The organism is Alsobacter sp. SYSU BS001988 (assembly GCF_054796215.1).
Genome location: NZ_JBTAMK010000003.1, coordinates 381,551 through 438,890, shown reverse-complemented (window position 1 = coordinate 438,890; position 57,340 = coordinate 381,551). Strand labels below are relative to the sequence as shown.

Below are 57,340 nucleotides of genomic sequence, written 5' to 3'. Positions count from 1 at the left end.
CAGATCGTCTCCAGGGCCGAGGCCGACGGCGCCGTCGCGGCGGCCGTCAAGGCGGAGCACGACGCCACCCTGGCCTATGTCCGCCAGCCGGTCGGCGAGTTGAAGAACCCGATCAACTCCTTCTTCGCCCTGGTGGCGGACGACCCCTCCGTGCAGGTCGTCTCGCAGGCGCAGCTCTGGTACGTGACGAAGCTCGCGTCCACCATCCCGTCGCTAAAGAACCTTCCGATCCTGTCGGCGGCGGCGCCGTTCAAATGCGGCGGGCGCGGCGGGCCCGAATATTACACCGACGTGAAGGCCGGCCCGATCGCCATCAAGGACGTCGCCGACATCTACCTCTACCCCAACACCGTCCGTGCCGTGAAAGTGACCGGAGCGCAGGTCCGCGAGTGGCTGGAGCGCTCGGCCGGCATGTTCCGGCGCATCGACCCCGCCGTCACGGACGAGCAGCCGCTGATCGACGACGCCTTTCCGACCTACAATTTCGACGTCATCGACGGCGTGACCTACCAGATCGACGTCACACAGCCGTCGCGCTACGACAACAATGGCAAGGTCGTCGCCCCCGAGGCGCACCGTATCCTCGACCTGCGGTTCAAGGGCGAGCCGATCGACGAGCGGCAGGAATTCATCGTCGCCACCAACAATTACCGGGCGGGCGGCGGCGGCAACTTCCCCGGAGCGGACGGCAAGACGGTGGTGATCGACGCGCCGGACACCAACCGCGACGTCATCGTGCGCTACATCGTGGAGAAGAAGGCGATCGACCCCGTCGCCGACCGGAACTGGCGCTTCGCGCCCATCGCCGCGCCCGTGAACGTGACTTTCGTGACCTCGCCGCGGGCCGCCAGGGAGCTGCCGAAGGACCTTCGGGCCACCGCGGCGGGCGACGCCCCGGACGGCTTCGCCAAGTTCAGGCTCGACCTCGGCGCCTAGCGGGGCCGCGCAGGCCCGGTATCGGAGATTGCAAGCCGGGGCGGCTTCCGCTTCGATGGCGCTTTCCTGGAGCGCCGCCCCGTGACCGACATCGCCGACCTGACCGCCGTCGAACTCCTGCGCCATTACCGCAGGCGCACCTTGTCTCCCGTCGAGGCGGCGCGGGACGCGCTCGCCCGCAAGGCGAAGCACGAGCCCGCCGTCAACGCGTTCTGCGGGGGAGACGAGGACGACGCGCTGGCGATGGCCCGCGCCTCGGAGGCGCGCTGGGCCAAGGGCGAACCCTGCGGGCCGCTCGACGGGGTGCCGACCACCGTCAAGGACAACATCGCCGTGAAGGGCTGGACCTGGTTCAAGGGATCGGCCGTGACGTCCAAGGCGCCGGCCGAGGAGGATGCGCCCGCGGTGGCCCGGCTGCGGGAGGCGGGCGCGGTGTTCCTGGGCAAGACCTGCATGCCGGAATTCGGCTGGAAGGGTCTGGGCGATTCTCCCCTGACCGGGATCACGCGCAATCCCTGGAAGCTCGACCGCACGCCCGGCGGATCGTCCTCCGGCGCGGCGGCCTGCGCGGCGTTGAACATCGGCTGCATCCATATCGGGACGGACGGAGCCGGATCGATCCGCATCCCGGCCGCCTTCACGGGCGTGTTCGGCATCAAGGCGAGCTATGGCCGGGTCCCGGCCCGGCCGATCTCGACGATGGGCTTCCTGGCCCATGTCGGCCCGCTCACCCGCACGGTCGAGGACGCGGCCCTGGCGCTGTCGGTGATCGGGCGGCCCGACAGCCGCGACATGACGGCGATGACCTCTCCGGCGCCCGACTACCGCATCGGGCTGGCCGACGGCGTGCGCGGGCTACGGATCGCCTGGTCGCCGCGGCTCGGCCACGTCAAGACGCTGGACGCGGAGATCGAGCGGCTCTCGGCGGCTGCGGCGCGCCGCTTCGAGGAGCTCGGCGCCGTGGTGGAGGAGGTCGACCCCGGCATCCCGGACCCTCTCGAAACGCTCACCACGTTGTGGACCGCCGGCGCGGCGCTGGCGCTGCAGCCGTTCGGCCCCGAGGAGCGGGCGCGCATGGATCCGGGCCTCGTCGAGGCCGCCCGGCATGGCGAGCGGCTCTCGGCCGCCGCCTATGTGGACGCCTTCCTGAACCAGCGGAACGCCGTTGCGGCGCGCATGGCGGAGTTCCACCAGCGCTACGACCTGCTGCTGACGCCGACGCTGGCCACGGAGGCCTTCGAGGTGGGGCGGCTCACCCCGGCGGACGGCCGCTTCGGCGAGGACTGGACCGCGTGGACGCCCTACACCTATCCGTTCAACATCAGCCAGCAGCCGGCCGCGTCCGTCCCGTGCGGCCTGACCGCCGCGGGCCTTCCGGCCGGGCTGCAGATCGTCGGGCCCTTCGGCTCCGATGCGCTCGTGCTGCGGGCCGCCCGCGCCTATGAGGCCCTGGCCGGGTGGGAGACGCTCAGCTCTCCGAGGGCGTAGGCGCCTCGAGGGCGTCGAGGATCGCCGGCAGCTCTCCCAGATGCGCGATCTCGCGGAACCGCGGATGCGCCACGGGGGCGGCGGCGAGTTCGTAGTCCCATGTCAGGTCGTGCGGCGCATGAACGGCCCATGCGCCGGCCGCCAGCGCGGGGAGGATGTCGGACCGGATCGAGTTGCCCACCATCAGGCTCAGGGCCGGGCCGTCGCCATGGCGGGCGAAGATCCGCTCATAGGTGGCCGCGTTCTTGTCGCTGACGATCTCGACGGCGTCGAAGAGTTCGCCGAGCCCGGACGCGGCGAGCTTGCGCTCCTGGTCGAAGAGGTCGCCCTTCGTGATCATGACCAGCCGGTAGCGCCCGGCGAGCGCCTGCAGCGTCTCGCGCACATGCGGGAGCGTCTCGACCGGATGGGCCAGCATGTCGCGCCCGACGGCCAGGATCTGGCCGATGACGCTGGCCGGAACGCGGCTGTCCGTGATCTCGACGGCGGTCTCGATCATCGACAGCGTGAAGCCCTTGATGCCGAACCCGTAGATCCCGAGATTGCGCTTCTCGGCGTCGAGAAGCCGGCGCGACACGTCGCCCGGATCGGCGTGTTCGGCGAGCAGCGCGGCGAAGCGCTCCTCCGTGAGCCGGTAGAAGCGCTCGTTGTGCCAGAGCGTGTCGTCGGCGTCGAAGCCGATGGTGGTCACCGCACGGGTCATGTCTCGCGTCTCTGGCTGTCATGGGCCCCCGCGCCGCGCCGCGCCATGGCGTCGGCCAGATGGAGCGAGGCGGCCACGAGCTCCCGGGTGTAGGGATGTCGGGGGTCGTCCAGCACCTGCCCGGTGGGGCCCTGCTCGACCACCCTCCCCCGCCACATCACCAGCACACGGTCGGTGATGGCGCGCACGACCGCAAGGTCATGCGAGATGAAAAGGTAGGCCAGCCCCAGCCGCGCCTGCAGGTCGGCGAGAAGGTCGAGGACCTGGGCGCGGATCGTCACGTCCAGCGCCGAGACGGGTTCGTCGAGCACGATCAGGTCGGGGCGCGTGATCAGCGCGCGGGCGATGGCGAGGCGCTGGCGCTGGCCGCCGGAGAATTCATGCGGATATTTGTCCGCGTCGGACGGATCGAGGCCCACCTCGCGCAGGGCCTGGGCGACGCGCCCCGCCCGGTCGCTCACCTCGCCGAGCAGCCGAAGCGGCTCGGCCACGATGCGCCCGGCCTTGTGACGGGGATCGAAGGAACCGTACGGGTCCTGGAAGACCATCTGCACCCGGCGCCGGAAGGCGCGGAGCTCCTCCCCGGAGAGGGCGGCGACGTCCCGGGCGCCGAGCCGGATCGCGCCCCCCTGGGGAGGCTCGAGCGCCAGCGTCGCCCGGGCGACCGTGGACTTGCCGGAGCCCGATTCCCCCACGAGGCCGACGCTTTCCCCGCGGCCGATGGCGAAGCTGACGCCGTCCACCGCCCGCTTGCGGGGGGCCGCGCGGAACGGGTTGGCGCGCGGCGTCACGTAGTCGCGCACGAGCCCCTCGACCTGGAGCAGCGGCTCCGGCGCGGCGGGCGGCGCGGTCCTTCGGGGGACGTGGCGCGAGGCGGCCAGCAACGCCCGGGAATAGGGATGCCGCATCGCGCCGAAAAAACCAGCGGCCGGTCCGGCCTCGACGACCGAGCCGCGCTGCATGACCGCCACCCTGTCCGCCATGGCCCCGATCACCGCCAAGTCGTGCGTGATCAGGAGCAGGCTCGACCGGTTCTCGGCCACGAGCTCGCGCAGCAGGGCCAGGATCTGCGCCTGGGTGGTGACGTCGAGGGCGGTCGTCGGCTCGTCGGCGATCACCAGCCGGGGCGAGAGCGCCACCGCCATGGCGATGACCACGCGCTGGCGCTGCCCGCCCGAGAGCTCGTGCGGATACCGGTCCGGCGGGACCTCCGCGGCCGGCAGCCCGACGCGCTCCAGGATGCGCTCGGCCCTGGCGGCGGCCTCGCGCCGGCCCAGCCCGAGATGCAGCCGGAAGCCTTCGGCGGCCTGCTCGCCGATCGTCTTCAGGGGGTTCAGGGCGGTCATCGGCTCCTGGAACACCATGCCGATCCCGCGGCCGCGCAGGCCGCGCATCTCGCGCTCGCTCCGCGCGAGGATGTCGGCCCCCTCGAACAGGATCGAGCCCGACGCCTTCGCGCCGCGCGGCAGGAGCCGCATGACGCTGAGCGCCGTCAGGCTCTTGCCGGAGCCTGACTCGCCCACGAGCCCGAGCACCTCCCCCTCGCCCACCGCGAGCGAGATCCCCTTCAGGATGGGCGCGCCGTGGATCGACAGGTCCAGCCCCGCGATGTCGAGGACCGCCACTCAGCGCTCCCTGGCGAGGCGGGGGTCCAGCACGTCGCGCAGCCCGTCCCCGAGCAGGTTGAGGCCGAGCACGGTGACGATGATGGCCAGGCCCGGAATGAGCGCGAGGCGCGGCGCCAGGGCCATCAGGGTCTGGGCTTCGTTCAGCATCCGCCCCCAGCTCGGAGCCGGAGGCTGCACGCCGAGCCCCACATAGGACAGCGCCGCTTCGGCCAGCACGCCGAGCGAGAGCTGGATCGTCGCCTGGACGATGATCAGGCTGGCGATGTTGGGCAGCACGTGCTCGGCCGTGATCCTGGCGGCGCCCTTGCCGGCGACGCGCGCCGCCAGGATGAAGTCGCGCGTCCAGATGGGCAGCGCGGCCCCGTAGGCGACGCGGGCGAAGACCGGGATGTTGAAGATCCCGATGGCGACCATGGCGTTGACCGCGCCCGGGCCGAACAGCTCGCGCAGCATGATGGCGATGAGCAGGGCCGGAAAGGCGAAGATGAAGTCGTTGGCCCGCATGATGGCCTGGTCCGCAGCGCCCCTCTGCTGGGCGGCCAGCAGGCCGAGCGGCGTCCCGATCACGGCCCCGATCCCGACCGCCACCACCGAGACCGCCATCGAGGTGACGGCGCCGCGCATGATCATCGACAGGGTGTCGCGGCCGAACTGGTCCGTCCCGAACCAATGCTCGGCGGAGGGAGGCTTGAGCTTGTTGGGGATGTCCAGCGCGGCCGGATCCCACGGCGTCCAGACCAGCGAGACGGCCGCGACGGCCGCGACCGCGCCGGCGATGGCGGCGCCGACCAGGAAGCTGCGGTGCCGGACGGCCCGGCCGGCCCAGCCGGAGGGCGCGCGCTCCAGGGCGGCGCTCACGCGCGCCTCCTCAGCCGGGGATCCACGACCGCATAGGCCATGTCCACGGCGAAGTTCACGACGATCACGCTGGCCACGAGGACCACGACCACGCTCTTCACCACCACGAGATCGCGCTGGTTGATGGCCTGGAACACCAGGCGCCCGAGGCCCGGCAGGTAGAACACGTTCTCGATGATGATCGTCCCGGCCAGCAGGAAGGAGAACTGCAGGCCCATGATGGTGAGGACCGGGATGAGCGCGTTGCGCAGCGCGTGCCGGCGCAGGGCCTGTCCTTCCGACAGCCCTTTGGCCCGGGCGGTGCGGACATAGTCCTCGCCCAGCGTGTCGAGCAGCGACGAGCGCATGACGCGCGCCAGGATGGAGGCCTGCGGCAGCGCCAGCGCGACGGCCGGCAGGATGAGCGCCCTGAAGCCCGCCCACGGCCCCGCGGACCAGCCCGGAAAGCCGCCGGCCGGCAGCCAGCGCAGCGTGATGCTGAAGAGCAGCACCAGCAGCATGGCGAACCAGAAGTTCGGCGTCGCGACGCCGACCTGGGTGGCCGTCATGACCCCGAGATCGGCGGCGCCGTTGCGGTTCGCCGCCGCCCAGGCGCCCAGCGGGATGGCGATCGCGGTCGCGAGGGCGAGAGCCAGGAGCGCGAGCGGCAGGCTCACCAGCAGGCGCTCGCCCAGGAGCTCGGAGACCGGGGTGGAATAGGTGTAGCTGACGCCGAAGTCGCCGCGGAGCAGGCCGGCCACCCACGCCAGGTAGCGTTCCGGCGCCGGATGGTTCAGCCCGAGCTTCTCGCGCAGCGCCGCCAGGGTGTCGGGCCGCGCCTCGGTGCCGAGCATCACCTGGGCGGGATCCCCGGGCAGCACCTCCATGACGGTGAAGACGATCAGCGTCGCCGCCGCAAGCGTCGCGAGAAGGGCGAAAAGCCGGCGCAGCGCAAAGGCCGCCATGGGTCAACGCCCTCCCGCGAGGCCCGCTTTCACCCCTTCCAGCTCACCTCGGTGAGGTCGTTGGCCGGGATCGGGGCGTTCTCCCACAGCCCCTGCAGCTCGGCGCTCCACACGCCGCTCTTGGGCAGCAGGAACAGGAACACGTTGACGGCGTCCTCGGCGATCTGCTCCTGGGCCTTCTTGTAGAGCTCGACGCGCTTGGCCTGGTCGGCGGTCGCCGCCAGCTCCGCGTAGATCGCCCTGTAGGCGGGGCTCTTGTAGTCGAAGTAGTAGTCGTCGCGCGCATAGATATCGAGGTCCAGGGGCTCGACATGCGAGATGATCGTCATGTCGTAGTTCTTGCCCTTGAAGACGTCGGAGAGCCACTGGGCCCACTCCATGGGGACGATCTCGACCTCGAGGCCGACGGCCTTGAGCTGCGACGCGATGATCTGGCCCCCGCGCCTCGCATAGTCGGGAGGCGGCAGGACGAGCCTGAGCTTGGTCCCTTCCGCCACGCCGGCTTCCTTCAACAGCGCCTTGGCCTTGGCGACGTCGTGGGGGTACTTGCCGGTGAGGTCCACATAGCCCGGGTCCTGCGGGGCGAAATGCGAGCCGATCGGCTTGCCGATGCCGAACATGGCGCCGTCGATGACGGTCTTGCGATCGATCGCGTGCGACAGCGCCCGGCGCACGCGGATGTCGTCGAACGGCTTTCGGCCGTTGTTCAGCGCCAGGATCGTCTTGCCCTCGGTGTTCCCGACCACGACCTTGAAGCGCGGATCGGCGCGGAACTGGTCCAGGTTCTCGGGCGCCGGATAGATCGGGAACGCGTCGATGTCGCCGGCCATCAGGGCCGCGAAGGAGGCCGACGAATCCCCGATCACCTTGAACACGATCTTGTCGAGCTTGACGGGCGCGCCCCAGTGCTTGTCGGCGCGTGCCAGTTCGACGCTGGATCCCTTGGCCCAGCCGACGAACCGGAAGGGGCCGGTGCCGACGGGCTTCGTCTTGGCGTCCGCCGCGGTGGCGGGCGACAGCATGACGGCCGCCGGCCAGCCGAGGCCGAAGAGGAATCCGCCTGTCGGCTGCTTCAGGCTCACCTTCACGGTGGCCGGGTCGACGACGTCGACGGCCTCGATGGCGGAGAAGAGCGTCTTCTGGGGATTGACGCTGTCGGGCGCGCGGGCCCGGTCCAGGTTGAACTTCACGACGCCGGCGTCGAACGGCGAACCGTCATGGAACGCCGCCCCGGCGCGCAGCTTGAAGACGTAGGTCTTGCCGTCCTCGGAGATCGTCCAGCTCTCCGCCAGCGCGGGCTTGACGGCGCCGGCCCGGTCGATCCGGGTCAGGCCCTCGAACAGATTGGCGTAGACGACCTCGCCGATGGCGGCGGCTGCGCCGGCGGTCGGATCGAGATGGGGCGGCTCCAGGCGAATCCCGACGATGACGTCCTTGCGGGCCGCCGCGAACGCGACGGGCGCGCCGCCCAGGGCGCCGGCGGCGACCATCGAGGCCAGTGAGCCGGCCAGGAAAAGCCTTCGATCGAACAGCATCTGCATTCACTCCCGCCGGTCCCAGAGCCGGGCCGCGCCCGTCCATGCTAGACGCAGGACGGCGACGGCGTCGAGGGGAACGCGGGCGCGGCCGTCACGGGCCCCGTTGCCCGGCTTGCGCTTCGCCCATACGGTGCGGCTGACCGCCGACCGTCTCGGCCTTTCTCCTTCCCGCGCCGGAGCGCCCCATGTCTCTGTCTCTCTTCGACCTCACCGGACGCCTCGCCCTCGTGACGGGATCGAGCCAGGGCATCGGCTTCGCGCTGGCGGGGGGCCTGGCGCGCGCGGGCGCGCGCGTCGTGCTGAACGGGCGGGACGCCGCCAAGCTCGCCGAGGGCGTCGAGCAGCTGGCGAGGGAGGGACTCAACGTCTCGGCGAGCGTCTTCGACGCGACGGATCCGAAAGCCATCGAAGACGCCGTGGCGAGGATCGAGACCGAGGTGGGGCCGCTCGACATCCTCATCAACAACGCCGGAAAGCAGCATCGCGGGCCGGCCGAGGACTTTCCCGACGAGGCCTGGCGCGACATCTTCCGCACCAATGTGGACAGCGCGTTCTTCGTGTCCCGCTCGGTCGGGCGGCGCATGATCCAGCGGCGCAGCGGCAAGATCGTCAATATCGGCTCGGTGCAGAGCGAGCTCGGCCGGCCGACCATCGTTCCCTACACGGCCACCAAGGGCGCGGTGAAGATGATGACGCGGGGCCTGGCCGCCGAATGGGCCAAGCACAACATCCAGGTCAACGCGATCGGGCCGGGCTATTTCGACACGCCCCTCAACGCCGCGCTCGTCAACAACCCGGAGTTCAGCGCCTGGCTGTGCGGCCGCACGCCCGCGGGCCGGTGGGGCAAGCTGGAGGAGCTCATCGGCGCGGCGATCTTCCTGTCGTCGTCGGCCTCCGACTTCGTCAGTGGCCACATGTTGATGGTGGACGGCGGACTGACCGCCTCCGTCTGACGATCGATCTGCATCAAAGGCTGGACAACGAGCCGCATCGGGAGACCTGACATGCCCAAGCCCATCATCGATCCGCCCTACGAGGTCCTGGACCCGCGCGCCAAGGGGCTGTTCAACAAAACCGCCAAGCTGGAGCGCCTCTACGAGGGGTGCCGCTGGGCCGAGGGGCCGGCCTATTTCCCCGCCGGGCGCTACCTGGTCTGGTCCGACATCCCCAACAACCGGATGATGCGCTACGACGAGACGGATGGGAGCGTTTCTGTCTTCCGCGAGCCGTCCAACAACACCAACGGGCATACGGTCGACCGCCAGGGCCGGCTCGTGTCCTGCGAGCATCTGGGCCGGCGCGTGACGCGCACGGAGTTCGACGGGACCATCACGGTGCTGGCCGACCGCTGGCAGGGCAAGCGCCTGAATTCGCCCAACGACGTCGTGGTGAAGTCCGACGGCTCGATCTGGTTCACCGACCCGGCCTACGGCATCGACTGGGACTATGAGGGCGCCCGCGCCGAGAGCGAGATCGGGGCTTGCCACGTCTACCGGATCGACCCGGGCAGCGGGGCCGTGGACATCGTGGCCGACGACTTCAAGCGCCCGAACGGGCTCGCCTTCTCGCCGGACGAATCGAAGCTCTACATCGCCGACACCGGCGCGAGCCATTTTGAGAACGGGCCCCGTCACATCCGCGTCTTCGACGTCCAGGACGGGCGCAGCCTCAAGGGCGGCGAGATCTTCGCCACCTGCACGAACGGCATGTTCGACGGCTTCCGATGCGACGAGGACGGGCGGATCTGGACGTCGGCCGCGGACGGCGTGCATGTCTACGATCCGGACGGGACCATGATCGCGCGGATCAACGTCCCGGAAATCGTCGCCAATGTCTGCTTCGGCGCGCTCCGGCGCAACCGCCTCTATATCTGCGGGACCACCTCGCTTTACGCCTATTACGTGCTGGTGCGCGGGGCGAAGACGTTCTGACGGAGGCGCTCTGCTCAACGCAGCACACGCAAAACGCGGCTAGGCGCGTCCCCCCGAAGGAGGCATAGTTCTCCACTCGGAGCCGCAACAATTAAGCGCGGCCCTGACAAGGGGGAAACGCCATGCTCGACACGACGCCAACGGCGCGCGTGAACGCGATCCTGTCCCGCTTCGACGAGGCCTTGCAGGCCGGGGACATCGACAAGGCCGTCAGCTTCTTCGCGCCGGAATGCTACTGGCGCGACCTCGTCGCCTTCACCTGGAACATCAAGACGCTCGAGGGCCGCGATCAGGTCCGCGACATGCTGGCGGCCTGCCTGGCCCGGACGAAGCCGTCCGGCTGGCGCGTGGCCGACAACGAGCCCGCCACCGAGAATGGCGGCATGCTGGAGGCCTGGATCGCCTTCGAGACCGGCGTCGCCCGCGGCTATGGCCTGGTGCGCTTCAAGGACGGCCTGATCTGGACGTTGCTGACCACCATGGTCGAGCTGAAGGGTCACGAGGAGAAGGCGGGCTTCACCCGGCCGCTCGGGGCCAAGCACGGCGTCAATCCGGGCGCCAAGAGCTGGAAGGAGGAGCGCGAGGACGAGGCGGCGACGCTGGGCTTCACCCGGCAGCCCTATGTGGTGATCGTCGGCGGCGGCCAGGGCGGCATCGCGCTCGGCGCGCGGCTGCGGCAGCTCGGCGTGCCCACCATCATCGTCGAGAAGAACGAGCGGGCCGGCGACAGCTGGCGCAAGCGCTACAAGTCGCTCTGCCTGCACGACCCCGTCTGGTACGACCACCTGCCCTATCTCGACTTCCCGAAGACCTGGCCGGTGTTCTCGCCGAAGGACAAGATCGGCGACTGGCTCGAGATGTACGCCAAGATCATGGAGCTGAACTACTGGACCAGCGCCACGGCCAAGAGCGCCACGTGGGACGAGGCCAAGAAGGAATGGTCCGTCGTGGTCGAACGCGGCGGCCAGGAGATCACGCTGCGGCCGAAGCAGCTCGTCTTCGCGACGGGAATGTCGGGCAAGGCCAACATGCCCCGCTTCAAGGGCATGGAGCGCTTCAAGGGCGAGCAGCATCACTCGTCCCGCCATCCGGGGCCCGACGGCTACGTCGGCAAGAAGGTGGTGGTGATCGGCTCCAACAACTCCGCCCATGACATCTGCGCGGCCCTCTACGATGCGGGCGTCGACGTCACGATGGTGCAGCGGTCTTCGACGCACATCGTCAAGTCGGACTCTCTGATGGAGGTGGGGCTTGGCGATCTCTATTCCGAGCGCGCCGTACAGGGCGGAATGACGACCGCGAAGGCGGACCTGATCTTCGCCTCCCTGCCCTACCGCATCCTTCACACGTTCCAGATCCCGGTCTACGAGAAGATCAAGGAGATGGACGCGGACTTCTACCGCGACCTGGAGAAAGCCGGCTTCAAGCTGGACTGGGGCGCGGACGGCTCGGGCCTGTTCATGAAGTATCTGCGCCGCGGCTCCGGCTACTACATCGACATCGGCGCCTCGCAGCTCATCATCGACGGCAAGATCAAGCTGAAGTCGGGCCAGGTGGAGGAGATCACCGAGCACGGGGTCAGGCTCGACACGGGCGAGGAGATCCCGGCGGACGTCATCGTCTACGCCACCGGCTACGGCTCCATGAACGGCTGGGTGGCGGACCTGTGCGGGCAGGAGATGGCCGACAAGGTCGGCAAGGTCTGGGGCCTGGGCTCCGACACGCCCAAGGATCCCGGCCCGTGGGAGGGCGAGCAGCGCAACATGTGGAAGCCGACCCAGCAGGAGGCTTTGTGGATGCACGGCGGCAACCTGCACCAGTCGCGCCACTACTCGCAGTTCCTCGCTTTGCAGCTGAAGGCCCGCATGGAGGGGATCCCGACGCCGGTCTACGGCCTGCAGCCCAGCCACCACGCATCGTGAAGCCGCTGCGGCGGGTCCGGGGCGGCCCGCCGCAGGTTCGCGCGCAGGCCGCGGGGAATCAGCCCAGCATGGCCAGGGCCTTGCGGAAGAAGTCGCGGCCGCCGAAATTGCCGGACTTGAGCGCCAGCGCCATGCGTCCGCCGTCGGCGGCCAGGGTCCACGGCACGCCGGGATCGATCTCCGGACCGATCTCGAGCATGGAGACGCCGAGCGCGCCCACGACGGCGCCGGAGGTCTCGCCTCCGGCCACGACCATTCGGGTGACGCCGGCGGCCGCCAGGCCCTGGGCGACCTCGCCGAGCAGCCGCTCCACCAGCGCGCCGGCGACGTCGCGGCCGAGCTGGCTCTGGGCCTTGGCCACCGCCTCGGGTTCGGCGGTGGAATAGACCAGAACGGGCCCGCGACCTAGGCGGCCCCCGGCCCAGCCCAGCACGTCGTCGGCCGTCATGCGGCCTTCCGCGATGGCGACCGGGTCGAGCGCGAAGTGCTCCATGCCGGACTCGATCGCCGCCGCCACCTGGCCGCGGGTGGCGGCCGAGCAGCTGCCGGCCAGCACCGCCTCGCGCCCCGCCGGCGCATGGAAGGGGCGCGCCTCGCCCTTGGGGTCCAGCAGGCCGGCCCTGCGGAAATTATCGGGCAGCCCCAGCGCGACGCCGGACCCGCCCGTCAGGAGCGGTTGTCCCGCGAACGCTTCGCCCAGGACGCGCAGATGCGCGTCGGTGATGGCGTCGCCGATGGCGATGCACGGGCTATCCTGGCCCAGCGCCTCGAAGGCGGCGCGCGTCGCCGCCGCGCCCTGCTCCACCACCTGCACGGGGACGAGGCCCACCTTGACCGACGTCTGGCGCTGCAGCACGCGCACCAGGTTGGAGTCCCTCATGGGGGTGAGCGGATGGTCCTTCATGGGGCTGTCGGAGAGGAGCTGGGCGCCGACGAAGAGGTGTCCCTGGTAGACGGAGCGTCCATTGGCCGGGAAGGCCGGGCAGGCCACCGTCCAGCGTACGTCGAGACGCCGCATCAGCGCCTCGGCGACCGGGCCGATATTGCCCTGGTCCGTTGAATCGAAGGTCGAGCAGTATTTGAAGAGGATCTGCCGCGCCCCGGCGCCGACCAGCGCGTCGCAAGCGGCGAGCGACCATTCGACGGCCTCGGCCGCCGGATTGGTGCGCGACTTCATGGACACGACGACCGCGTCGGCTTCCGGCAGGGCCTCCGCCGAGGCGGGAACGCCCACGGTCTGGATCACCCTCATGCCTTCCCGCGCCAGCATCAGGGCGACGTCCGTCGCTCCCGTCAGGTCGTCGGCGATCACTCCGAGCAGCATGTTGCGTTTCTCCGGCCGCAGGCGTTGCAGCTTCGTCCCGCCCGGGCGGAAAGGGAAGCCCTCACCACTTCGCCGCGAAGGCGGCGCGCAAGTCCTGGATCTGGCTTTCGTCCAGCGGCGCCTGGCAGGCGCCGCGGGTCAGGAAGACGAGCCGCGCGGTCTCCTCGGCCTCCTCCAGCGCGGCGCACGCGCCGGCCACCGTCTCGTGCCAGAAGGTCGGCCCGATGCGCGACAGCATCACGCCCCGGCAGGTCGCCACATGGGGCGTCACGAGCCCGACGACGTCCGGGTCGCCCGGCCGCCGGTAGGGAATGAGCGGGATCCGCCCGGCCTTCATGACGTGGTACGGCGTCAGCGGCGGGACCAGGTTGGCGGGGTCGACGCCGGGCGTCAGCGACAGCGCGACGAGATGCGTCGAATGGGTGTGGACCACGCCGCCCAGCGTCGGGTCGGCGTCGTAGACGGCCCGATGCAGCAAGATGGTCTTGGAGGCCCGGTCGCCGGAGATCTGGGTCCCGTCCGGCCCCAGCCTGGCGAGGCGCGCGGGATCGAGGAAGCCGAGGCAGGCGTCCGTCGGGGTGATCAGATATCCGTCCGGAAGGCGCGCCGAGATGTTGCCGGCGGAGCCCACCGTGTAGCCGCGGGCGTAGAGGCTCGCGCCGACGCGGCAGATCTCCTCGCGCAGGCGGGTTTCGTCCGCGCTCACCACGTGAGGAAGGCCATGTCGGGCGACATCGTGAACCTCCACTGGCGCACAGGGCCCGCCATTACGTTGAGGTAATAGAGGTCCACGCCATGGGGGGCGCCCACGGGGTGGTATCCGCGCGGCACGAGGACGACGTCGCCGTCCGACACCGCCATGGTCTCGTCGAGCGATCGGTCGTCGGTGTAGACGCGCTGCAGCGCGAAAGCGGTCGGCTGGGCGAGGCGGTGGTAATAGGTCTCTTCCAGATAGGTCTCGCGCGGGACGTCGTCCGTGTCGTGCTTGTGGGGCGGGTAGCTCGACCAGTGGCCGCCGGGCGTGATCACCTCCACGACCAGCAGGCTTTCGGCGTAGGGCGACGTGTCGGGCAGGATGTTGCGGACATGCCTGACATTGGTCCCGGTCCCGCGGGTCTCCCGGCCGACCTCGTCGGGCGGGATGACGCGCGCCTGCAGAAGGCCCTTGGCCGGCGCGGAGCAGACCGCGATCTCGCAGTCGTTCTCGGCCTCGGCCGACCAGGACGAGCCGGCTGGCGCATAGAGGGACCAGGGGCTGCCCTCGAATGGGCTCGCGCGGCCGCCGATCACCCCGAAGTCCCTGCCGCCGGAGCCGACCCGGGCCTTGCCGGACACCATCACCAGGCAGGCTTCCTCGCCCAGCGTGTCCTTGGCGATCCGGGCTCCGGCGGAGAGCCGGTAAACCTCGAACCCGACATAGCGCCAGCCGGCGCTGGCCGGCGTGACTCGATGCACTGCGCCCTGGGCGTCCGGGGGAGACGGCCTGACGAGAAGATGGGACATGGCGGCGCTCCAGTCTGGTGCGGCGGCGAAGCCTAGCGCAGGCCGGCCTCGGCGAGGGCGGCCCTGAGATGGGCGACGCCCCGCTTGGCGTATTCGAGCGGATTGGCCTTCTCGGGATCCTGCTCGGCTTCGACGACCACCCAGCCGGAATAGCCGGGAAGTTCGCGGAAGACCGACACATAGTCGACCATGCCGTCGCCCGGGACCGTGTAGACGCCGAGCTCGGCCCCCTCCCCGAGGACGGCGTCGAGGAAGCTCCAGCCCTGTGCGCGCGCCTTCTCCATCACGGGGCGGCGCACGTCCTTGGCGTGGACATGGCTGATGCGGCTCCTGTAGCGGCGGGCGAGGGCCGCCGGGTCGGCGCCGCCCCAGGCGGCGTGGCCCGTGTCGAGCAGAAGATGCACGGAAGGGCCGGTTGCCGCCATGAGGGCGTCGATATCGGCCTCGCTCTCCACGATGGTGCCCATGTGATGATGGTAGACCACGCGCACGCCCTCGGCGAGAGTCCGGTCCGCGACCTCGGTCAGCCGCCGGCCGAACCCGGCCCAGTCTCCGGCCGCCATCACGGGGCGGGCCGACAAGGGCCTGGACCGGTCGCCATGGATGGCGTTCGACGTCTCGGCGAAGACGAGCACGGTCGAGCCCATCGCCTTCAGCAGGTCGAGATGAGGACGCAGGCTGCGCATCTCGGCGTCGGCGTCGCGGGTGAGGAGTTCGGCCGAATACCAGCCCGAGACGCACGCCATGCCGAAGGGCGCCAGCGCCGCCTTGAGGGCTTCCGGCTCGCGCGGGAACTTGTGGCCGAGCTCCATGCCTTCGAAGCCGGCCTCCTTGGCCTCGCGCAGGCAGGTCTCGAGCGGCGTCTTTCCGCCGATGTCCTGGAGGTCGTCGTTGGACCAGCCGATGGGGTTCGCGCCGAGGCGGATGGGCATGGGAGTCTCCGGTCTGGTCTGTCGTCAGTCGCCGATGCGCTGGCCGCGCAAGGCCTCTTCATAGCGGGCGCGCGCGTCGCGGACTTCGGCCCGGTCCGAGACTTCCGGAACGGCCACGTCCCACCAATGGCCGCCGGCGTCCGTGGAGGCGAGCGGGTCGGTGTCGATCACGATGGCGCTCACGCCCGGGCGGCCCCGGGCGCGGCGGAGCGCCTCCTCGAGGGATGACAGGCCGTCGACCTTCTCGGCCGCGGCGCCGAGCGAGGCCGCGTGCGCGACGAAGTCGATGGCGGGCAAGCGCTCATGGCGCGCGTCGGCCAGGAGATTGTTGAAGGAGGCGCCGCCCGTCGCGCGCTGGAGCCGATTGATGCAGCCGAAGCCCCGGTTGTCGAGAATCACGATGGTGAAGCTGACGCCCAGCATCACGGCCGAGGCGATCTCGGAGTTCATCATCAGGTAGGAGCCGTCGCCGACCATCACGGTCACGCGCCGGTCGGGCAGCGCCATGGCGACGCCGAGGCCGCCGGCGATCTCATAGCCCATGCAGGAGTAGCCATACTCCATGTGGTAGCCGCCCGGCTCGCCCGCGCGCCAGAGCTTGTGGAGTTCGCCCGGAAGGCCGCCGGCGGCGCAGACCACGACGTCGGAGCGCTCCGAGGTCCGCTGCGCCGCGCCGATCACCTGGGCGTCGCTCGGCAGATCCGCGTTGGAGGCCTGCGTGTAGCGGGCCGCCGTCGGCGCCCACGCCGCCTTCTCGGCGGCGATGCGCTCGCGCCAGACCGCAGGCGATGCGGCGCGGCCCAGCGCGGCGTCGAGGTCGTCCAGCCCCGCCAGGGCGTCCGCCACGAGCGGCTGGGCGCGGTGCTTGCCGGCGTCGAAGGGCTGGGCGTTCAGCCCGATGATGCGCCGCGCAGGGTTCCTGAACAGGGACCAGGAGCCGGTGGTGAAATCCTGCAGCCGCGTTCCGACCGCCAGGATCACGTCGGCCTCCTCGGCCAGCGCGTTGGCCGCGCCCGTGCCGGTGACGCCCACCGCGCCGAGATTGAGCGCGTGATCGTCCGGCAGCGAGCTCTTGCCGGCCTGCGTCTCGACGACCGGGTAGCCGCGCGCCTCGCAGAACGCCCGCAGGCGCTCCTCGGCTTCGCTGTAGAGCACGCCGCCTCCCGCGATGACCAGCGGCTTCTCGGCCTTCGCCAGCAAGGCGGCGGCCGATCTCAGCTCGCCCGCATCGGGACGGCTGCGGCGGCTGGTCCAGACGCGCTCCTCGAACAGGCTGGCCGGATAGTCATAGGCCTCGGTCTGCACGTCCTGGCAGAGCGCCAGGGTGACGGGGCCGCACTCGGCCGGATCCGTGAGCACCGCCATGGCGCGCTCGAAGGCCGGGATCAGCTGCTCGGGCCGCGTCAGGCGGTCGAAGAAGCGGGACACCGGGCGGAAGCAGTCATTGGCGCTGACGGTGGCGTCCGAGAAGGATTCGATCTGCTGCAGCACGGGGTCGGGACGGCGCGACGCGAAGACGTCGCCGGGCAGAAGGAGCACCGGCAGGCGGTTGACATGGGCGACGGCGGCGGCCGTCACCATGTTGGTCGCGCCCGGCCCGATCGAGGTGGCGCACGCCATCATGCGGCGGCGCCGCGAAGCCTTGGCGAAGGCGATCGCCGCGTGCGCCATCGCCTGCTCGTTGTGCGCGCGGAAGGTCGGCAGGCTCTCTCGCGCGCCATGCAGCGCCTCGCCCAGGCCCGCGACGTTGCCATGGCCGAAAATGGCCCAGACCCCGGCGAAGAGGGGCGTCCTCGCGCCATCCATCTCCACCTTCTGAGCAACCATCGCGCGCACGAGCGCCTGCGCCATGGTGAGCCGGATGGTCGCGGTCATGGGCGCCTCCTTCGGCATGTCTAGGATGTCGTCCGACGATCAGGATCGCCGGCGTGGCGCCACGCCGTCATGGGGCCGCGCTCCGCCACGCCTGCACGAGGCGGCCGAAATTGCCGGCCATGGCGGCGACCGCCGCCTCGTCGTCCATAGCGCCCGCGAGCCAGGCCCTCGCCGGTTCGGCGAAAATGGTGCGTCCCACCGCGAAGCCCTTGACGCGCGGGCAGGAGGCGGCGAGCCGGAAAGAGCGGGTCAGTTCGGCCTCGGGCGCGTCGAGTCCGAGCAGCACGATCCCCCGGCAGAGCGGGTCGTTCGCGTCGATGACGCCCGAAATGGCGGCCCAGGCCTGGGCGTCGGGCTGGGACTCCAGCTTCCACCAGTCGGGCCTGACCCCGATCTCGTACAGGCGGCGCATGACGGCCGCGGTGCAGCCGCTGTCGAGCGGGCCATGCTTCGACGCGATGATCTCCACCAGCAGCTCGCGGCCGACGCTGCGGCAGGCGTCGAAGATGCGGCGCAGCTCGCGCTCCTGGCGGCGCTTCATGTCGCCGGGGTCGTCCGGGTGATAGAAGCACAGCACCTTGGCGGTGTGCGTGACGGGCCATTCGGCGAGGTGGGCGCCCAGCGACGCCATGCCCTCCACTTCGAGGTCGAGCGGGCGGGAGCCCGGCTTCTCCACCGGCCTACCGATCCAGAAGCCGTGATCGGCGGCGCGAAACAGCGCCTCGCGGCCATAGCCGCCGTCCAGCAGCATGCCGAAGCCGGCCTCGCCGCGCGCCACCTGGGCGGCGGCCCGGACGGCCAGGACCTTGAACGCGCTGATCCGCTCGCGCGGCGCGCCGACCTTGTCGGCCATCTCCTCCAACTGGGCCCGATGGTCGATCGCCAGCGCCATCAGGACGTCGGGCTGCGGGCGGCGCGTCGTCGACCAGTGAATGTCGTTGAGGACGCCGTCCTTGCGCAGCGCCCGCTCCGGCGAGCCGTGGGCGAGGAAGTGCTGCAGCTCGCGCCAGGTGGGGTATTCGGGAGCGCACATCAGGCGCGACACCGCGAAGGCGCCGCAGGCGTTCGCCCAGGCGCAGCATGTCGCGATCGGCTCGTCCATCAGCCAGCCGCGCAGGAACCCCGCCATGAAGCCGTCCCCAGCGCCGAGCACGTTGTAGACCTCGACCGGGAAGCCCGGGCCTTTCTCGCCGTCCTCGATGTCGTCCGGGATGCCGCCGGCGAACACCACGCAGCCCATCGGACCGCGCTTGCACACGATGACGGCGGACGAGAGCGCCCGCACCGCCCGGATGGCGGCGAGCGTGTCGGTGGTCCCGCCGGCGATGTGCAGCTCCTCCTCGGTGCCGACGATCAGGTCGCACTCGGGCAGGACGTCCTGGAGCATGCGGGTGACCTGGTCGGAGCCGATATAGCGCTCCTCGCCCGCGCCGTGGCCGGCCAGACCCCAGAGGTTGGGGCGGTAGTCGATGTCGAACGCCACCCGGCGGCCATGGCGACGGGCGAGCCGCATGGCCTTGCGCTGGGCCGCATTGGCGTTGGCCTTGGAGAAATGCGTGCCGGTGACGACCACGGCCCTGGCCGACGCGACATAGGCCTCGTCGACGTCGCTTTCGTCGAGGGCGCCGTCGGCGCAGTCGGTGCGGTAGAAAATCAGCGGGAAGCTCTTCTCGTCGCGCACGCCCAGCACGACGAGCGCGGTCAGCCGGTCCGGATCGGTGCGGACGCCCGCGGTGTCGACGCCCTCGCGCTGGAGCTGCTCGCGGATGAAGCGGCCCATATGCTCGTCGCCGACGCGGGTGATCAGGCCGGGCTTCAGGCCGAGCCGCGCGACCCCGATGGCCATGTTGGTGGGGCTGCCGCCGACGGCCTTGACGAAATTCGCCATGTCCTCGAGCCGGCCGCCGATCTGCTGGCCGTAAAGGTCCACGGACGACCGGCCGATGGTGATGACGTCGAGGGTCGGCTCGCTCATGGCGGCTCTCATGCGGGCCGCGACGGCTGCGGGGCGGATTCCCAGCACCCGAGGACGGATTGGTCGAGGTCGATATTGGCCCCCGTCATCAGGCCGGATTCGGCTGAGGCCAGGAAAGCCGTCGCGCTCGCCACTTCGGCCGGATCGACGAGGCGCCCGAAAGGCTGCCCGGCGGCGGCCTTTTCGAGCCAGCCGTCCTGCGCGCCATGGTGGCGGCGCATCACCGCGTCCTCGCCGGGCGTCGACATCCAGCCGATGTTCAGGCCGTTCACGCGGATGCGCCAGGGCATCAGCGAGAAGGCGGCGTTCTTGGTCAGCGTCGCGAGCGCGCCCTTGGACACGCTGTAGGCGCAGATGAAGGGCTGCCCGCCATGGGCGGACATCGACTGGATGTTGACGACGGCGCCCTCGATCCCATCGCGCCGCATCAGCCTGGCGGCGTCCTGGATCAAGAAGAAGGGCGCCTTGACGTTCACCGTCATGAGCCGGTCGTAGAGCTCGGGGCTCGTATCGAAGATCGTGCCCCGGTCGGTGTCCCCCGCCGCGTTGACGAGGACGTCGACGCGGCCGAAGGCCTCGTCGGCCGCGGGCGCGATGCGGGCCGTCTGGGCGTGGTCGGCGAGATCGGCCTCCACGAACACGGTGCGGGTTCCGGCTTCGGTCAGGCTGCGGGCGACGCGCTCGCCGCGCTCACGGTTGCGACCCGTGATGACGAGGCCAGCCGCGCCCTCGGCGGCGAAGCGGCGCGCGATGGCCTCGCCGAGCCCTTGCGTGGCCCCCGTCACGATGGCGATCTTGCCGGAAAGGCGCTGCGTCCGAGACGATTCGCTCATGGTCCTCCCCTCGAACCCGCCATGGCCCCGGCGCGTTTCGGTCCGGCGACCTTGGCCGGATGAAACAAAAATTCGAATGGCGCGTCAATTCGGAATATGTATTCTGGCGCGCGATCCACGGCCGTCCGCGCGCCGGATCGCCTGATTTCGGATAGGATGTGAGGAGCCCCAGATGCTGCGCGTAGGTCTGCTCGGCGCCGGCCGGATCGGCCGCATTCACGGCGGAAATGTCGCCGCCCACCCCAAGGCGCAGCTGGTCGCGGTCGCCGACGCCTCGCTGGAGGCGAGCCAGACGGTGGCCGCCGAGACCGGCGCGATGGTGGGGACGATAGATGGGATCCTGCAGGACGGCGGCATCGACGCGGTGCTGATCTGCACGCCGACCGACATGCACGCCGACCTGATCGAGAAGGCCTGCCGGGCCGGGAAGGCCGTGTTCTGCGAGAAGCCCGTCGACCTCGACGCGCAGCGCATCCGCGCCTGCCTTAAGGTCGTGGAGGACTGCGGCGGCCAGCTGATGATCGGCTTCAATCGGCGCTTCGATCCCAACTTCGCCGCGCTGCGCCGGCGGCTGCGGGACGGCGAGGCCGGCGAGGTCGAGATCGTTTCGGTGATCTCGCGCGACCCCGCGCCGCCGCCGGTGGACTACGTGAAGCGGTCGGGAGGGCTGTTCCGGGACATGATGATCCACGACCTCGACATGGCGCGCTTCCTCCTGGGCGAGGAGCCCGTCGAGGTCTACGCGGTCGGCTCGGCGCTGGTCGATCCCGCCATCGGGGCGGCGGGGGACGTCGACACTGCGGCGGTGCTGCTCAAGACCGCGAGCGGGCGCATCGCCCAGATCTCCAACTCCCGCCGGGCGACCTATGGCTACGACCAGCGGGTCGAGGTGCATGGCTCCAAGGGCATGATCCGCGCCGGCAACGTCCATGAGAGCACCGTGGAGGTCGCCACCGCCTCGGGCTTCCAGGCCGATCCGGTCCAGAACTTCTTCCTGCAGCGCTACGCCGAGGCGTATCGGCTGGAGCTCGACGCCTTCTTGACGTCGGTGACGGACAAGACGCCCTTCTCGCCGTCGGGCGAGGACGGCCTCAAGGCTCAGATCCTGGCGGACGCGGCCACCGAATCGGTCAGGATCGGAGCGCCCGTCAGGGTCGGCTGAGCGGCCTTACGGGACGACCTGTTCGACGAGCCTGAAGCGCACGATGCGCAGCACCTGCGCGAGGGCGGTGAGCCGCTCCTCCGCCATGGTTCCGCCGACCCGGTTCTCGAAGGCCTCGAGGATCTGGGTCTTGCCCGCCCCCTTCACGGCCAGGATGAAGGGGATCCCGAACCGCGCGCGGTAGGCCTCGTTGAGCGCCGTGAACCGGGCGAACTCCTCCTCGCTCAGGCCGCCCAGCCCCGCGCCGGACTGCTCGCGGGCCGACTCGCGCGTCAGCCGCCCGGCGACGGCGGCCCGCCCGGCGAGGTCGGGATGGGCCTGGAGCAAGGCCGTCTTCTCGTCCTCCCCGGCCTGCAGGATCGCCGCCTGGAACGCCGTGACCATGGCGTTGACGGAGGCGTAGGGCCGCGCCGCTTCGGCGCGCTCGGCGACCCAGGCGGAGTGCTCGGCGACGCCGCCGAAGGCGGCCACGAAGTCGCCCGGGCTCAGCGCGTTGACGTCCGCGAGGGTCATGGCCTGGCCTTCAGCGCTGGGCGAGCCAGGCGCCGAGGGCGGCCCGCTCGGCGTCTGTCATGTGAGTTTCGTTGCCCAACGGCATCGCCCGGCCCTGCACGGCCTGCGCGACGACCTGGGCGGAATGGCGGCGGATCGCGTCCGGCGTGTTCAGCACGACGCCCTTGGGCGGCTCGCCGCCGCGGAAGGCGTCATGCGTGGGCCTCGGCGCATGGCACATTACGCAGTGCGTCTGCGCGATCCTGAGCGCGTCCGCATCCGTCACCCCGGCCGTGTGCGCGGCCCCGCGGGGCGCGGTCCACACGATCGCGGCGACGAGCGCCGCGGCGGCCGCCGGAAGCGCCCAGGCCACCTTGGACGGGGCCTCGCCCGCGTCCACCCGGTTGAGGAAATGCCGCACCATGCCGCCCGCCAGCACGATGAAGGCCGCCACGAGCCAGGACTGCGGATGCGCATACAGGAACGCGTAGTGGTTGGAGACCATGAACAGCAGGACGGGCAGCGTCAGGTAGTTGTTGTGAAGCGAGCGCTGCTTGCCGATCTTGCCGTATTTGGGATCCGGCGTGCGGCCGGCCAGAAGGTCGGCCGTGATGATCTTCTGGTTGGGGATGATCACCTGGAACACGTTGGCGGCCATGATGGTCCCGACCATCGCGCCGATGTGAATGAAGGCGCCGCGCCCGGAAAACACGTTGGTGAAGACGAAGGACGCGAAGACGATCAGCCCGAAGACGGCCAGCGCCAGCCACTCGGTCCGATCGCCGATCGGGGAGCGGCACAGGGCGTCATAGGCGAACCACCCCGCCGCGAGCGTCAGGACGGAGATGATCACCGCCTCGGGGCCGGAGATGTTCAGGACCGCCGGGTCCACCATGAAGGCGCTGGCGTTCCAGTAGTACTGGATGACCAGCAGGCCGAAACCGGACAGGAAGGTGAGATAGGCCTCCCACTTGAACCAGTGCAGGTCCGGCGGCAAGGTCGCGGGCGCGATCAAGTATTTCTCGACATGGTAGAAGCCGCCGCCATGCACCATCCAGGACGTGCCGAGCACGCCCTCGCTCATGCTCTCGCGCCGTCGCAGGCTGAAGTCGAGCCAGATGAAGTGGAAGCTCGCGCCGATCCACGCGATGCCGACGATCAGGTGGAACCACCTGAAGCCGAGATTGATCCAGTCGACCGCGAAACCGCCCATGTCCTCGCCCCCCGGCGTCCCGCCTCAGTACTGGACCTTGTCCGGCTTGGCCAGCCAGGCCGCGAAGGCCGCAGCGGCTTCGGGCGTGGGGCGGTGCTCCATGACGATGGCCCGCTCGGCCGGCGCCTTCGGCATCTCGTCATAGATGAAGGCGTCGTCGAACCCGATCGCGGCGGCGTCGTCCCGCGTGTTGGCGTAGACGATGCGCGCGATGCGCGCCCAGTAGGCCGAGGCCAGGCACATCGGGCACGGCTCGCAGCTGGTGTAGAGGGTGGCCCCCGCCAGGCTGAAATCGCCCACGGCCCTGCAGGCCCGGCGGATGGCCGAGACCTCGGCGTGAGCGGTCGGGTCGTTGCTCGAGGTGACCTCGTTCCAGCCTTCCGCCAGCACGTGTCCGTCGCGCACGACCACGGCCCCGAACGGTCCGCCCAGATTCGCCTCCATCCGCTCGCGCGAGAGCGCGACGGCGCGGCCGAGATGGGCGAGGTCTTCGGGGCTCGGCATCGTTTCTCCTGTCGTTGCGCTCAGCGGGCCTTGGCGAGCCACTCGTCGAAGGCCGCGCTGGCCTCCGGCATCGGCACATGGATGCACGGGATGGCCCGCTCGGCTTCCGGCTTGAGGTATTCCTCGTAGATGATCTCCGTCTGGGCGCCGATGCGCGACGCTTCCTGGCGGGTGGTGGCGTAGACGCATCGCGAGACGCCGGCAAGATACATGGCGCCCAGGCACATCGGGCAGGGCTCGCCCGAGGCGTAGAGGGTCGACCCGGTCAGGTCCCCATGGCCCAGCACCTTGCAGGCGCGCCGGATCGCCATCAGCTCGGCGTGCGCCGTCGGGTCCTTGGAGGCGAAGATCGAATTCCAGCCTTCCGCGACCGGCTTGCCCTTCATCACCAGGATCGCGCCGAAGGGGCGCCCCTCGCCCGAGCGCATGTGGTCGTAGGAAATGTCGACGGCCCGCTTCAGAAAGCCGTGGTCGGACGAGTCGATGTTCATGCAGGGTCCCCTCAACTACGCCGCGCGCGGCCTGCGCCCGCGACCTTCAGCCAATCCGCCCCGCCATGGGCGATTCGCAGGGCTGCGTCACGCCATTGCAGGAGTTGCGCCGCCGTCATGGCGGCGATGACGGCCGGCTCCTTCCCGGAGACGCCCGGCGCCCCGATGGGGCAGACCAGACGCGCCAGAGCCGCGTCCGACAGGCCCGCCTCGCGCATGCGCTTCAGGAACCGGGCGCGCTTGGTCGCCGATCCGATCAGGCCCACCGGTCCGAGCTCGGTCCTCCTCAGCGCCGCGGTCGTCACCGCAAGATCGAGCGGGTGAGAATGAGTCATGACCATGACGAAGGCGCCCGGCGGCGCGGCGGCGACCTCTTCCACGGGGTTGTCGGCGACCCGAACCGTCGCGTTGGCGGGGATGTGCGCCGGAAATTCGCCGGCGCGCGAATCGATCCAGGTGAGGCGGAACGGCAGCGGAGCGAGAGCGATCGCCAGGGCGCGGCCGACATGGCCCGCGCCAAAGAGCAGGACCGGCGCGCCATCGTCGCCGAAGCGCTCGACGACGCCCTCGGCGGGAGAGCGGTCCGCGGATGAGAGCACGCCGCGGACGACGCGGCCGTCTTGTCCAAGACGCGCGGCGACGTCGAACCGCCCCGCCGTCTCCAGCGCCGCGAAACGGGCCAGCATGTCGCGGTCGCGCGCGTCGAAGGTCTCTACCCAGGTCGTGACCCGCCCGCCGCAGCACTGCCCGAGGTCCGGGCCGAGCGGCCAGTCGCGCACCTGCACGGGGCCTCTGCCGGCTGCGAGCGCGGCGCGCGCCTCGCCGATGAGGCTCCACTCCAGCTGGCCGCCGCCGACCGTGCCCCAGAAGCCGCCGTCCGGCCGCAGCACCAGGCGCGCCCCGGCCTCGCGCGGAGCGGACCCGGCCACGGCGACCACGCTCGCCAGGGCGGCGATGCCCTGGGCGTCGACGGTCTCGAGGAGGCGGATCCAGACGAGGTTCACCTGAACTCCTGGATGAAGCGCTTCAAGGATCGATTCAATCCGGCCCTGCCCGCCTTCGACATCGATTCATCCGGCCGTCGAAAGCGCCTGAACCGCCTTGAGGATCGCCTCGGGCGTGGCCGGCGCGTCCAGCGGCACCGGCCGGCCCGGAGCGAGCCCGTGCAGCGCGTCGGCCAGCGCGGCGAACACCGAGATGGCGAGCATCAGCGGCGGCTCGCCCACCGCCTTGGACCGGTAGATCGTCTCCTCTCGGTTCTCGCCCGGGAAGAGCGCGACGCGGAAGTCGGCCGGCACGTCGGAGGCGACCGGGATCTTGTAGGTGGAGGGCGCATGGGTGCGCAGGCGACCATGCGGGTCGAAGACGAGCTCCTCCGTGGTCAGCCAGCCCATGCCCTGGACGAAGCCTCCCTCGATCTGGCCGATGTCCAGCGCGGGGTTCAGGGAGCGACCGACATCGTGGAGGATGTCGACGCGCGTCACGCGGTTCTCGCCGGTGAGCGTGTCGAGCACGACCTCCGAGCAGGCCGCCCCGTAGGCGAAGTAGAAGAAGGGCCGCCCGGTCCCGTTCGGGCGGTCCCAGTGCAGCTTGGGGGTCTTGTAATGCCCCGCCGCGGAGAGGTGGATGCGGGCCGCATGCGCCCGCTTGGCCAGTTCGGCGAAGGACACGCTCTGGTTTCCGGCGAACACGCAATCGTCCCGGAACGCCACGTGCGAGGCTTCGACGCCGAAATGCTCCGCCGCGAACGCCGCCAGCCTGTCGCGGATCTGCCGGGCCGCGATCATCGCCGCCATGCCGTTGAGGTCGGATCCGGAGGACGCCGCCGTGGGCGAGGTGTTGGGCACCTTGTCGGTCGTCGTGGCCGTGATCCGGACGCGGTCGAGCCCGACGCCGAACTCCTCGGCGGCCACCTGGGCGACCTTCTGGTAGAGCCCCTGCCCCATCTCGGTCCCGCCGTGGTTCAGGTGCACGGAACCGTCCGAATAGACATGGACGAGCGCGCCGGCCTGGTTCAGCTGGGACAGGGTGAAGGAGATCCCGAACTTCACCGGCGTCAGCGCGATGCCGCGCTTGAGGATGGGGGATGTGGCGTTGAAGGCCTCGATCTCGGCCCGCCGGGCGCGGTAGTCGCTGGTCCGCTCGAGCTCGTCGAGGATCGCGGAGCCGACGTCGTGGTCCTCCACTGTCATGCCGTAGGGCGTGAGGTCGCGGTCCGGTCCGTAGAGATTGGCCTTGCGGACATCCAGCGGGTCGCGGTTCAGCCGCCACGCGATGGCGTCGACGATGCGCTCCATGGCCAGCATGCCCTGCGGGCCGCCAAAGCCGCGGAAGGCGGTGTTGGACACCGTGTTGGTTTTCAGGCGCCGGCTTGCGATGACCAGTTCGGGCAGGAAATAGGAGCCGTCGGCGTGGAACATGGTCCGGTCGACCACGCCCTGGCTCAAATCGGCCGAGCAGCCGCAGCGGGCCAGGAACGCCATCTCGACGCCATGGATGCGCCCGTCGTCGTCGAAGCCGGCCGCCCAGTCGACCCGGAAGTCGTGGCGCTTGCCGGTCATGGCCATGTCGTCGTCGCGGTCCAGCCGGATCTTGCACGGACGCCCGGTGACGGTGGCGGCCAGCGCGGCGAGCGCGGCCCATTGGGTGGCCTGGCTCTCCTTGCCCCCGAAGGCGCCGCCCATGCGGCGGACCTCGGCGGTCACCAGGGCGTCGGGCAATCCGAGCACGCGGGCGCAGACATGCTGAACCTCGGTCGGATGCTGGGTGGAGGAGTAGACGTGGACGGACCCGTCCTCGCCCGGAATGGCGAGCGCCGCCTGGCCTTCCAGATAGAAATGCTCCTGGCCGCCGATGCGCAAGACGTCCGCGACCCTGTGCGGGGCGCGCTGGATCGCGGCCGCCGCGTCGCCGCGCCTGAAGGCGTAGTCGGGCAGGACGGTTTCGTTGCGCTTGTGCGCATCCTCGACGGTGACGGTCGGCTTCTCCTGCACGATCGTCATGGCGCCCAGGCGCGCGGCGCGCCGGGCGACGTCGCGGCTCTCGGCCACGACGGCGAAGACGGGCTGGCCGTGGAACAAAACCTGGCCCTCAGCCAGAAGGGGTTCGTCCGCGAAGGCCGGGGCGATGTCGTTCTTGCCCGGCACGTCCTCGGCGGTGAGCACCGCGACGACGCCGTGAATGGCGCGCACCCGCTCCAGGTCCACGGCGATCAGCTTGCCCCGCGCATAGGGCGACCCGCCCACCGCGATGTGCAGCACGCCCGCCGGTTCGGGCATGTCGTCGATGTAGAGCGCGGCCCCCTGCACGTGCTTGACCGCGCTGTCATGCGGCAAAGGCTGCCTCACATGGCGCAGGGCCTGCTCGTCGCTGTCCTGGACGGCGCTCATGAGGCGAACTCCGGCCGGGCCACGGGACCTGACGGCTCCAGCGGGGGCGGCGAACGGTGGCCGATGATGCGCGTCGCCGAGGTGGGCGCGCCGGCGATCTCGGCGAGCGCCTTGACGACGAGGTTCTTGGCCACCTGCAGGCGGTAGGCCGCCGAGGCGCGGTGGTCGTCCACGGGGGTGAAGTCCCGCGCCAGGGCTTCGGCCGCCACGGCCCAGACGGATCCCTCGCCGATCTGCGAATCCAGCAAGGCGTGCTCGACCGCGTTGGCCCGCTTCGGCGTCGCCGCCATGCCGCCGAACGCGATGCGGGCTCCGACGATGCGGCCCTCCTGGATGGTGAGGCGCATGGCCATCATGACGGCCGAGATGTCCTCGTCGAAGCGCTTCGTGACCTTGAAGATCCGCACGTGGTCGGCCGGGCCGGGCTTGGGCACGAGGATGCTGCGCAGGTATTCGGCGTGCCGCTTGTCCTGCCGGCGATAGGCGACGAAGAAGTTCTCCAGCGCCAATGTCCTGCGATTGGGACCCTGCCGGAGCTCCAGGATGGCGCCCATCACGATCAGCGCCGGCGCGAGGTCGCCGATGGGCGATCCGTTGGCGATGTTGCCGCCGACCGTGCCCGAGACCCGCACCTGCTGCGCGCCGAAGCGGCGCATGAGTTCGCCGAGGTCCGGATCGATGGCGGCCAGGGACGGGAGCGCGCGCGCATGGCTCACCATCGCGCCCAGGCCGAGCACCTCGGGGGTGTCGTGGATCTCGTCCAGGCCGCGCACCCGGCCGAGCCAGATGAATTTCCGCAGCGGAGCCAGCGCCTTCGTGAGCCACAGGCCGACATCGGTGGCGCCGGCCAGCAGCGTGGCCTCGGGATGCTCGGACAGCAGCGACGCGAGCGCGTCCTCGCTGGCGGGCGCCGCGAAGAAGGAGCGATCGTCGCCGACGAACAGATCCTCCTCGCTCGCCAGATCGGCGAGCGCCTGGACCGTCGCCTGCCGGCGTTCGGAGAACACGTCGTCGGCCTCCTGGGCGCAGGCCTCGAGCGCCGCGTCGATGATCGGCCGATAGCCGGTGCAGCGGCACAGATTGCCGGCCAGCGCGTCGCAGACCCCCTCGCGCGTCACCGGCCGGGCGCCCTCGTGATAGAGGGAGAACAGGCTCATCACGATGCCGGGCGTGCAATATCCGCATTGCGAGCCGTGATGGGCCACCATGGACGCCTGGACGGGGTGCAACTCGCCGCGATGCGCCAGGTCCTCGACGGTGATGAGCTCCGCCCCGTCGATCTGGCCCAGCAGCAGGATGCACGCATTGACGGGCTCGTAGACGAGCCGCCCGTCGCGCACGCGCCCGAGCACCACCGTGCAGGCGCCGCAGTCGCCCTCGGCGCAGCCTTCCTTGGTTCCGACGGAGCGGTTCTGCTCGCGCAGCCAGTCCAGCAGCGTCGTCCTGGACGAGAAGCCTCCGACCTCCACGACACGGCTACGGCGAAGGAATCGGATCGTGCTTCTCGCCATGCTCAGCTTCCCCGATAGGTGGAGTACGCGTAGGGCGAGACGAGAAGGGGGATATGGTAATGGGCGTTCTCGGCCGCCCCGAAACGCACCGGGACCAGGTCGAGGAAGGGCGGCTCGAACGTCGCCGACCCCGTTCGGCGGAAATAGTCGCCGACATGGAAGACGATCTCGTAGGGGCCGGGCTGGGCGGATTCGGACGCCAGGAGCGGCTGGTCGACCCGGCCGTCCTGGTTGGTGAGCACGTCGGCGATGACGACGCCGTCGCTCAGGCGGGTCAGAACGATGCGCAAGCCTGCGGCCGGACGGCCAAGCGCGGTATCCAGAACATGAGTGCTCAGCTTCATGCCGGCATGATGTCGCAACTTGCGCGACCGCAGAAGCGCCAAGTTGCGGCCCGGACCCCGTATGGCCCGAGAAGCCGCAAAAGGATGTGGGTTACTCGGGGGGATTCTCCGGCAGGCCGTAATTCGCGGCGATTTCCGGACTGATCAGGACGCCGCTGCGCTGGGCCTCCGCCCTCAGCGCGAGGCGGCGCGCGCCGCTCAGCCTTGCGCCCTCCTGGCCCTCGATGGCGGCCGCCAAGGTCGTCATCCGCTCGGCGAAGGCGTCGGCCCCGGCGAACGCGGCGGGGTCGATGGCCAGGAGAAGCTGCCCGGTGCGGGGCGGGCCGCCCTTGTCGTCGAGGAACGACGACGCCTCTGTGGCGAATCGCGCGCCCACGAGGGCGGCCGCCAGCACCTCGACCATGAAGGCCAGCGCCGCGCCCTTGGCGTCGCCCATGGCGATCATGGTCCCGGCGAGCGCGGCGGAAGCGTCGGTCGTGGGGCGGCCGTCCGGATCCAGCGCCCATCCTTCGGGAATCGCTTCGCCGCGCTGCTTGGCCGCTACGATCGGGCCACGGGCGACCTTCGACAGCGCGAGGTCCACGACGGCCGGCGGGCGTCCCGGCAAGGGCGCCGCGAAGGCGATGGGATTGGTGCCGAACACCGCCTTGCGGCCGCCCCAGGGAGCGATCGCCTCGGGCGTGTTGGCGAACAGCAGGGCGACGAGCCCCTCCCCGGCCAGCCTCTCCACATGGAGGCCGGCCGCGCCGCAATGATTCGAGTTGCGGATCGGGGCGGCCGCAACGCCCTGCCCGCGCGCGACGGCGGGCAGCTCGGCGATGGCGAGGTCGATCGCCGGATAGGCGAAGCCGTCGCGCGCGTCGACGGCCAGGACGCCGGGGCGCGGCCGCGTGGCGACAGGACGGGCCCGTCCGTCGATCTTGCCGGCCTTGAGCATGGCCAGATAGGTGGGAATGCGCGACAGGCCGTGGCCCTTGAGGCCGTCCGCCTCGGCGCCGACCAGGGCGCGCGCGACCGACCGGGCGGATTCGGGGGACGCGCCCCCGGCTTCGAACAGGCCGGCGACCCAGGTTTCGGCGCGATCGAGCGGCAGTCGGGTCATGGGCGAAGCATCCTCGTCAGAGCCGTCATGCGCCGGCGCGTTCCAGTTCGTGCAGCACGTTGGCGGCGGTGAGGCTGGAGACGCGGCCATTGGCCTCTTCGGTCAGGCCGGCGATGTGCGGCGTCAGGATCAGGTTGGGGCAGCCGGCGAAGATCGCGGCCTTGTCGGCCGGGAGCGGCTCCACGTCGAACACGTCCAGCGCGGCCCCGCCGATCCGGCCCGCCCTCAGGGCCTCGGCGAGGGCCGGCTCGTCCACCACGCCGCCCCGGGCGGCGTTGATGAGGATCGCGCCCCGCGCCATCCGGGCGATGGCGGCGGCGTCGAGCAGGGACCGAGTCTGGTCCGTCAGCGGCACGTGCAGGCTCACGACGTCGCTGGCGGCGAGCAGGGCGTCGAGGCTTTCCGGCCGGGCGCCGAGTTCGCCCCAGACGGGGGCGTCGGTCGGCACGAAGGGGTCGTGGGCGACGATGCTCATGCCGAGCGCGCCGGCGCGGCGCGCGGTCTCGCGGGCGATGGAGCCGAAGCCGATCAGGCCGAGGCGCTTGCCGCTGATCTCACGGCCGTTCATCAGCGCGTTTCGGGGCCAGCGGCCGGCGACGACGTCGGGCGTCGCCCCATAGGCTCCGCGCAGCAGGAGCATGGCGCTGGCGATCACATATTCCGCCACCGAGACGTCGTTCGCGCCCGTGGCGGGGCGGACGACCACGCCGCGCGCCGCGCAGGCGGCCATGTCGATATTGTCGAGGCCGACGCCGAGCCGCCCGACCACGACGAGACGCTGCGCGGCGGCCAAAAGGTCGCCGCGAACCTGCGTCCTGTTGCGGACCACCAGGGCGCGGCAGTCCCGGGCCGCCGCCAGGAGATCCGCCGGGCGGTCGACCAGCCCCGGGTCGTAGAGCGTGTCGCGCCGCGCCGCGAGATCCGCGACGGCGGCCTCGTCCATGAACTCGGTGATGACGATGTCGGCCACGGGGACCTCCTATCGATGCAGGACGAGGAGGCCGGCGATCACCGTTCCCAGGATCACGGCCGTGGTTCCGCACACCACCGCGACGTGGCGCCAGCCGACGCGCAGGATGGCGGTGACGGAGGTTCCAAGCCCCAGCGCCGCGATGGCGACGAGGAGGCCCCAGCCGGAGACCTGGCCCACGGCCGCCCGCAGCCCGGCGGGCACGACGCCGGTCGAATTGAGCAGAGCCAGCGCGAGGAACACCAGCGCGAACACCGGCACGGGAACGCGCGCGTTCTCGGCGTGGCCGCCCCGGTCAGAGAACCACCAGCCGATGCCGACGACCACCGGCAGCAGCAGGAAGACGCGGAACAGCTTGACGATGAGGGCGGACGCGCCCGCCGTCTCGGAGACCGAATAGCCCGCGCCGACCACCTGCGCGACGTCGTGGATGGTCGCGCCGAGCAGGATCCCGGTCGTCCTGTCGTCGAACCCAAGCACGGGGCCCAGCGCCGGATAGGCCACCATGGCGAGGGTCGAGAGCGCGTTGACGGCCACCACGGTGAACACCGTGTCGGCGTCGCGGGTCTTGTAGTCCGGCAGGACAGTCGAGGTCGCGAGCGCGGCGGAGGCTCCGCACACCGCCGTCGCGCCGCCGGCCAGCGCCCCATAGGCGGCGTCGCGTCCGAGCAGCCGGGCGAAGGCCATCCCGCTCGCGACCGTCACGGCCATCGCGACCACCACGATCACGACCGTGCCCAGCCCCAGCGCGACGATGTCTCCCAGCGCGATGCGCAGGCCGAGCAGCGCGATGGCGAAGCGCAGCAGCTTCTTGACGCAAAACGCCATGCCGGGCTCGAAGGCAGGCCTCGCGGCCGCCCAGTGCAGGGCCATGCCGAAGAGCAGCGCGAGCACGACGGCCGGCACGACGATGGCGCGCCCCGTCCAGTCGTGGATCATGCGGCCCGTCAGGGGCTCGGCCATGCTCGCCGCGATCGCGACGAGGGCGGACAGCGCGACGCCGGGCAGCAGGCGGCGCGTCAGCCGCAGGGCTCCGGCGACCCGGATGGACCTCGTACTCGCGGCGGAAGAGGCCTGGTTCGCCATAGGGACTCGAGCTTGTCTCAGGAGGGAGCCGGACGCGCAAGGCGTCCGGCCCGAGGCGTCAGGCGCTGCGGTAGAGCTTGGTCATGACGAACTCCCGATGGCCGAGAGCCTCGGCCGCGGTGAGGCGCCCATTGGCCGTGCGCACGATCATCTCGATCAGCGCGTCGCCCGCCTGGGAGATCGTCATGTCGCGCCGCAGGATGCCGGAGACGTCGAGGTCGATGTGCTCGCCCATGGTCCGGATCGTGCGGGGATTGCCGGAGATCTTGATGACCGGCACGATCGGGTTGCCGATCACGTTGCCCTGGCCCGTCGGGAAGGTGTGCACCACATAGCCGCCCGCCGCCATCAGGGTCACGCATTCGGCCGCGGCCGAGGACGTGTCCATGTAGTACAGGCCGGGGCCGCTGGCCGGCGTCTCGGCCGGCTCCAGGATGTCGATGTAGCGCGAGTTCCGGCCGATCTTCTCCAGGTTCCCCATCGCCTTTTCCTCGATGGTGGTGAGGCCGCCGGCGATGTTGCCCTTGGTGGGCTGGCTGTCGGAGAGGTCGTCGGTCTTGTGCGCCTCGATCACGTCGTCCTGGTAGGCCTTCCACATCTTGTACCAGCGCTCGCCCACCTCGGGGGTGGCAGCGCGCGCCTTGCACAGGTGCTCGGCGCCGGTGATCTCGGAGGTCTCGCCGAAGACGCCGTAGACGCCGCGCGGCAGCAGCTTGTCATACATGTTGCCCACGGTCGGGCAGGACGACAGGCCGGTGGTGGTGTCGGACTCGCCGCATTTGGTCGAGATCCACAGCTCGGAGATGTCGACCTCCTCGCGCTGCAGTTCGGTCGCCCACTGCACCATCTTCTTGGCCTCGTACGAGGCCTTGGCGATGGTGGCGATGTCGCCGTAGCCCTCGATGCCGAACCCGACGACCGGCTTGCCGGTCTTCTTGATCCCCTCGACGACGCGGCTGGTCCAGCCGTCCTCGATGCCGATCACCACGACGGCGGCGACGTTGGGGTTCGATCCCGTCCCGATCAGCGTGCGGAAGTGCAGGTCGAGGTCCTGTCCGAACTGCAGGCGCCCGTAGGCGTGCGGGAGGGCCATCGTGCCCTTGATGTTGTTCGCCACGGCCTCGCAGGCCGCGTTGGACAGATCGTCCAGCGGCAGGATCACCACGTGGTTGCGCACGCCGACGCGGCCGTTCTCGCGGCGCCAGCCCATCACCTTCAGATTCGCGCCGGAGCCCCCGCCGGCCTCGCTCGTGCTCGTCGTCATGGCCATTGCGGGATCCTCACCAGCGCTTCGTTTTCACGTTGTGGACATGCAGGTGCTCGCCCTTGCGGATGTCGGCCACGGCTCGCCCGATGTCCTCTCCATATTTCACGATCGTCTCGCCCGACTTGATGTCGCGGAGCGCGACCTTGTGGCCGATCGGGATCGCGGATTCCGCCTTGAGGCGGAAGGTGGTGTCGTTCTCGGTGATCAGGCACAGCATGTCGGTTCCGGCCTCGAGGCCTTCGACGACCACGACGCCGACCGTGTCCTTGGGTCCGTGGACGAGGCAGTGGGGTATGCTCATCGCGCGCTTCTTCCTCCAGGCATGGCGTTGGGGCCAGGGCTCGCCAGCCCTGGAGCCGGGCGCCGGCGCGTTCGCCCGAAAGTCGCCCTTGCGTCTCGCCGCGCGGGAGGGCGGAATGATCCATCATTCCGTGGCCCGAGCGGACGTTCTAGCGCCTTCCGGTCTTGTATAAGACTCACGAGGGGGTATCGTGTCAACGATGTCAGACGACGACGCACCGATGGCGCCCGCCCGTGGCGCGTATCGGCCCCTCTACGCCCAGGTCCGGGATGCGCTGGTGAAGCGCCTCGTCGACGGCGTCTGGCTGCCCGCCCAGATGCTTCCGAGCGAGTTCGAGCTTGCGGGCGAACTCGGCGTCAGCCAGGGCACCGTCCGCAAGGCGCTGGACGCGCTGGCCGCCGAGAATCTCGTCGTCCGCCGCCAGGGGCGCGGCACTTTCGTCGCCGAGCATGACGAGGCCCGCATCCTCTTCCAGTTCTTCAAGCTGCTGCCCGACAGCGGCGAAGCTGCGTTCCCGGAGAGCAAGGTGGTCTCCGCCCGCCTCGCGGCGGCGACGGACGACGAGGCGCGCGTGCTGGGGCTCGAGGCCGGCGCTGACGTCTACCGCATCGGGCGGGTGCGGTCGCTGGGGGGCCGCCCCATCATCGCCGAGCGCGTGACGCTGCCGGCGGCGCTGTTTCCGGGCCTCATCGAGGGGAGCGTCCCGAACAATCTCTACGGGCTCTACGCAAGCCGCTACGGCGTGACGGTGGCGCGCGCCCACGAGCGGCTGAAGGCCGTCGCGCTGAGCTCCGAATCCGCCCTGCTGCTGGAGGTGGACGAATCCAGGCCGGCCCTGCTGATCGACCGCGTCGCCTTCGCGCTGAGCGGCGAGCCGGTCGAATGGCGCGTGAGTCATTGCCTGACGGACGATTTTCACTACAGTTCCGACCTGAAATAAAGCAAGAAGTCGGGACTTCAGCCCCAAGGGAGGACAAGAATGGCCGCCACCGTTCGCGGACGTCTCCGCCATGCCGCCGTCGCTGTCGCCGCCGGGTTCGGCATGGCCCTGCTCGCGCCCCTGGGCGCTGGCGCGCAGGACTATCCGGCGAAGCCGATCACCCTCGTGGTCCCGTATGCGGCCGGGGGACCCTCCGACGTCATCGCCCGCCTGGTCGGGCAGAACATGTCGGCCAGCCTGGGCCAGCAGATCATCATCGAGAACGTGGCGGGAGCGGGCGGCACCACCGGGGCCGAGCGGGTCGCGAAATCCGCGCCGGACGGCTACACGCTGCTGATCCACCACGTCGCGCTGGCGGCCGGAGCCTCCATGTACAAGCTGCGCTACGACACGACGGCGGCCTTCTCGCCCATCGGGCTCATCAATTACGGCCCCTTCGTGCTCACCGCGCGGGCGGACTACCCGCCCGGCACGGCGGCCGAGATCCTGGCGAAGCTGAAGGCGGACGGACCCAAGGTGAACGTGGCCCATGCGGGCGTGGGCTCGGGCTCGCACCTGTGCGGCCTTATGCTGAACCAGGCGCTCGGCGTCAGCTTCACCTACATTCCCTACAAGGGGACCGGCCCGGCGATGAACGACCTCGTCGCCGGCCAGGTGGACGTGCTGTGCGACCAGACCACCAACGCCATCCCGCAGATCGAGGGCGGCAAGATCAAGGCCTATGCTGTCACCTCCGGCAAGCGGCTCGAGCAGCTGCCGAAGCTGCCCAGCCTCGCCGAAGCCGGCTTGCAGGGCTTCGAGGTCACCGTCTGGCACGGGCTCTACGCGCCGGCCCAGACGCCCGCGCCCGTGGTGGCCAAGCTCAACGCAGCGCTCCAGAAGGCGCTTGCGGACGAGACCATCCTGAAGCGCTTCAGCGACCTGGGGACGCTGACGTTCCCCGCCGACCAGCGCACGCCCGCCGCGCTCGACGCCTATCTCAAGGGAGAGGTGAAGAAGTGGGCGGACGTGATCCAGAAGGCCGGCTTCAAGGCGGAGTAGCCGCCCGCCAGACAGCGTCCACCTTCGGCGCCCCGCCGGTCTCCGCCGTGCTGCGCACGGCCGGGCCGAGCGGGATCGCGGCGCCCTCCCGGGCGAAGACGGCGATCTCGTCCAGCCGCAGCGCGAGGCGCAGCACGCGGCCGCCGTCCAGCGGCGCGCCGCCCCCCGGAAACCGGGTCCATCGCCCGTCCGGCAGGTAGACCTGCACGACGCCACCCGGCCGCGGGCAGGCGGCGACCAGAAGGTCCGGGCCGCACATCCACTGCTCCTCGAAGGCCCATGCGGCCGGGTCCTGCGGAAAGGCCAGGGCCATGGCGCGCTGGACGGGCATGCCGCTGCGCGTCGCCTCCTGGGCCGTCTCCCACAGGTAGGGCAGCAGCCGGTAGCGCAGGTCCAGCGCCGCCCTGACGGCCGCGTCGGCCTCCGGTCCGTAGCTCCAAGGCTCCCGCGCGCCGATGCCGTGGAACCGGAGATGGGAGATGAAGATCGCCGCCTGGGTCCAGCGAACATAGAGCTCGGGATCGCGACGGTCCTTGTAGAAGCCGCCGATGTCGCTGGCGTGGAACGGGCCGCCGCTGAGGCCCCAGGACAGGCCGCCGCGGATCGAGGCGGCCATGCCCTCCCAGTCCGCCTGCGGGTCGCCGCCCCACTGGACCGGATAGCGCTGCGATCCCGCCCAGCCCGCGCGGCCGAACAGGAAGGCGCCGGTCCGGCCGTAGCGTTCGGCCGCCTCGTAGACGCAGGCGTTGTAGAGAAGCGGATAGACGTTGTGCAGCCGCGCGCCCTCGTCGCCGTTATGGGCGAGGCAATCCGGCTCGACCTGCTCGCCGAAATCCGACTTGATCATGTCGACGCCCATCGCGAACAGCGTCTCGTGGGCGTCGCGCCACCAGGCGTAAGCGTCGGGATGGGTGAAATCGACGATGCCGGAGACGGGGAGCTGCGTCAGCACCTGCCCGAACGGCTCGGGATCGAAGGCGTAGCGATAGGGTTCGCCGCTGCGGCGGTCGCGCAGCAGCCAGCCTTTTTCGGCGAAGTCGGCGAAATGGGGGCCGTCGACCGAAACCAGCGGGTATTCCCAGACGCAGACCTTGAAGTCCAGGGCCTTCAGTTCGTCGAGCAGCCCCTTCGGGTCGGGATAGCGCTTCGGGTCGAACCCGAAATGGAACCGGCTGTCGGTGTCCTGCCAGGCCCGTCCGTCGAAGGTGATCACGTCGCACGGCATGCCGCGCGCCCGCACGGCGCGGGCCGCCTCCAGGATCTCGTCCCCGGTGCGATAGTAGGCTTTGGAGAGGATCGCCCCGAACGACCAATAGGGCGGCGTGGGGGCGCGGCCGGTCAGGTCCGTATAGGCGCGCAGGAGGCTCGCCCCGTCCTCGGCGGCGAGCAGGAACAGGTCGAGGCGCGGCTCCTCGACGACGAGCCCATAGGCGCGCTGCGACCAGAGGGGGTGGCCGACCGCATGCATCACGCAGGCGGGCGTATGGACGAACAGGCCCCAGGCCGACCGCCCCGGCGCGCCGGGAGACCACGCGAAGGGCGTGTTCTTGTAGGCGCGCTCGCCATTGACGCCGAGCGCGTCGAACACCTCGGAGCGGACCCATTGCCCGCGCTTGTCGAGGCGGCCCCACTTCTCGCCCAACCCGTAGACGGGTTCCGGCGAATGAAGGTCGAGCGCGACGAACCAGCCGCGCTCCAGCCTGGCGAAGGGCGGCAGGCGGTGCTCGCGCACGAAGTGCCCGTCCGTGGCGCTGCCCTGCACCGGAACGCCCCCGCGCTTCAGCTGGAAGGCCAGCGGCGCGTCCGAGATCTCCAGCTCGAAATCCGCCCAGCGCAGCACCGATGCGTCGCCTCGCCGGGACAGCTCGGCGGGGTGCTCCTCAGGGTCAGCGACGAGGATGGGGTAGCGCGGCAGGTCGGCGGGACCGATGCGCAGGCGCACCCCGTCCTGCAGCGCCGTCACCAGCAGAGGCCCCTCCCCGGTGGGGATGCGGAACGCGCCGGCGCCGACGCGCTCGGCCGCGCCGGCGACCCTTAGCGGCGGCACGCGGGACCAGAGCGGCTCCGCCGGGGCGGCCAGGGCGGATGGGTCGGTCGTCACGGGACGGCTCATGGCGTGAGCTCCAGCACGGGAAGGCCCAATTCCGCGGCCATCGCCCTCAGCGCCGGGCGGCGCTCGCCATAGACGAGCGCGACATGGTGCTCGAGAGCCTCGTCCATCATGGCCGACATGACGTCGCCGGCGGAGGCGTCGAAGCGCACGACCCCGGACGTGCCGGTGAAGCTCATCGGGGCGCGCAGGACCTGCGCGCCGGCCAGCACCAGCTTCGGCTCGTTCCGGGCCTGGCTGATCCGGGCCACCGTGACGCGGCCGGGCTTGAGAGTGAACTCGGCCAGGAGCGGCATGCGGCGGTTGGAATGGATCTGGGCGCGCGGCCGGACCTGCGGATCGGCCATCTGGAGGGGAGCGGAGCCGCAATGCCACAGCACGGCCGTGTCGTCCTGGGCGTCGATGTCGACGATGTCGACGAGCCAGGAGGGCTCGCCGGCCACGCCCTGCAGCATCAGTGCGGTCAGCGCGCCGTAGACGTCCGCCTCGCAGGCGCAGGGCACGCCCTCCCCGCTCAGCAGGCCGGACGGGCCGCAGGCGGCGCAGCCATAGTCGGTGAACATCTCCGGCCAGCAGCGCAGGGCGAGGCCTTGCAGGCCCTGCTCGCGCGCCATCCCGGCCAGCGCGTCATAGACCCGCAGCGAACGCTCGAGCTGCGGCTGGTCCAGATCGGCCAGTCCCGAGACGCTCCCGTCGAGACGGGCGCGCAGGGTCGCGACCTCGCCTTCATCCGCCGCTTCAGCGCGGGCGAAAAGGTCCGGCAGGGCAATGCGCTGCACCTCGACGCCGAGAAGCCGATTCAGCTCGGCCGGGTCGTATCGGCATGTGTCGAAGCCGGCCGGGTGCTCGCCGACCAGGCCGACGCGCACCCCGCGAAGCCGTCCGAGCGCCTCCGCCGCGCGGGCCCGGTCCTCGTCGCTCGGCTCGCGGCGCAGAGCCGCGGGGGCGGTCCGGACGGCCTCCCGCCCAGCCGCCAGGGACGCCAGGCGCCGCGGGGCCGCGGCGTCCTCCGGGGCGGCGTAGAGCCATCCGGCCGGAAGGCCGGCGCGGCCCAGCGCATGCAGGGCCAGGTTCATGCCGCAGAAGGCGTTGAGGCGCAGACGTCCGCCGGCCCGCGGCTCCGGCAGCGCCCAGATGGCGAGCGGCGCGGACACGGCGCGCGCGATCTCGACCGCCATCGTGGCGTCCGCGAAGGTGACCTGGAGGATGAGCACGAGATCGAGCGGCTCGTCCTGCAGCCGGGCCAGCGCGGCCCGGGTCGCCGCGGCGTCGAAGAGCAGAGCCCGATCGCCCGAGAGGGCGAAGCCGGCGGCCTCCAGGGCGGCGAAGGCGCGCGCCGCCATCTCCTCCGCATAGGGCACGTCGAAGGTGGGTCGGGCGAGCGGAAGGAGGCCGATGCGCAGCGTCATGGCCCGAAGCCCTGGTAGTCGTGCCGGAACGAGCCGTCGACATTGGCGACCCTGACCGTTCCGCCATAGAGCGGATGGGCGAACCAGGGCTTGGCCTTGGCGTCCGTCATGGCGTTCAGCTCGCGCATGTAGGACACGCTGTCGAGCCGCAGGCCGGCGCGGATCTCCTCCCATTCGGGGAAACGCCTGAAGGGCTGCGCCCAGATCGCCCGCCCGGCGAGGTAGCCGGATGCGCCCGCCTTGTAGGCGCAGTCCAGGATGGCCTTGAACTCCTGCATGCCCGCGCCGGCCGAGAGCATGACCCAGGGGCGTCCCGCGGCCTGGCCCAACTCGTCGAAATGCTCCTGCACGGAGGGCCCGCCGGAGGCGGCGGCCAGGCAGTCGCGGGCCGGGACGGGGCTCTCCAGCTTGAACAGGTCCACCCCGTAGCGGGGATGCGCGAAGCGGCGCACGCTGTCGAGCACGAGTTCGGCCTTCTTGTCGGCCATCTCGACATATTGGGTGGTCTGGTTCGCCTCGCCGGGAAGCGGATAGACCAGGAGCTCGAACACGAACGGGATGTCATAGCGGGCGCAGGCCTCGCCGACCCGGGCGACGAAATCCTCCTGCGCCCTGCACACCTCGGGCGCGGCGTCCGGACGGTACCAGGCCAGCACCTTCACGGCGTCGCCGCCGCAGCGCTTGATCTTCTCGACTGACCAGTCGTCGATCTCGGCCGAGAGCCGCCCCCCGGGCGTGTCCTGGAAGATCGAGTCCTCCAGGGTGACGATCAGGCCCTTGGCGGGGGAGAGCAACGTCATGCCGCCCGGAAGCGCGAAATGCGGGTCGAGCAGCATGGCGCTGGATTCGCCCTGGAGCTCCTCGACGAGCATGAGCTTGAACGCCGCGACGTCCTCATAGGGCGCGGCGTCGGTCCCGCGGGCCTCCCGGATGGGGTTCTTGATCGGCGGACGCTGGTCCACCGCCGTCATCTTGAAGCGTCCCTGCGCGTCCGCCATGCGGCGGAGCCCCCACAGCTTGCCCGGCGACAGTTCCATCGCGGCGCCTCCCATGTTCGATCCAGGCGGCCTTAAGCGGCGCGCCTCATCAGCGCGTCGACCTCGTCGCGCGTCGGCGCGCCCGCGCGGCCGCCGAAGCGCGTGCATTTGATCGCGGCGGCGGCCGAGGCGAAGCGCACCGCGAGGCGCTCGCCCATGCCTTCCGCCAGCCCGAGCGCCAGCGCGCCGTGGAAGACGTCTCCCGCCCCGAGCGTATCGACAGGGGTGATCGGAAAAGCCGGCTCGTGCGCGATCCGGCCGTCCTCGGTGAAATAGACGCCCCGTTCGCCGTCCGTGACGGCGACCCAGTTGGAGGCCGCGCGCGCGGCGTCGGCGAGCGCGGCCCGCACATCGTCGCGGCCCGTCATCTCGCGCAGGGCCTGCGCCCCATAGGCCACATGCGTGGCCGCCTCCGTGAAGCCGCGCAGCGCCGGGGCGCGATCGGCGTCGAGCACGCCGATGCCGGCCGAAGCCCGGGCCGCCGCGAAGGCCTGCAGGCCGCCCTCCTCCCACCGCGTGTCGGCCATCACGGCCTCCACGCCCGGAGGAAGCCGCGGCGGGACGGCGTCCAGGCGCGGCGGCATGGCGGGATCCGAATAGCTCACCACGAGCCGCTCCCCCTTGGCGTCCACGATGACGGAGGATTGCGGCGAGCGGCGGCCCGGCGTCCGGGGCGCCAGGGAGCAGTCGACGCCCTCCTGCGCGAGGGCGGCCACGATGGCCTCGCCGACCGCGTCGTCGCCCAGCCTCGTGATCAGCATCGCCCGTCCGCCCAGGCGCGACACCGCCACGGCGGCGGTCGCCGCGATGCCGCCGCCCACGACGGCGAGGTCGCGCGCGCGATGCTTCTCGGCCGTGGCCGGCATCACGTCGACCGCGAAGACATAGTCCTGCGTTGCGATGCCCACGCACAAGACGCCCGGCATGGACCCTCCCCCATCCTGGTCCGGCGCCCTGGCCGGCCGCTCACGACACTATCAAGCCGCAGGTCTTATACAAGACTCACGCGAAGCGGTATTCCGAGATCTGCCGATACACCTCGTCGGGCCGCAGGGTCGGATCGGGGAAATGGGGCCGGTTGGGACTGTCCGGCCAGACCTGGCTTTCCAGGCACAGGCCGGCGTTCGCGCCGTAGCGGGCGCCGTCCAGTCCCGGCGCGGCGACGTCCACCTTGTGGCCATCATAGACCTGGACGCCGGGCTCGGTCGTGTGCAGCTCGAGCGTCAGGCCGTTGCGCGGCGAGCGGAGCCGCGCGGCGCGCCGCAGAAGCTGGTCGCGGGTGGGCCGGGGAGCCGAGAGGACGAAATTATGGTCGTAGCGGAACGGCGCGCCGTCCCGCCCGGCGAACCGGATCGGCCGAAGGCTGCGGAAGTCGAAGGGCGTTCCGGCGACGGCCCTCACCTCGCCGGTGGGGATCAGGTCCTCGTCCACAGGGGTGTAGAAGGAGGCGTCGACCTCCAACTCGTGGTCCAGCACCGAGGGCGAGCCGTCGAGGTTCCAGTAGGCGTGCTGGGCCAGATTGACGATCGTCGGCGCGTCGGCGACGGCCGTCAGCTCGACCCGCAGCGTCGCGGGCTCGACCATGCGGTAGACGCAGGTCGCCGTGAGCTGTCCCGGGTATCCGCCGTCCCCGTCCGGAGAGACGAGCGTCAGCGCGACGGAGGTCTCGTCATGCGCCGCGAGCCGCCACAGCCGCTTGCCGAAAGCGGCGCCGCCGCCATGCAGGGCGTGGCGGCCGGCCTGGTTGCGATCGAGCTGGCGTTCGACGCCGTCCAGCAGGAAGCGGCCGCCGGCGATCCGGTTGGCGTAGCGCCCCGCGATGGCCCCCATATGGGGCGAATGCTCGACATAGTCCTCGATCGTCTGCAGGCCCAGCACGACGCGATGGCGCCCGCCCGACGCAAGCGGGACGCGCAGGTCGCGCAGGACCGCGCCCCAGGTGATCACCTGGGCCTCGGCGCCCGCCTTCGACCGGATCGTGACCTCGTGGACGACGTCGTCGCCCAGCCGGCCGAACTCCCTCACCGTCATGCCCCCTCCCCCATGGTCTTCCGTGTCTTGAATCGAACCGCCGCTCGCGGCCCGACGGGCCGGAGCGGCGGAAGACGTCGTCACCAGCTGCCGGTGTTCTGCATCGAGGCCCAGGGCTCGGCCGGGGGCTTCGGCTCGCCTTTCTGAAGCAGCTCGATCGAGATGCCGTCCGGGGAGCGGATGAAGGCCATGTAGCCGTCGCGAGGCGGGCGATTGATCGTGACGCCGGCCTTCATGAGGCGGTCGCACAGCGCGTAGATGTCGTCCACCCGATAGGCCAGGTGGCCGAAATTGCGGCCCCCCGCATAGTCCTTCTCGTCCCAGTTGTAGGTGAGTTCGAGCAGCGGCGCCTTGCTGTCCCGGGCGCGGTCCACGTCCCCCGGCGCGGCCAGGAACACGAGCGTGTAGCGACCCTTCTCGTTCTCCGTGCGCCGCACTTCGACGAGCCCGAACTTGGCGCAGTAGAAGTCGAGCGCCTTGTCGAGGTCGCCGACGCGAACCATCGTGTGCAGGTATTCCATGGAGCGCCTCCTGTTCGGCCGTTCGGCCGGTCCGTTTCGCGCGAGCCGGCGCCGCGCGATGGCGGGACGGCTCCGATCGCCCTAGTCTTATAGGGCGATGGCGGCGGCGGACACCCCCGCACGCCAGACCCGGACGCCTCTTTCGGCGCGTCGGGGAAGGAGAGACCCATGCAGGACGACCGGGCTGACGACCGCCTCGAGGGCGACGAGGACGAGATCGAGATCCTGTCCGAACCTCCGCCGCCGCGCGTGCTGGCGCAGACCGTCGCGGTGGCGCGCGACGGAACGTCGGTGGAGCGGGACCGGACGCTGGCGGCCGAAGTCCCGGTCTCGATCACCTATAACGGGATCGCCCACGCCGTCATGATGGCGAGCCCCGTCGACATCGAGGACTTCGTGGTCGGGTTCTCGCTGACCGAGCAGATCGTCGACCGGGCGGAGGAGATCGAGGAGATCTTGATCCGGCCGATCGCGTTGGGGATGCTGGCGCAGGCGATCATCCCGCAGCACCGGCAGAAGGCGCTCTTGGAGAACAGGCGCAACCTCGTCGGCCAGACCGGGTGCGGGATCTGCGGCATCGTGGAGCTCGAGCAGGCGGTAAGGCGCTTCGGTCCGATCGGGCGACGGCCGGAGATCAGCGGCGACGCCGTCTTCCGGGCCGTCGACGCCCTCTATCCGTTGCAGCAGCTCAACCGCGAGACGGGCGCGGTCCACGCGGCCGCCTTCGTCGCGCCGGATGGCGCGATCCTGGCCGTGCGCGAGGATGTCGGGCGCCACAACGCCCTCGACAAGCTCATCGGCCACATGGCCCGGACAGGCGTTCCCGGCCACGCCGGCTTCTGCCTCATGACCAGCCGCATCTCCTTCGAGCTCGTGCAGAAGTGTCTGGCCGCCCGCATCCCGGCGCTTGCCGGAATCTCGGCGCCGACAAGCCTCGCGGTCCAGCTTTCGCAAGAACATCGGCTCACGCTGATTGCGTTGGCGCGCAACGATACTTTCCAGGTCTTTTCCGATCCGCACTCGCTTTTCGGAAGCACTCGCAACAGGTCTCCGTTCAACTTGAAGGAGAGCGCGCGGGCGGATTGACCCAGCCCGGCGGACCTTGTACCCCAGCATCGAATCCGCAGGGGGACGCCATGTCTGAGCACGCGCACGCCAAAGAGCAGGCGGCGTTCTGGTCCATCGTGGCGAGCGCCGCGCTGACGGTCGGCAAGCTCGTCGCGGGCCTCCTCTCGGGTTCGCTGGCGCTGCTCTCGGAGGCGGGCCATAGCCTGCTGGACACGGGCGCGACGATCCTCACCTATTTCGCCGTGCGCGCCGCCGACAAGCCGGCGGACGACGAGCACCACTACGGCCACGGCAAGATCGAGGCGGTCGCCGCCCTGATCGAGACGGGTCTCCTAATGGTGCTGGCCGTCGGGGTGCTATGGGAAGCCGGTCGGCGCCTCCTGGGCGAGATGGCCGTGGTGGACGCCACCTGGCTCGCCTTCGCGGTTCTGATCGTCTCGATCGTGGTGGATTTTTTCCGCTGGCGCGGGCTCACGAAGGTGGCCGAGGAAACCCGCAGCCACGCGCTCGCCGCGGACGCGCTGCATTTCTCGTCGGACCTCGTCTCGTCCACGCTGGTCCTGATCGGCCTCGCGGCGACGAAGCTCGGCTTCGTGCAGGCGGACGCCTTCGCGGCGATCGGGGTGGCGCTGTTCATCGCCATCGCGGGCTACCGGCTGGGGCGCCGGACCATCGACACGCTGGTGGATGCGGCGCCCGCGGGGCTGGCGGACCGGATCCGCGGCATCGCCCTGTCCACGCCGGGCGTGGTCGGCGTCGGCCCGGTCCGCGTCAGGCCCGCCGGAGCGCAGGTCTTCGGCGAGGTCGCCGTCGACGTGTCGCGCACGCTGCCGCTGGACCGGGTCACCGCCATCAAGGACCGCATCGCGGCCGCCATCAGCGCGGCGGTTCCTGAGGCGAGCGTGACCGTGAACTCCAACCCGGTGGCGCTGGACGACGAGACCATCCTGGAGCGCGTGCTGCTCATCGCGGCCAAGCGGCGCGTGCCCGTCCACCACGTCACCGTGCAGGAGATCGGCGGCCGCCTCTCCGTCAGCGTCGATCTGGAGGTCGATGCGCGCATGAGCCTCGGAGCGGCGCACACCATCGCCACGCGCTTCGAGTGCGCCGTGCGGGAGGAGTTCGGCGCGGACACCGAGGTCGACACCCATATCGAGCCGCTCGTGGTGGCCAGCCTCGCCGGCCATGACGTGGAGGGTCCCCTGGCGGAGCGGATCCGGACCTCCCTGGCGACGCACGCGGCCCGGCAGGGCGTCATCTCGGACGTCCACAGCATCCGCATCCGCGAGACGCCCGGGCATGGGCTGGTCGTGAACTATCACTGCCGCGTCGATCCGGCCCTCGACGTGACGACCGTGCACGACCATGTCGACCGGCTCGAGCAATGCGTGCGGGCCGACGCGCCGGCGATCACGCGCATCGTCAGCCACACCGAGCCCGTCAGGGCGGCGGCGCGCGCATAGCCTTCGGGAGAGCGGGCGCGGGTTGTGGCGCAGGCCCGAACGGTCGATAACAGCGGCCCCGATTTCAGCCGAGACCGCCATGCGCACCGATGCAGCTCCCGCCATCCGCCTCGAGGACTATCGCCCGGCGGATTACCTGATCGATACGGTCGAGCTCGACGTGCGCCTGGATCCCACCAGGACCAGGGTGACCGCCGAGCTGGGGGTGCGGCCTCATCCGGCGGGCCGCGTCGGCGCTCCGCTGGCGCTGGACGGGGACGAGCTGACGCTGGTCTCGATCGCGCTCGACGGCCTGGCGCTGTCGCCCAACGCCTATGAGGCGTCCCCTCAGGGGCTGACGCTGATCTCGCCGCCGGAGCGGCCGTTCCGGCTGACGATCGAGACGCAGCTCGACCCGACCTCGAACACCAAGCTGATGGGGCTTTACCGCTCGTCGGGCGTCTACTGCACCCAGTGCGAGGCAGAGGGCTTCCGCCGGATCACTTATTTCCTCGACCGCCCCGACGTGATGTCGGTCTACACGACCCGCATCGAGGCCGACGCCGAGGACGCGCCCGTCCTGCTGGGCAACGGCAATCCGGGCGCGCGCGGCGTCCTGCCCAACGGCCGCCATTTCGCCGTCTGGAGCGACCCGCATCCCAAGCCCGCCTATCTGTTCGCGCTCGTGGGCGGCAGGCTGGGCCGGGTGGGAGGCGAATTCACGACCCGCTCGGGCCGGCGGGTGGAGCTCGGCGTCTATGTGGAGCCGGGCAAGGAGGACCGCGCTGGCTACGCGATGGACGCGCTCATCCGGTCCATGCGCTGGGACGAGGAGACGTTCGGCTGCGAATACGACCTCGACGTGTTCAACATCGTCGCCGTGTCGGACTTCAACATGGGGGCCATGGAGAACAAGGGCCTCAACATCTTCAACGACAAATACGTCCTGGCCAGCTCGGAGACGGCGACGGACGCCGACTACGCCGCCATCGAGGCGATCATCGCGCACGAATATTTCCACAACTGGACCGGCAACCGGATCACCTGCCGGGACTGGTTCCAGCTCTGCCTCAAGGAGGGCCTGACCGTCTTCCGCGACCAGGAGTTCAGCGCGGACCAGCGATCCCGCGCGGTGAAGCGCATCGCCGACGTGCGGACCCTGCGGGCGCAGCAATTCGCCGAGGATTCAGGCCCCCTCGCCCACCCGGTCCGGCCCTCGGCCTATCGGGAGATCAACAACTTCTACACGGCGACCGTGTACGAGAAAGGCGCCGAGCTCATCCGCATGCTGAAGACCCTCGTGGGTCCGCAAGCCTTCAAGGCGGGGATGGATCTCTATCTCGACCGCTGCGACGGCACGGCGGCGACCGTGGAGGATTTCCTGGCCTGCTTCGCCGAGGCGAGCGGCGGCGACCTGACCCATTTCTCGCTGTGGTATCGCCAGTCCGGCACGCCGTCGGTGGCGGTCAGGAGCCATTACGACGCGCAGGCGCGCACGCTGCGCCTCGATTTCGCCCAGAGCACGCCGCCGACCCCGGGCCAGCCCGAAAAGTCGCCGGTGGTGATCCCGATCCGGCTCGGTCTCGTGGGCCGCAGCGGCGCGGCCCTCGCGATGACTCCGGCCGATCACGAGCCGTTGGCGGAGGGTCTCTTCGTGCTCGACCGCACGGCCGACAGCATCACCTTCCGCGACGTCCCGGAGGTCCCCGTCCCGTCGCTGCTGCGGGAGTTCTCCGCGCCCGTGAGGCTGGAGCAGGAGCTGTCGTCGGAAGACCTTCTGACGCTGTTCCGCCACGACGAGGATCCGTTCAACCGGTGGCAGGCGGCGCAGAGCTACGCCATGCGGCTGATGGTGCGCGCCGTCGAGGCGGTGCGCAGCCAGACGGCGCCGGAGCTCGACCCCGCCTTCGCGCAGGCGTTGGGTGAATTGCTGGCCCATACCGAGGACCACGCCTTCGCGGCGCAGGTGATGGCGCTGCCGAGCGAGGCGGACGTGGCGCGCGAACTCGGGCGCGACATCGATCCGGACGCCATCCTGGCCGCCCGCAAGACGTTGCGGGCCCATGTCGGCTCGGCGATCTCGGCGCAGCTCGCCCGCACCTACGAGGCCCTGGCGAGCCGCGAAGCCTACGCTCCCACGGCCCAGGCCGCCGGACGGCGCGCGCTGCGCAACGCCGGGCTCGACCTTCTGGCCGCCGGCGATCCCGAGCGGGGCGTGCCTCTGGCCGAGGCGCAATTCGCGACGGCCGACAACATGACCGACCAGATCGCCGCCCTCGGCGTCCTGGCGCAGCATCCCGGCCCCGCCCGGGAAGCCGCCTTCCAGGCGTTCGGCGAGCGTTTCTCGTCCGATCCCCTGGTGCTCGACAAATGGTTCGGCCTGCAAGCCGCCATCGCCGAGACGGGGACGCTCGACCGCGTGCGCAGGCTAATGCGGCATCCGGGCTTCTCGCTGTCGAACCCCAACCGGACCCGCGCCCTCATCGGCGCCTTCGCGATGGCCAACCTGTCCCAGTTCCACCGCGCCGACGGGGCCGGATACGCCTTCCTGGCCGACATCGTGCTCCAGCTCGACGGGGCGAACCCGCAGCTCGCCGCACGCCTCCTCGGGGCCTTCCGGACATGGCGATCGCTGGAGCCGGTCCGCCGCAGCCGAGCCGAAACGGAGCTGCGCCGGATCGCCTCCCAGGAAGGCCTTTCGACCGACGTTTCGGACATCGTCACCCGCTCGCTGGCCTAGCGTAAAGCCAAGCTTCGCCCTGGCTGAACCTTCGCGCTATGGTCGTAGTCCGGGGGTCTATACTACCCTTTGTGGCAAGCGATTTTTTTGGGCGTAATCATCCCTTAACAACTGGACAAATCAGCGCCCTCGGATTCAGATCATCCCGATTCGGAGAGATGCGGCACGTCCTTCCGAATGGGCGTTTTAGGATCCGAGGGGGTTAACGCATGGCGCGTTCATTCGCAGCCATCGCTTCCGTACGCGCGCATTCCATACCCGGCTTGGTGCGTTCGTTCGCCAACCCGGCCTATGTAAAGCTTCTCGACATCGAGCCCTGGCTTCGGCGAATCGTGCCGGTGATGGTGGGGCTCTTCGTCGTCGCGCTCGGCAGCGTGTCTTTCATGAACGCCTCGGCGACGCGCGAAGAGACGCTCGTCGACGCCGCCAACGACATCGACATCCTGGCAGCCTACGCGACCGCCGAGTTCGGGCGCCTCGCCCAGGACGCCGGCCGCGCGTCTCCTTCCAAAGTCCTCGCCCTCATCCCCGGCCATGTCCTGCATGACGGCCGGTTCGTGCTCGTCACCAACGAGGCCGGCGCCGTGACGGCGAGCCTGCCCGGCGGCCTCTACACGCAGACGACCCTGACGGACGTCCTCGGCCCGACCCAGCCCTTGACCACGTTCGCCGACAAGGCGGGCGTCATCGCCATCACGCTGGGGTCGGGCGCCAAGGCCCTCGCGACCGTCCGCAATCTCCCCGCCCCGTACGGCCAGATCGCGGTCATCCAACCGATCAACCTCGCGCTGGCCGGGTGGCGGCAGCGGACCACCTCGACGCTGATCCTGCTCGGCGCGGCCGGGCTGGTGCTCACCGCCATCAGCACCGCCTATTTCTGGCAGGCCTGGCGCGCCCGCCAGGCGGACGTGATCTGCGACAGCTTCCGCCGCCGGCTCGACACCGCGCTCTCGCGCGGCCGCTGCGGGCTGTGGGACTGGGACATCGCCCGCGGCACGCTCTACTGGTCGGACTCCATGTACGAGATGCTCGGCTACGAGCGGAGCAGCGAGTTCATGTCCTTCGGCGAGGTCAACCGCCTCGTGCACCCCGACGACGGCGATCTGTTCTCGCTGGCTGACACGCTGGCGAGCCGAGAGGCCACCACGGTCGACCACGCCTTCCGGGTGCGGGCCGCCAATGGCGACTGGGTCTGGGTCCGGGCCCGGGCCGAGCTGGTCCGCGACGGGGAGAACCGCGATCCGCACCTGATCGGCATCGCCATCGACATCACCGAGCAGCGCCGGATGGCGCAGGAGACCGCGACCGCCGACATGCGGCTGCGCGACGCCATCGAGACCATCTCGGAGGCCTTCGTCCTGTGGGACGACGACAACCAGCTCGTGATGTGCAACTCGAAATTCCAGATGCTGCACAATCTCGCGCCGGAGGCCGTGCAGCCCGGCACTCCCTACGAGACGCTCGCCGCGGCGCTGACGCCGCCTGTCGTGCAAAACCGGATCGACACGGCCCCGGACAAGGCGGGCTCGCGCAGCTACGAGGCGCAGCTGCCGGACGCGCGATGGCTGCAGATCAACGAGCGGCGGACCAAGGACGGCGGCTACGTCTCGGTCGGCACCGACATCACCATGCTCAAACGCCAGGAAGAGCGCCTCCTGGACAGCGAGCGCAAGCTCACCGCCTCGGTGGCGGACCTGAAGCGCTCGCGCCAGACCCTGGAGATGCAGGCCCAGCAGCTCGCCGACCTCGCCGAGCGCTACCTGGAGCAGAAGGCCGAGGCCGAGAGCGCCAACCGCGCGAAATCAGAGTTCCTGGCCAAGATGAGCCACGAACTGCGGACGCCGCTGAACGCCATCCTGGGCTTCTCGGAAGTGATGGAGGCCGGGATCTTCGGGTCGCTCGGCTGCGACAAATACACCGACTACTGCCGCGACATCCGCAAGAGCGGCGAGTATCTCCTGGGCCTCATCGCCGACATCCTGGACATGGCCGAGCTGGAAGCCGGCCGCGTGCGCATGAAGCGCGAGCCTCTCCTGGCCGACGAGGCCGTCAACTCGGCCATCAGCGCCATCTCGGAGACGGCCCGGTCCCGCGGGCTGACGCTCACCGCGGAATCGCTGCCCGACACGATGGTGCATGCCGACCGCCGCGCGCTGGAGAAGATCCTCGGCCACCTCCTCTCCAACGCCGTCAAGTTCACCCCCGAGGGCGGCAAGGTCATGGTCCGGGCCCGCAAGATCGGCGGTTCGGTCAACATCTATGTCGAGGACACCGGCGTCGGCATCCCCAAGGACGCGTTGCCCAAGCTGGCCCGGCCCTTCGAATGGGTGGACATGGACGCCACCAAGCCGACCGACGGCTCCGGCCTCGGCCTGGCCATCGCCCGCTCGCTCGCGGAGCTGCATGGCGGGGGCCTGCGCATCCGCTCCTGCGAAGGCACCGGCACGATCGTGCTGCTTCACCTCCCGCTGAAGGCGCCCAGCGGCTTCGAGATCGCCTCGGCCCAGGTCACCAAGCACTGACGGGCCGCGCTCAGGACAGAAGCTCCGCGCAGGCCTGCGCCACCCGGGCGCGCAGGTCGGCCAGTTCGCGCTCCAGCACGCGGAAGTCCGGCAGGCCGACGACGGCCGCCATGCGGCGCTTGAGGCCCGCGGCGGCTTGCGAGGGGGCGAAGTCCCCCGCCACGCTGAGCCGCTGCCACTGGAACAGATCCCGCATGAAGGCGTAGCCGTCGCGCAGCAGCGTCCCCGTCTCGGCCGGCAGCGCCTGCGCCTCGATGGCGGCGTCGAGAATGTCGTGGGTGGCCGTCCGCACCAGGCTGGGATGGAGCCTGCCGTGGATCAGCACGACGGTCTGCGCCACGAACTCGATGTCGAGCAGGCCGCCGCGGGCGAGCTTCAGGTCCCACCCGTCCTGGTCGCCCTTCTCCTGGGCGATCAGCGCGCGCATCGCCAGGGCGTCGCGGCGCACGGCGGCAGGCTCGCGCTCGACGGTCAGGATGGCGTTGATCGACCCCGCCACCGTCTCCATGAACAGCGGGTCGCCGGCGACGGGCCGCGCCCGCGTCAACGCCATCTGCTCCCACGTCTCCGCCTCGCCCTGCTGGTAGGAGAGGAACCCCTTGTACTGGGTGGCGGCCGGGCCCTTGTTGCCGGAGGGTCGAAGCCGCATGTCGACGGCGTAGAGCACGCCGCGGCGGGTCGGGACCGTCAGGGCGCTGATCAGGCGCTGGGTCAGCCTCGTGTAGTAGACCACCGCGTTGAGCGGCCGCGGACCGTCGCTCTCGGCCGCGTCCTCCTCGAAATCGTAGAGCACGATCAGGTCGAGGTCGGACGTGGCGGTCATCTCGCGCGAGCCGAGCCGTCCCATGCCGACCACGGCGAGCCGCCCGCCCGGCACGCGGCCATGCTCGGCGGCGAAGCGCCGCTCCACGTCGCGCAGCGCGACCCTGATGACGGCCTCGGCCAGCACCGCATACGCTTCGCCGATGCGGCTCAGCGCGAGCGATCCGGACAGGACCCGCGCCCCGACGAGGAACATCTCGTGCTGCCCGGCTTCGCGCAGCCTGTCGAGGAAATCCTCCAGCAGGTCCGGCTCTCCCACAGCCTGGCCGAGGCGGTGGACGAGTTCGTCGACGTCGCCATAGGGCCGCGCCAGCGCGGGATCGATCAGCGCGTCCAGCAGATGCGGCCGGCTCGCCACCGTATCGGCGAGGCGCGGCGCCGACCCCAGCAGGTCGGCGAACAGGCTGAGCACCGGCTTGTGGCTCTTGAGGATGGAGAAGAGCTCGACGGCGGCCGGCATGCGCCCCAGCGCCGCGTCGAAGGCCGCCAGCGCGCCGTCCGGGTCGGCGCTGCCGCCGAAGGCCGCCAGGAGCGGCGGGACGAGTTCGGTCAGCACTTCGCGGGCGCGCGGGCTGGTGACCGCCTGCCGGCGCCCGAAATGCCAGCCCCTCACCGTCTCGGCCGTGGCGGCCGGATCGGTGAAGCCCATCCGCCGCAGCGTCTGCAGGGTCTCGGGGTCGTCCTGCACGCCGGTGAAGACGAGGTCGCCTTCCGTGGCCGTGAGCTCCGCGCCTTCCTCGAACAGGCGGGCGTAATGCTTCTCGACGTTGAGCGCGTGCGCGGTCAGCGCCTTGGAGAAGGCGGCCAGGGACTTGAACCCGCAGAACCGGGCGAAGCGGCCGAGCTTGTCCTCGTCGTGGGGCAGCTCCTGCGTCTGCTCGTCGGCGAGCATCTGCAGCCGGTGCTCGACCGTGCGCAGGAACAGGTATGCGGCGCCGAGCTGAGTCTCGGCGGTCGACGAGATCCAGCCGTCCTGGCGCAGGGCGGTGAGCATATCGAGCGTCCGGCGCCCGCGAAGCTGGGGCCGGCGGCCCCCGAAGACGAGCTGCTGCGTCTGGACGAAGAACTCCACCTCGCGGATGCCGCCGCGGCCGAGCTTGATGTTGTGCCCGGCCACCGCGATGGCGTCATGTCCGCGCACGGCGTGGATCTGCCGCTTCATGGCGTGGATGTCGGCGATGGCGGCGAAGTCGAAATATTTGCGCCAGATGAACGGCGCGAGCTCGGCCAGGAACGCGTCGCCAAGAGGAAGGTCGCCCGCCACGGGACGGGCCTTGATCAGCGCGGCCCGCTCCCAGTTCTGGCCGACCGTCTCGTAATAGGCGAAGGCCGACGGAAGCGGGATCGCGGTCGGCGTGGAGGCCGGGTCAGGCCGCAGCCTCAGATCGGTGCGGAAGACGTAGCCGTCCGGCGTGCGCTCCTGCAGGAGCTTCACCACGCCCTTCAGGATGCGCACGAAGAACGGCGTCGCATCGACATTCGCGGCCAGCGGCGCCGAGACGGGGTCGAAGAAGGCGACGATGTCGATGTCGGACGAATAGTTGAGCTCGCGCGCGCCGTGCTTTCCCAAAGCCAGGATGACGACGCCGCTGCCGCGGCCCGGATCATCGGCGTGCGGCGGCGAAAACCGGCCCGCCTCGGCGCTTTGCGCCAGGAGCCACCGCACGCTGCTGGCGACCGCCGCGTCGGCGAAGTCGCTCAGCGCCTCGGTGACCTGGATGACGGACCAGACGCCCCCCAGGTCCGCCAGCGCGACGAGGAGCGCCAACTCCTGCTTGGCCCGGCGCAGGCGGCGCATCAGGTCCGTCTCGGTCTCCGCCAGCCGCCACGAGGCGTCGACCGCGGCGACGAGGCCGGCCAGCCGCTCCGCAGGGTCAGCGTCCAGCAGCGCGGCGAGACGGCCCGGGTCGGCCGTGGCCAGGCGCCACAGGAAGCCCGAGTGGTCGGCCAGCCCGGCCAGAAGGGCTTTCACGGTGCCGCCGCCTTCGACCCGCCGCCGGAGCGCGGCCACGCCCCCTTCGTCCGCCGCCGCCAGCAGTTCGGCGAGGCGCGCGTTCGCCCCCTTGGCGTCCGCAAGCTTCGGGGCGGCGCCGATCCGCCCAGCGAGCGGCCCTGCGCGGGGGTCCGGCGGAGCGCGTCCCGCGTCCGCTGCGATGTCCGTCATGGCGCTCCCGACCTCTGCGGCAGCGCGAGCACGGCGCGCAGCCCGGGCTGATTATCCTCCAAACGGAGAGTTCCGCCATGCAGGCGGGCGATGGCGGCGGCCAGGGACAGGCCGAGCCCGAAGCCCGGCTTCGTCCGGGCGCCCTCCAGGCGGATGAAGCGCTCCAGCGCGCGGGCGCGGTCGGCGGCCGCGATCCCGGGTCCGCGGTCGGCGACCACGATCTCGATCCCGTCCGCGCGCCGCCCGGCCGTCACCAGGATGGCGGACGCATCGCCCGCGCTTGCGCCCTCCAGCAATGGGAGGGCGTCGCGCCGGGCGTATTTCAGCGCATTGTCGACGAGGTTGGCGAGGGCCTGCCCGACCAGTTCGCGGGAGCCCACGGCCGTCAGGTCGGGCGGCGCCTCCAGGCGCAGGGCGACGCCGGCCTCCTCGGCCACCGGCTCATAGAGCTCGACCACGTCGCGCATGGCCTCGGCCACGTTGAAGGCCACGAAGTTTTCGCGCACGCTCCCGGCCTCGGCCCGCGCGATCATCAGGAGGGCGTTGAAGACGCGGATGAGATTGTCCGCCTCGTCGATGGCGCCCTCCAGCGCGCGCCTGAAATCGTCCGGCTTCTCGGCCGTCCGCAGCGCCTCCTCCGCGCCGTTGCGCAGGCGAGTCAGGGGCGTCTTGAGGTCGTGGGCGATGTTGTCGGAGACCTCCTTGAGGCCGGTCATCAGCTCCTCGATGCGGTCCAGCATGGCGTTGAGGTTGACCGCGAGCCGGTCCAGCTCGTCATTCGCGCCGGCGATCGCCAGACGCCCGGAGAGGTCGCCCGCCATGATGCCGCGCGTCGTGTCCGTCATGGCGTCGATGCGGCCCAGCACGCGCCGCGTCACGAACCAGCCGCCGAGCAAAGCCAGGGCGATCACGAGCGTCAGCGACCACCCGAAGGCGCGGCGGATGACCAGCCGCATGCGGTCGGCCTCCGCCAGATCGTGCCCGACCAGCAACCGCACCCGCGCGGGCAGCTCGTAGATGCGCACCAGGGCCACGTGGGGCCGCTGGTCGTCGTCATTGTGGAAATAGGAGATCTGCCGCTGCCCGGGGGTCGCCAGCAGGTCCACCGGGAGGCGGCCGATATTGCCGGCGAGCTTCTCGCCAGCTGGGCCGACGACGAGATAGAGGGAGGCGCCGGGCTGCCGCGAGCGTTGCTCGATGACGTCGACCAGGCGGCGAAGCCCGCCGGCCGCATACTGCTCGGCGAGGCCCTGCGTCTCCGCCTCCACGACCGACGCGACCTGGTCGACGATGAGCCGGCGCGCGTTGAAGGCGATGTAGCCGAGGAGGAAGAACGCAAACAGCGTGAAAATGAGGAGGTAAGCCAGCGACAGCTTGAACGCCGTCGTGCGGAAGAGCTTACCGAGCGCCGTCACGGACCATGTACCCCGCGCCGCGCACCGTATGGATCAGCGGACGATCGAACCCTTTGTCGACCTTGCCGCGCAGGCGGGAAAGATGGACGTCGATGACGTTGGTCTGGGGGTCGAAGTGATAGTCCCAGACATTCTCCAGCAGCATCGTGCGCGTCACCACCTGGCCGGCGTGCTTCATCAGGTATTCCAGCAGACGGAACTCGCGCGGCTGGAGCTCGATCGGCTTCCCGGCCCGGCTCACCTCGTGGGAGAGCCGGTCCAGCTGAAGGTCTCCGACGCGGTAGCGCGTCTCCTCGACGGGGCCCGCCCGGCGGCGGCGCGCCAGCACCTCGGTGCGGGCGAGCAGCTCGGAGAAGGCGTAGGGCTTGGGCAGGTAGTCGTCGCCGCCGGCCCTCAGGCCCTTCACGCGGTCGTCGACCTGGCCGAGCGCGGAGAGGATCAGGACGGGGGTCTCAACCTTCTGCTCGCGCAGGCCGTGGATGAGGGAGAGGCCGTCCAGCTTGGGCAGCATGCGATCGACGATCAGCACGTCGTAGTCGCCCTCGCGCGCCAGCGCATAGCCGTCGAGCCCGTCGGCGGCGTGGTCGGCGACGTGCCCGGTCTCGCGGAACGCCTTGACCAGGTAGGCCGCGGAATCCTTGTCGTCCTCGACGATCAGAAGCTTCATGTCCATGACATACCTCCAAGACGCCCGGCTGTTGAGGGGCGAACGGCGTCCGGAGCGCATTTCGAGACGAAAATGGCAGGCCGGGAGGGGGCTGAATCCCGGCCTGCCGTCTTTCCCGGCCGCATCGGTTGGAGGATGCGGCCGGGAGCGCAGGAGATCGACGCGGGGCGAGCGCGATGTCCTGCTTCGGCGCCGGAGGAACGGGGAAGCCGCCGGCGCCGATGGGGTCAGCGGGCCCGGATCAGCCGCGCGCGTCCTTCTTGGGGAAGGCGAGCGCGACGAAGCGGGTGTCCTTGCCGCTCTTGAGGCGCATCAGCACGGCCTTCTTGCCGTCCTTGCGGGCGTCCGCGAGAGCCTGCTTCACCTCGGCGGGATCGGCCACCGCGCGGCCGCCGATCTCCAGGATCACGTCGCCCTGCTTCAGGCCCTGCTCGGCGCCGGGACCGTCGGGATCGACCTTGGTGACCACGACGCCCTGTCCGCCCGAGCCCTGCACGGAGCGGGCCGGCGCCAGCGAGAGGCCGAAGCCGCCCGCGGCCGGACCAGCCGCATCGTCCTGCGCATCGGCGCGGGCGGTGCGGTCGGTCGGCAGGGCCGCCAGCTTCAGGGTGATCTTCTGCTCGCGGCCGTCGCGGACCACGGTGAGGTCGGCCTTGTCGCCCGGCTTCATGGCGCCGATCCGGCGCGAGAGCTCCTTCGGGCCGGCGATCTTGTCGCCGTCGACGGCCACGATGGTGTCGCCCGCCTTGACGCCGGCCTCCGCCGCCGGGCCATTGCGCTGCGCTTCGGCCACCAGGGCGCCCTTGGGCTCCTTCAGACCGAGGCTGTCGGCGATCTCCGGCGTCACCGGCTGGATCTGCACGCCGATGAAGCCGCGCGCCACCGAGCCGTTGTCCTTCAGGGACTCGACGACGTTCGCGGCGACTTCGGTCGGAATCGCGAAGGCGATGCCGACATTGCCGCCCGACGGCGAGTAGATCGCGGTGTTCACGCCGACGACGTCGCCGTTCATGTCGAAAGTCGGGCCGCCCGAGTTGCCGCGGTTCACCGCCGCGTCGATCTGCAGGTAGTCGTCATAGGGGCCCGAGCCGATGTCGCGGCCGCGGGCCGAGACGATGCCGGCCGTGACCGTGCCGCCGAGGCCGAACGGATTGCCGACCGCGATCACCCAGTCGCCGACGCGGGGCTG

Annotated in this window: 47 protein-coding genes (2 of these 47 cut by a window edge); 12 read left to right on the top strand and 35 right to left on the bottom strand. The window is 70.6% G+C overall.

Annotated elements, in window-relative coordinates; all coding sequences use genetic code 11:
• Nucleotides 1–936 carry the final stretch of a bifunctional 2',3'-cyclic-nucleotide 2'-phosphodiesterase/3'-nucleotidase gene (locus ACYVO7_RS09115; RefSeq protein WP_460449502.1) on the top strand. It extends 1,062 nt beyond the left edge of the window, so only the last 936 of its 1,998 coding nucleotides appear in the window; the start codon falls outside the window, past its left edge; the stop codon is at nt 934–936.
• Between the two features lie 81 nt (nt 937–1,017).
• Entirely contained in the window at nt 1,018–2,424 is a 1,407-nt protein-coding gene (locus tag ACYVO7_RS09110) for an amidase (protein WP_460449501.1), read from the top strand.
• On the opposite strand, the gene ACYVO7_RS09105 is transcribed toward ACYVO7_RS09110, so the two are convergent.
• The 5 genes from ACYVO7_RS09105 to ACYVO7_RS09085 are packed head-to-tail and all read right to left on the bottom strand — an operon-like array spanning nt 2,405 to nt 8,092.
• Entirely contained in the window at nt 2,405–3,127 is a 723-nt protein-coding gene (locus ACYVO7_RS09105) for an HAD family hydrolase (RefSeq protein WP_460449500.1), read from the bottom strand. The two genes, ACYVO7_RS09110 and ACYVO7_RS09105, sit on opposite strands and share 20 nt — an antisense overlap.
• A complete protein-coding gene (locus ACYVO7_RS09100) occupies nt 3,124–4,752 on the bottom strand; it encodes an ABC transporter ATP-binding protein (protein WP_460449499.1) in 1,629 nt (542 codons plus the stop codon). Before ACYVO7_RS09100 ends, ACYVO7_RS09105 begins: the two co-directional genes overlap by 4 nt.
• Nucleotides 4,753–5,613 carry an ABC transporter permease gene (locus ACYVO7_RS09095; RefSeq protein WP_460449498.1) on the bottom strand — a complete coding sequence of 287 codons (861 nt, stop codon included), beginning with the start codon at nt 5,611–5,613 and terminating at the stop codon, nt 4,753–4,755. It abuts the gene before it with no gap.
• Complete coding sequence (locus ACYVO7_RS09090; RefSeq protein ID WP_460449497.1) at nt 5,610–6,557, bottom strand: ABC transporter permease; 948 nt, start codon at nt 6,555–6,557, stop codon at nt 5,610–5,612. The genes ACYVO7_RS09095 and ACYVO7_RS09090 overlap by 4 nt, the downstream gene beginning before the upstream one ends.
• A gap of 29 nt (nt 6,558–6,586) precedes the next feature.
• Nucleotides 6,587–8,092 carry an ABC transporter substrate-binding protein gene (locus ACYVO7_RS09085; protein ID WP_460449496.1) on the bottom strand — a complete coding sequence of 502 codons (1,506 nt, stop codon included), beginning with the start codon at nt 8,090–8,092 and terminating at the stop codon, nt 6,587–6,589.
• A 188-nt stretch (nt 8,093–8,280) separates the two neighbouring features.
• Between ACYVO7_RS09085 and ACYVO7_RS09080 the strand changes: the two genes are divergently transcribed.
• The 3 genes from ACYVO7_RS09080 to ACYVO7_RS09070 all read left to right on the top strand — a co-directional run bounded on the left by ACYVO7_RS09080 (nt 8,281) and on the right by ACYVO7_RS09070 (nt 11,948).
• Complete coding sequence (locus ACYVO7_RS09080; protein ID WP_460449495.1) at nt 8,281–9,048, top strand: SDR family oxidoreductase; 768 nt, start codon at nt 8,281–8,283, stop codon at nt 9,046–9,048.
• 51 nt (nt 9,049–9,099) lie between these two features.
• Nucleotides 9,100–10,026, top strand: a complete 927-nt coding sequence (locus ACYVO7_RS09075) for an SMP-30/gluconolactonase/LRE family protein (RefSeq protein WP_460449494.1) — start codon at nt 9,100–9,102, stop codon at nt 10,024–10,026.
• 122 nt (nt 10,027–10,148) lie between these two features.
• The gene (locus ACYVO7_RS09070; protein ID WP_460449493.1) at nt 10,149–11,948 is read left to right on the top strand and encodes an NAD(P)/FAD-dependent oxidoreductase; all 1,800 of its coding nucleotides are present in this window, start codon (nt 10,149–10,151) and stop codon (nt 11,946–11,948) included.
• Nucleotides 11,949–12,006: 58 nt separating this feature from the next.
• On the opposite strand, the gene otnK is transcribed toward ACYVO7_RS09070, so the two are convergent.
• The 7 genes from otnK to ACYVO7_RS09035 all read right to left on the bottom strand — a co-directional run bounded on the left by otnK (nt 12,007) and on the right by ACYVO7_RS09035 (nt 20,390).
• Entirely contained in the window at nt 12,007–13,272 is a 1,266-nt protein-coding gene (otnK, locus tag ACYVO7_RS09065; RefSeq protein ID WP_460449492.1) for a 3-oxo-tetronate kinase, read from the bottom strand.
• A gap of 61 nt (nt 13,273–13,333) precedes the next feature.
• Entirely contained in the window at nt 13,334–13,978 is a 645-nt protein-coding gene (gene otnC, locus ACYVO7_RS09060; RefSeq protein ID WP_460449491.1) for a 3-oxo-tetronate 4-phosphate decarboxylase, read from the bottom strand.
• Nucleotides 13,975–14,775, bottom strand: coding sequence for a 5-deoxy-glucuronate isomerase (gene iolB / locus ACYVO7_RS09055; protein WP_460449490.1), 801 nt, complete (start codon nt 14,773–14,775; stop codon nt 13,975–13,977). The genes otnC and iolB overlap by 4 nt, the downstream gene beginning before the upstream one ends.
• Before the next feature lie 32 nt (nt 14,776–14,807).
• The gene (iolE, locus tag ACYVO7_RS09050) at nt 14,808–15,707 is read right to left on the bottom strand and encodes a myo-inosose-2 dehydratase (protein WP_460449489.1); all 900 of its coding nucleotides are present in this window, start codon (nt 15,705–15,707) and stop codon (nt 14,808–14,810) included.
• Between the two features lie 24 nt (nt 15,708–15,731).
• Nucleotides 15,732–17,582 (bottom strand): 3D-(3,5/4)-trihydroxycyclohexane-1,2-dione acylhydrolase (decyclizing), encoded by a 1,851-nt coding sequence (gene iolD, locus ACYVO7_RS09045; protein ID WP_460449488.1) that lies wholly within the window; start codon nt 17,580–17,582, stop codon nt 15,732–15,734.
• Between the two features lie 67 nt (nt 17,583–17,649).
• On the bottom strand, nt 17,650–19,557 hold the full coding sequence (locus tag ACYVO7_RS09040; RefSeq protein WP_460449487.1) for a bifunctional 5-dehydro-2-deoxygluconokinase/5-dehydro-2-deoxyphosphogluconate aldolase: 1,908 nt from the start codon (nt 19,555–19,557) through the stop codon (nt 17,650–17,652).
• A gap of 8 nt (nt 19,558–19,565) precedes the next feature.
• Nucleotides 19,566–20,390 (bottom strand): SDR family oxidoreductase, encoded by an 825-nt coding sequence (locus ACYVO7_RS09035; protein WP_460449486.1) that lies wholly within the window; start codon nt 20,388–20,390, stop codon nt 19,566–19,568.
• Nucleotides 20,391–20,562: 172 nt separating this feature from the next.
• Here ACYVO7_RS09035 and iolG point away from each other — a divergent pair, with 172 nt between their 5' ends.
• Nucleotides 20,563–21,552, top strand: a complete 990-nt coding sequence (gene iolG, locus ACYVO7_RS09030) for an inositol 2-dehydrogenase (protein ID WP_460449485.1) — start codon at nt 20,563–20,565, stop codon at nt 21,550–21,552.
• A 6-nt stretch (nt 21,553–21,558) separates the two neighbouring features.
• Here the strand turns inward: iolG and uraD are convergent, their stop codons facing one another.
• From uraD to ACYVO7_RS08965, 13 genes are all read right to left on the bottom strand, one after another.
• Nucleotides 21,559–22,065, bottom strand: a complete 507-nt coding sequence (gene uraD / locus ACYVO7_RS09025; protein ID WP_460449484.1) for a 2-oxo-4-hydroxy-4-carboxy-5-ureidoimidazoline decarboxylase — start codon at nt 22,063–22,065, stop codon at nt 21,559–21,561.
• A gap of 10 nt (nt 22,066–22,075) precedes the next feature.
• A complete protein-coding gene (locus ACYVO7_RS09020) occupies nt 22,076–23,257 on the bottom strand; it encodes a urate hydroxylase PuuD (protein WP_460449483.1) in 1,182 nt (393 codons plus the stop codon).
• A gap of 24 nt (nt 23,258–23,281) precedes the next feature.
• On the bottom strand, nt 23,282–23,761 hold the full coding sequence (locus tag ACYVO7_RS09015; RefSeq protein ID WP_460449482.1) for a nucleoside deaminase: 480 nt from the start codon (nt 23,759–23,761) through the stop codon (nt 23,282–23,284).
• Between the two features lie 20 nt (nt 23,762–23,781).
• A complete protein-coding gene (locus ACYVO7_RS09010) occupies nt 23,782–24,252 on the bottom strand; it encodes a nucleoside deaminase (protein ID WP_460449481.1) in 471 nt (156 codons plus the stop codon).
• A gap of 11 nt (nt 24,253–24,263) precedes the next feature.
• Entirely contained in the window at nt 24,264–25,256 is a 993-nt protein-coding gene (gene xdhC / locus ACYVO7_RS09005; RefSeq protein WP_460449480.1) for a xanthine dehydrogenase accessory protein XdhC, read from the bottom strand.
• Nucleotides 25,257–25,322: 66 nt separating this feature from the next.
• Nucleotides 25,323–27,641 carry a xanthine dehydrogenase molybdopterin binding subunit gene (gene xdhB, locus ACYVO7_RS09000; RefSeq protein WP_460449479.1) on the bottom strand — a complete coding sequence of 773 codons (2,319 nt, stop codon included), beginning with the start codon at nt 27,639–27,641 and terminating at the stop codon, nt 25,323–25,325.
• Nucleotides 27,638–29,152, bottom strand: a complete 1,515-nt coding sequence (gene xdhA, locus ACYVO7_RS08995; protein ID WP_460449478.1) for a xanthine dehydrogenase small subunit — start codon at nt 29,150–29,152, stop codon at nt 27,638–27,640. Before xdhA ends, xdhB begins: the two co-directional genes overlap by 4 nt.
• Nucleotides 29,153–29,154: 2 nt before the next feature.
• Nucleotides 29,155–29,496 carry a hydroxyisourate hydrolase gene (uraH, locus tag ACYVO7_RS08990; RefSeq protein ID WP_460449477.1) on the bottom strand — a complete coding sequence of 114 codons (342 nt, stop codon included), beginning with the start codon at nt 29,494–29,496 and terminating at the stop codon, nt 29,155–29,157.
• A 91-nt stretch (nt 29,497–29,587) separates the two neighbouring features.
• Nucleotides 29,588–30,598, bottom strand: coding sequence for an Ldh family oxidoreductase (locus ACYVO7_RS08985; RefSeq protein ID WP_460449476.1), 1,011 nt, complete (start codon nt 30,596–30,598; stop codon nt 29,588–29,590).
• A gap of 25 nt (nt 30,599–30,623) precedes the next feature.
• Entirely contained in the window at nt 30,624–31,568 is a 945-nt protein-coding gene (locus tag ACYVO7_RS08980) for a hydroxyacid dehydrogenase (RefSeq protein ID WP_460449475.1), read from the bottom strand.
• A gap of 9 nt (nt 31,569–31,577) precedes the next feature.
• On the bottom strand, nt 31,578–32,654 hold the full coding sequence (locus ACYVO7_RS08975; protein WP_460449474.1) for a YeiH family protein: 1,077 nt from the start codon (nt 32,652–32,654) through the stop codon (nt 31,578–31,580).
• 58 nt (nt 32,655–32,712) lie between these two features.
• Nucleotides 32,713–33,918: a UxaA family hydrolase gene (locus ACYVO7_RS08970; RefSeq protein ID WP_460449589.1), complete on the bottom strand. Its 1,206-nt coding sequence runs from the start codon at nt 33,916–33,918 to the stop codon at nt 32,713–32,715.
• 16 nt (nt 33,919–33,934) lie between these two features.
• Nucleotides 33,935–34,222 (bottom strand): UxaA family hydrolase, encoded by a 288-nt coding sequence (locus ACYVO7_RS08965; RefSeq protein WP_460449473.1) that lies wholly within the window; start codon nt 34,220–34,222, stop codon nt 33,935–33,937.
• A gap of 220 nt (nt 34,223–34,442) precedes the next feature.
• Here ACYVO7_RS08965 and ACYVO7_RS08960 point away from each other — a divergent pair, with 220 nt between their 5' ends.
• Together ACYVO7_RS08960 and ACYVO7_RS08955 are read left to right on the top strand one after the other, a co-directional pair.
• A complete protein-coding gene (locus ACYVO7_RS08960; protein WP_460449472.1) occupies nt 34,443–35,162 on the top strand; it encodes a GntR family transcriptional regulator in 720 nt (239 codons plus the stop codon).
• 39 nt (nt 35,163–35,201) lie between these two features.
• Nucleotides 35,202–36,203, top strand: coding sequence for a tripartite tricarboxylate transporter substrate-binding protein (locus ACYVO7_RS08955; RefSeq protein WP_460449471.1), 1,002 nt, complete (start codon nt 35,202–35,204; stop codon nt 36,201–36,203).
• On the opposite strand, the gene ACYVO7_RS08950 is transcribed toward ACYVO7_RS08955, so the two are convergent.
• The 6 genes from ACYVO7_RS08950 to ACYVO7_RS08925 all read right to left on the bottom strand — a co-directional run bounded on the left by ACYVO7_RS08950 (nt 36,190) and on the right by ACYVO7_RS08925 (nt 43,311).
• On the bottom strand, nt 36,190–38,316 hold the full coding sequence (locus ACYVO7_RS08950; protein WP_460449470.1) for a glycoside hydrolase family 31 protein: 2,127 nt from the start codon (nt 38,314–38,316) through the stop codon (nt 36,190–36,192). The genes ACYVO7_RS08955 and ACYVO7_RS08950 overlap by 14 nt on opposite strands.
• Complete coding sequence (locus tag ACYVO7_RS08945) at nt 38,313–39,722, bottom strand: L-fucose/L-arabinose isomerase family protein (RefSeq protein WP_460449469.1); 1,410 nt, start codon at nt 39,720–39,722, stop codon at nt 38,313–38,315. Before ACYVO7_RS08945 ends, ACYVO7_RS08950 begins: the two co-directional genes overlap by 4 nt.
• Nucleotides 39,719–40,759, bottom strand: a complete 1,041-nt coding sequence (locus ACYVO7_RS08940) for a tagatose 1,6-diphosphate aldolase (protein ID WP_460449468.1) — start codon at nt 40,757–40,759, stop codon at nt 39,719–39,721. Before ACYVO7_RS08940 ends, ACYVO7_RS08945 begins: the two co-directional genes overlap by 4 nt.
• Nucleotides 40,760–40,791: 32 nt before the next feature.
• The gene (locus ACYVO7_RS08935; RefSeq protein WP_460449467.1) at nt 40,792–41,685 is read right to left on the bottom strand and encodes a PfkB family carbohydrate kinase; all 894 of its coding nucleotides are present in this window, start codon (nt 41,683–41,685) and stop codon (nt 40,792–40,794) included.
• A gap of 76 nt (nt 41,686–41,761) precedes the next feature.
• The gene (locus ACYVO7_RS08930; RefSeq protein WP_460449466.1) at nt 41,762–42,790 is read right to left on the bottom strand and encodes an aldose epimerase family protein; all 1,029 of its coding nucleotides are present in this window, start codon (nt 42,788–42,790) and stop codon (nt 41,762–41,764) included.
• An 80-nt stretch (nt 42,791–42,870) separates the two neighbouring features.
• Nucleotides 42,871–43,311, bottom strand: a complete 441-nt coding sequence (locus ACYVO7_RS08925; RefSeq protein WP_460449465.1) for a VOC family protein — start codon at nt 43,309–43,311, stop codon at nt 42,871–42,873.
• A 168-nt stretch (nt 43,312–43,479) separates the two neighbouring features.
• Between ACYVO7_RS08925 and fdhD the strand changes: the two genes are divergently transcribed.
• From fdhD to ACYVO7_RS08905, 4 genes are all read left to right on the top strand, one after another.
• Entirely contained in the window at nt 43,480–44,397 is a 918-nt protein-coding gene (fdhD, locus tag ACYVO7_RS08920; RefSeq protein WP_460449464.1) for a formate dehydrogenase accessory sulfurtransferase FdhD, read from the top strand.
• Between the two features lie 50 nt (nt 44,398–44,447).
• The gene (locus ACYVO7_RS08915; RefSeq protein ID WP_460449463.1) at nt 44,448–45,842 is read left to right on the top strand and encodes a cation diffusion facilitator family transporter; all 1,395 of its coding nucleotides are present in this window, start codon (nt 44,448–44,450) and stop codon (nt 45,840–45,842) included.
• Nucleotides 45,843–45,921: 79 nt separating this feature from the next.
• Entirely contained in the window at nt 45,922–48,561 is a 2,640-nt protein-coding gene (gene pepN / locus ACYVO7_RS08910; protein ID WP_460449462.1) for an aminopeptidase N, read from the top strand.
• Between the two features lie 266 nt (nt 48,562–48,827).
• Nucleotides 48,828–51,083 carry a sensor histidine kinase gene (locus ACYVO7_RS08905; protein WP_460449588.1) on the top strand — a complete coding sequence of 752 codons (2,256 nt, stop codon included), beginning with the start codon at nt 48,828–48,830 and terminating at the stop codon, nt 51,081–51,083.
• Nucleotides 51,084–51,093: 10 nt separating this feature from the next.
• On the opposite strand, the gene ACYVO7_RS08900 is transcribed toward ACYVO7_RS08905, so the two are convergent.
• The 4 genes from ACYVO7_RS08900 to ACYVO7_RS08885 form a co-directional block, all read right to left on the bottom strand.
• A complete protein-coding gene (locus tag ACYVO7_RS08900) occupies nt 51,094–54,069 on the bottom strand; it encodes a bifunctional [glutamine synthetase] adenylyltransferase/[glutamine synthetase]-adenylyl-L-tyrosine phosphorylase (RefSeq protein ID WP_460449461.1) in 2,976 nt (991 codons plus the stop codon).
• Nucleotides 54,066–55,484, bottom strand: a complete 1,419-nt coding sequence (locus tag ACYVO7_RS08895) for a sensor histidine kinase (protein ID WP_460449460.1) — start codon at nt 55,482–55,484, stop codon at nt 54,066–54,068. The genes ACYVO7_RS08900 and ACYVO7_RS08895 overlap by 4 nt, the downstream gene beginning before the upstream one ends.
• Nucleotides 55,468–56,151, bottom strand: a complete 684-nt coding sequence (locus tag ACYVO7_RS08890; protein WP_460449587.1) for a winged helix-turn-helix domain-containing protein — start codon at nt 56,149–56,151, stop codon at nt 55,468–55,470. The genes ACYVO7_RS08895 and ACYVO7_RS08890 overlap by 17 nt, the downstream gene beginning before the upstream one ends.
• A 241-nt stretch (nt 56,152–56,392) precedes the next feature.
• On the bottom strand, nt 56,393–57,340 hold the 3' portion of the coding sequence (locus ACYVO7_RS08885) for a Do family serine endopeptidase (RefSeq protein WP_460449459.1). It continues 618 nt past the right edge of the window; 948 of the gene's 1,566 nt are visible here — the last part of the coding sequence; its start codon lies off the right edge, out of view — the gene reads right to left on this strand; it ends in the stop codon at nt 56,393–56,395.

Coding starts and splice junctions, on each gene's coding strand:
- ACYVO7_RS09105 (WP_460449500.1), bottom strand. CDS start 3,127: ATGACCCGTGCGGTGACCACCATCGGCTTCGACGCCGACGACACGCTC.
- ACYVO7_RS09090 (WP_460449497.1), bottom strand. CDS start 6,557: ATGGCGGCCTTTGCGCTGCGCCGGCTTTTCGCCCTTCTCGCGACGCTT.
- ACYVO7_RS09085 (WP_460449496.1), bottom strand. CDS start 8,092: ATGCTGTTCGATCGAAGGCTTTTCCTGGCCGGCTCACTGGCCTCGATG.
- ACYVO7_RS09080 (WP_460449495.1), top strand. CDS start 8,281: ATGTCTCTGTCTCTCTTCGACCTCACCGGACGCCTCGCCCTCGTGACG.
- ACYVO7_RS09075 (WP_460449494.1), top strand. CDS start 9,100: ATGCCCAAGCCCATCATCGATCCGCCCTACGAGGTCCTGGACCCGCGC.
- ACYVO7_RS09070 (WP_460449493.1), top strand. CDS start 10,149: ATGCTCGACACGACGCCAACGGCGCGCGTGAACGCGATCCTGTCCCGC.
- otnK (WP_460449492.1), bottom strand. CDS start 13,272: ATGCTGCTCGGAGTGATCGCCGACGACCTGACGGGAGCGACGGACGTC.
- iolB (WP_460449490.1), bottom strand. CDS start 14,775: ATGTCCCATCTTCTCGTCAGGCCGTCTCCCCCGGACGCCCAGGGCGCA.
- iolE (WP_460449489.1), bottom strand. CDS start 15,707: ATGCCCATCCGCCTCGGCGCGAACCCCATCGGCTGGTCCAACGACGAC.
- iolD (WP_460449488.1), bottom strand. CDS start 17,582: ATGACCGCGACCATCCGGCTCACCATGGCGCAGGCGCTCGTGCGCGCG.
- ACYVO7_RS09040 (WP_460449487.1), bottom strand. CDS start 19,557: ATGAGCGAGCCGACCCTCGACGTCATCACCATCGGCCGGTCGTCCGTG.
- ACYVO7_RS09035 (WP_460449486.1), bottom strand. CDS start 20,390: ATGAGCGAATCGTCTCGGACGCAGCGCCTTTCCGGCAAGATCGCCATC.
- iolG (WP_460449485.1), top strand. CDS start 20,563: ATGCTGCGCGTAGGTCTGCTCGGCGCCGGCCGGATCGGCCGCATTCAC.
- uraD (WP_460449484.1), bottom strand. CDS start 22,065: ATGACCCTCGCGGACGTCAACGCGCTGAGCCCGGGCGACTTCGTGGCC.
- ACYVO7_RS09020 (WP_460449483.1), bottom strand. CDS start 23,257: ATGGGCGGTTTCGCGGTCGACTGGATCAATCTCGGCTTCAGGTGGTTC.
- ACYVO7_RS09015 (WP_460449482.1), bottom strand. CDS start 23,761: ATGCCGAGCCCCGAAGACCTCGCCCATCTCGGCCGCGCCGTCGCGCTC.
- ACYVO7_RS09010 (WP_460449481.1), bottom strand. CDS start 24,252: ATGAACATCGACTCGTCCGACCACGGCTTTCTGAAGCGGGCCGTCGAC.
- xdhB (WP_460449479.1), bottom strand. CDS start 27,641: ATGAGCGCCGTCCAGGACAGCGACGAGCAGGCCCTGCGCCATGTGAGG.
- xdhA (WP_460449478.1), bottom strand. CDS start 29,152: ATGGCGAGAAGCACGATCCGATTCCTTCGCCGTAGCCGTGTCGTGGAG.
- uraH (WP_460449477.1), bottom strand. CDS start 29,496: ATGAAGCTGAGCACTCATGTTCTGGATACCGCGCTTGGCCGTCCGGCC.
- ACYVO7_RS08985 (WP_460449476.1), bottom strand. CDS start 30,598: ATGACCCGACTGCCGCTCGATCGCGCCGAAACCTGGGTCGCCGGCCTG.
- ACYVO7_RS08975 (WP_460449474.1), bottom strand. CDS start 32,654: ATGGCGAACCAGGCCTCTTCCGCCGCGAGTACGAGGTCCATCCGGGTC.
- ACYVO7_RS08970 (WP_460449589.1), bottom strand. CDS start 33,918: ATGACGACGAGCACGAGCGAGGCCGGCGGGGGCTCCGGCGCGAATCTG.
- ACYVO7_RS08965 (WP_460449473.1), bottom strand. CDS start 34,222: ATGAGCATACCCCACTGCCTCGTCCACGGACCCAAGGACACGGTCGGC.
- ACYVO7_RS08960 (WP_460449472.1), top strand. CDS start 34,443: ATGGCGCCCGCCCGTGGCGCGTATCGGCCCCTCTACGCCCAGGTCCGG.
- ACYVO7_RS08955 (WP_460449471.1), top strand. CDS start 35,202: ATGGCCGCCACCGTTCGCGGACGTCTCCGCCATGCCGCCGTCGCTGTC.
- ACYVO7_RS08950 (WP_460449470.1), bottom strand. CDS start 38,316: ATGAGCCGTCCCGTGACGACCGACCCATCCGCCCTGGCCGCCCCGGCG.
- ACYVO7_RS08945 (WP_460449469.1), bottom strand. CDS start 39,722: ATGACGCTGCGCATCGGCCTCCTTCCGCTCGCCCGACCCACCTTCGAC.
- ACYVO7_RS08940 (WP_460449468.1), bottom strand. CDS start 40,759: ATGGAACTGTCGCCGGGCAAGCTGTGGGGGCTCCGCCGCATGGCGGAC.
- ACYVO7_RS08935 (WP_460449467.1), bottom strand. CDS start 41,685: ATGCCGGGCGTCTTGTGCGTGGGCATCGCAACGCAGGACTATGTCTTC.
- ACYVO7_RS08930 (WP_460449466.1), bottom strand. CDS start 42,790: ATGACGGTGAGGGAGTTCGGCCGGCTGGGCGACGACGTCGTCCACGAG.
- ACYVO7_RS08925 (WP_460449465.1), bottom strand. CDS start 43,311: ATGGAATACCTGCACACGATGGTTCGCGTCGGCGACCTCGACAAGGCG.
- fdhD (WP_460449464.1), top strand. CDS start 43,480: ATGCAGGACGACCGGGCTGACGACCGCCTCGAGGGCGACGAGGACGAG.
- ACYVO7_RS08915 (WP_460449463.1), top strand. CDS start 44,448: ATGTCTGAGCACGCGCACGCCAAAGAGCAGGCGGCGTTCTGGTCCATC.
- pepN (WP_460449462.1), top strand. CDS start 45,922: ATGCGCACCGATGCAGCTCCCGCCATCCGCCTCGAGGACTATCGCCCG.
- ACYVO7_RS08900 (WP_460449461.1), bottom strand. CDS start 54,069: ATGACGGACATCGCAGCGGACGCGGGACGCGCTCCGCCGGACCCCCGC.
- ACYVO7_RS08890 (WP_460449587.1), bottom strand. CDS start 56,151: ATGAAGCTTCTGATCGTCGAGGACGACAAGGATTCCGCGGCCTACCTG.